Origin of the sequence: Rhizobium changzhiense (assembly GCF_013087625.1) — a bacterium.
GTDB classification, from domain to species: Bacteria; Pseudomonadota; Alphaproteobacteria; order Rhizobiales; family Rhizobiaceae; genus Rhizobium; species Rhizobium sophorae.
Window position 1 is genome coordinate 110,666 of the sequence record NZ_JABFCQ010000002.1, and the last position, 55,031, is coordinate 165,696.

At 60.8% G+C, this 55,031-nt stretch carries 56 protein-coding genes and 3 tRNA genes (2 of these 59 running past the window's edge); 40 read left to right on the forward strand and 19 right to left on the reverse strand.

Translation table 11 applies throughout. The features are described 5' to 3' along the window. On the reverse strand, nucleotides 1-7 hold the 5' portion of the coding sequence (katE, locus tag G9X68_RS09890; protein WP_171602250.1) for a catalase. 2,111 nt of this gene lie to the left of the window's left edge; only the first 7 of its 2,118 coding nucleotides appear in the window; its start codon is at nucleotides 5-7; the stop codon falls past the left edge of the window. Nucleotides 8-196: 189 nt separating this feature from the next. Next, nucleotides 197-1,093, reverse strand: a complete 897-nt coding sequence (locus G9X68_RS09895) for a hypothetical protein (protein WP_171602251.1) — start codon at nucleotides 1,091-1,093, stop codon at nucleotides 197-199. Between the two features lie 336 nt (nucleotides 1,094-1,429). Here G9X68_RS09895 and G9X68_RS31835 point away from each other — a divergent pair, with 336 nt between their 5' ends. Further along, entirely contained in the window at nucleotides 1,430-1,609 is a 180-nt protein-coding gene (locus G9X68_RS31835) for a hypothetical protein (protein ID WP_003558829.1), read from the forward strand. A gap of 70 nt (nucleotides 1,610-1,679) precedes the next feature. Here the strand turns inward: G9X68_RS31835 and G9X68_RS32165 are convergent, their stop codons facing one another. Then, on the reverse strand, nucleotides 1,680-1,802 hold the full coding sequence (locus tag G9X68_RS32165; RefSeq protein WP_264255105.1) for a hypothetical protein: 123 nt from the start codon (nucleotides 1,800-1,802) through the stop codon (nucleotides 1,680-1,682). 147 nt (nucleotides 1,803-1,949) lie between these two features. Continuing rightward, nucleotides 1,950-2,204 (reverse strand): hypothetical protein, encoded by a 255-nt coding sequence (locus G9X68_RS09900; RefSeq protein ID WP_171602252.1) that lies wholly within the window; start codon nucleotides 2,202-2,204, stop codon nucleotides 1,950-1,952. A gap of 125 nt (nucleotides 2,205-2,329) precedes the next feature. Between G9X68_RS09900 and G9X68_RS09905 the strand changes: the two genes are divergently transcribed. Further along, nucleotides 2,330-2,644, forward strand: coding sequence for a hypothetical protein (locus tag G9X68_RS09905; RefSeq protein WP_171602253.1), 315 nt, complete (start codon nucleotides 2,330-2,332; stop codon nucleotides 2,642-2,644). 290 nt (nucleotides 2,645-2,934) lie between these two features. On the opposite strand, the gene G9X68_RS09910 is transcribed toward G9X68_RS09905, so the two are convergent. Next, nucleotides 2,935-3,009: transfer RNA gene (locus G9X68_RS09910), tRNA-Asn, on the reverse strand. Between the two features lie 117 nt (nucleotides 3,010-3,126). Between G9X68_RS09910 and G9X68_RS09915 the strand changes: the two genes are divergently transcribed. Both G9X68_RS09915 and G9X68_RS09920 read left to right on the forward strand, forming a co-directional pair. Further along, nucleotides 3,127-3,444: a hypothetical protein gene (locus G9X68_RS09915; RefSeq protein ID WP_171602254.1), complete on the forward strand. Its 318-nt coding sequence runs from the start codon at nucleotides 3,127-3,129 to the stop codon at nucleotides 3,442-3,444. Between the two features lie 96 nt (nucleotides 3,445-3,540). Beyond that, the gene (locus G9X68_RS09920) at nucleotides 3,541-3,879 is read left to right on the forward strand and encodes a hypothetical protein (protein WP_171602255.1); all 339 of its coding nucleotides are present in this window, start codon (nucleotides 3,541-3,543) and stop codon (nucleotides 3,877-3,879) included. On the opposite strand, the gene G9X68_RS09925 is transcribed toward G9X68_RS09920, so the two are convergent. Next, entirely contained in the window at nucleotides 3,876-4,214 is a 339-nt protein-coding gene (locus tag G9X68_RS09925) for a KTSC domain-containing protein (protein ID WP_171602256.1), read from the reverse strand. The genes G9X68_RS09920 and G9X68_RS09925 overlap by 4 nt on opposite strands. Nucleotides 4,215-4,476: 262 nt before the next feature. Here G9X68_RS09925 and G9X68_RS09930 point away from each other — a divergent pair. The 7 genes from G9X68_RS09930 (at nucleotide 4,477) to exoR (ending at nucleotide 13,214) form a co-directional block, all read left to right on the forward strand. Next, nucleotides 4,477-4,550, forward strand: a tRNA-Cys gene (locus G9X68_RS09930). 64 nt (nucleotides 4,551-4,614) lie between these two features. Then, nucleotides 4,615-4,827 (forward strand): hypothetical protein, encoded by a 213-nt coding sequence (locus G9X68_RS09935; RefSeq protein WP_171602257.1) that lies wholly within the window; start codon nucleotides 4,615-4,617, stop codon nucleotides 4,825-4,827. 441 nt (nucleotides 4,828-5,268) lie between these two features. Beyond that, entirely contained in the window at nucleotides 5,269-5,934 is a 666-nt protein-coding gene (locus G9X68_RS09940; RefSeq protein ID WP_171602258.1) for a protein-L-isoaspartate O-methyltransferase family protein, read from the forward strand. A gap of 254 nt (nucleotides 5,935-6,188) precedes the next feature. Continuing rightward, nucleotides 6,189-7,061: a PopZ family protein gene (locus G9X68_RS09945; RefSeq protein ID WP_171602259.1), complete on the forward strand. Its 873-nt coding sequence runs from the start codon at nucleotides 6,189-6,191 to the stop codon at nucleotides 7,059-7,061. Nucleotides 7,062-7,177: 116 nt separating this feature from the next. Next, complete coding sequence (locus tag G9X68_RS09950) at nucleotides 7,178-10,021, forward strand: valine--tRNA ligase (RefSeq protein ID WP_171602260.1); 2,844 nt, start codon at nucleotides 7,178-7,180, stop codon at nucleotides 10,019-10,021. A 402-nt stretch (nucleotides 10,022-10,423) separates the two neighbouring features. Then, nucleotides 10,424-11,692: an OmpP1/FadL family transporter gene (locus G9X68_RS09955; protein WP_171602261.1), complete on the forward strand. Its 1,269-nt coding sequence runs from the start codon at nucleotides 10,424-10,426 to the stop codon at nucleotides 11,690-11,692. 718 nt (nucleotides 11,693-12,410) lie between these two features. Next, complete coding sequence (gene exoR, locus G9X68_RS09960; protein WP_171602262.1) at nucleotides 12,411-13,214, forward strand: exopolysaccharide production regulator ExoR; 804 nt, start codon at nucleotides 12,411-12,413, stop codon at nucleotides 13,212-13,214. 11 nt (nucleotides 13,215-13,225) lie between these two features. Here exoR and xth read toward each other — a convergent pair whose 3' ends face one another. After that, nucleotides 13,226-14,017, reverse strand: coding sequence for an exodeoxyribonuclease III (gene xth / locus G9X68_RS09965; RefSeq protein WP_171602263.1), 792 nt, complete (start codon nucleotides 14,015-14,017; stop codon nucleotides 13,226-13,228). 153 nt (nucleotides 14,018-14,170) lie between these two features. After that, on the reverse strand, nucleotides 14,171-14,503 hold the full coding sequence (gene erpA / locus G9X68_RS09970) for an iron-sulfur cluster insertion protein ErpA (protein WP_171602264.1): 333 nt from the start codon (nucleotides 14,501-14,503) through the stop codon (nucleotides 14,171-14,173). Nucleotides 14,504-14,725: 222 nt separating this feature from the next. Between erpA and G9X68_RS09975 the strand changes: the two genes are divergently transcribed. From G9X68_RS09975 to G9X68_RS10035, 13 genes are all read left to right on the forward strand, one after another. Then, a complete protein-coding gene (locus tag G9X68_RS09975; protein ID WP_171602265.1) occupies nucleotides 14,726-15,943 on the forward strand; it encodes a deoxyguanosinetriphosphate triphosphohydrolase in 1,218 nt (405 codons plus the stop codon). 65 nt (nucleotides 15,944-16,008) lie between these two features. Continuing rightward, nucleotides 16,009-17,766: an arginine--tRNA ligase gene (argS, locus tag G9X68_RS09980; RefSeq protein ID WP_171602266.1), complete on the forward strand. Its 1,758-nt coding sequence runs from the start codon at nucleotides 16,009-16,011 to the stop codon at nucleotides 17,764-17,766. A 62-nt stretch (nucleotides 17,767-17,828) separates the two neighbouring features. Next, the gene (locus G9X68_RS09985) at nucleotides 17,829-21,089 is read left to right on the forward strand and encodes an SPOR domain-containing protein (RefSeq protein WP_244956146.1); all 3,261 of its coding nucleotides are present in this window, start codon (nucleotides 17,829-17,831) and stop codon (nucleotides 21,087-21,089) included. Nucleotides 21,090-21,199: 110 nt separating this feature from the next. Next, complete coding sequence (nagZ, locus tag G9X68_RS09990) at nucleotides 21,200-22,213, forward strand: beta-N-acetylhexosaminidase (RefSeq protein WP_171602268.1); 1,014 nt, start codon at nucleotides 21,200-21,202, stop codon at nucleotides 22,211-22,213. Nucleotides 22,214-22,231: 18 nt separating this feature from the next. Further along, complete coding sequence (locus G9X68_RS09995) at nucleotides 22,232-23,089, forward strand: segregation/condensation protein A (protein ID WP_171602269.1); 858 nt, start codon at nucleotides 22,232-22,234, stop codon at nucleotides 23,087-23,089. After that, a complete protein-coding gene (scpB, locus tag G9X68_RS10000; protein ID WP_171602270.1) occupies nucleotides 23,086-23,802 on the forward strand; it encodes an SMC-Scp complex subunit ScpB in 717 nt (238 codons plus the stop codon). Before G9X68_RS09995 ends, scpB begins: the two co-directional genes overlap by 4 nt. 182 nt (nucleotides 23,803-23,984) lie before the next feature. Continuing rightward, complete coding sequence (locus tag G9X68_RS10005; protein ID WP_003538990.1) at nucleotides 23,985-24,176, forward strand: twin-arginine translocase TatA/TatE family subunit; 192 nt, start codon at nucleotides 23,985-23,987, stop codon at nucleotides 24,174-24,176. Nucleotides 24,177-24,227: 51 nt separating this feature from the next. Then, nucleotides 24,228-24,839 carry a Sec-independent protein translocase protein TatB gene (gene tatB / locus G9X68_RS10010; RefSeq protein ID WP_171602271.1) on the forward strand — a complete coding sequence of 204 codons (612 nt, stop codon included), beginning with the start codon at nucleotides 24,228-24,230 and terminating at the stop codon, nucleotides 24,837-24,839. Beyond that, nucleotides 24,836-25,663: a twin-arginine translocase subunit TatC gene (gene tatC, locus G9X68_RS10015; protein WP_168302868.1), complete on the forward strand. Its 828-nt coding sequence runs from the start codon at nucleotides 24,836-24,838 to the stop codon at nucleotides 25,661-25,663. The genes tatB and tatC overlap by 4 nt, the downstream gene beginning before the upstream one ends. A 197-nt stretch (nucleotides 25,664-25,860) precedes the next feature. Continuing rightward, nucleotides 25,861-27,144, forward strand: coding sequence for a serine--tRNA ligase (gene serS / locus G9X68_RS10020; RefSeq protein WP_171602272.1), 1,284 nt, complete (start codon nucleotides 25,861-25,863; stop codon nucleotides 27,142-27,144). Between the two features lie 4 nt (nucleotides 27,145-27,148). Further along, complete coding sequence (gene surE / locus G9X68_RS10025) at nucleotides 27,149-27,922, forward strand: 5'/3'-nucleotidase SurE (RefSeq protein ID WP_171602273.1); 774 nt, start codon at nucleotides 27,149-27,151, stop codon at nucleotides 27,920-27,922. Then, entirely contained in the window at nucleotides 27,919-28,572 is a 654-nt protein-coding gene (locus G9X68_RS10030) for a protein-L-isoaspartate(D-aspartate) O-methyltransferase (RefSeq protein ID WP_027684913.1), read from the forward strand. The genes surE and G9X68_RS10030 overlap by 4 nt, the downstream gene beginning before the upstream one ends. 240 nt (nucleotides 28,573-28,812) lie before the next feature. After that, nucleotides 28,813-30,414 (forward strand): M23 family metallopeptidase, encoded by a 1,602-nt coding sequence (locus G9X68_RS10035; RefSeq protein ID WP_168308675.1) that lies wholly within the window; start codon nucleotides 28,813-28,815, stop codon nucleotides 30,412-30,414. 115 nt (nucleotides 30,415-30,529) lie between these two features. Here the strand turns inward: G9X68_RS10035 and G9X68_RS10040 are convergent, their stop codons facing one another. Continuing rightward, nucleotides 30,530-31,402: an ATP-binding protein gene (locus G9X68_RS10040; RefSeq protein WP_171602274.1), complete on the reverse strand. Its 873-nt coding sequence runs from the start codon at nucleotides 31,400-31,402 to the stop codon at nucleotides 30,530-30,532. 205 nt (nucleotides 31,403-31,607) lie between these two features. Between G9X68_RS10040 and yajC the strand changes: the two genes are divergently transcribed. The 5 genes from yajC to G9X68_RS10065 all read left to right on the forward strand — a co-directional run bounded on the left by yajC (nucleotide 31,608) and on the right by G9X68_RS10065 (nucleotide 36,330). Next, nucleotides 31,608-31,955 (forward strand): preprotein translocase subunit YajC, encoded by a 348-nt coding sequence (gene yajC, locus G9X68_RS10045; protein ID WP_171602275.1) that lies wholly within the window; start codon nucleotides 31,608-31,610, stop codon nucleotides 31,953-31,955. A 44-nt stretch (nucleotides 31,956-31,999) separates the two neighbouring features. Next, complete coding sequence (gene secDF, locus G9X68_RS10050) at nucleotides 32,000-34,540, forward strand: protein translocase subunit SecDF (RefSeq protein WP_171602276.1); 2,541 nt, start codon at nucleotides 32,000-32,002, stop codon at nucleotides 34,538-34,540. A 4-nt stretch (nucleotides 34,541-34,544) separates the two neighbouring features. Further along, complete coding sequence (locus G9X68_RS10055; RefSeq protein ID WP_003539009.1) at nucleotides 34,545-34,931, forward strand: Mth938-like domain-containing protein; 387 nt, start codon at nucleotides 34,545-34,547, stop codon at nucleotides 34,929-34,931. A 2-nt stretch (nucleotides 34,932-34,933) separates the two neighbouring features. Beyond that, entirely contained in the window at nucleotides 34,934-35,791 is an 858-nt protein-coding gene (locus G9X68_RS10060) for a phytoene/squalene synthase family protein (RefSeq protein ID WP_171602277.1), read from the forward strand. Nucleotides 35,792-35,862: 71 nt separating this feature from the next. Next, a complete protein-coding gene (locus G9X68_RS10065) occupies nucleotides 35,863-36,330 on the forward strand; it encodes a hypothetical protein (RefSeq protein WP_171602278.1) in 468 nt (155 codons plus the stop codon). Between the two features lie 117 nt (nucleotides 36,331-36,447). Here the strand turns inward: G9X68_RS10065 and trmFO are convergent, their stop codons facing one another. The 3 genes from trmFO to G9X68_RS10080 form a co-directional block, all read right to left on the reverse strand. Next, the gene (gene trmFO / locus G9X68_RS10070) at nucleotides 36,448-37,881 is read right to left on the reverse strand and encodes a methylenetetrahydrofolate--tRNA-(uracil(54)-C(5))-methyltransferase (FADH(2)-oxidizing) TrmFO (RefSeq protein WP_171602279.1); all 1,434 of its coding nucleotides are present in this window, start codon (nucleotides 37,879-37,881) and stop codon (nucleotides 36,448-36,450) included. A gap of 93 nt (nucleotides 37,882-37,974) precedes the next feature. Beyond that, nucleotides 37,975-38,118, reverse strand: a complete 144-nt coding sequence (locus tag G9X68_RS32390; RefSeq protein WP_003539017.1) for a DUF1127 domain-containing protein — start codon at nucleotides 38,116-38,118, stop codon at nucleotides 37,975-37,977. Between the two features lie 292 nt (nucleotides 38,119-38,410). Next, the gene (locus G9X68_RS10080; RefSeq protein WP_010067591.1) at nucleotides 38,411-38,557 is read right to left on the reverse strand and encodes a DUF1127 domain-containing protein; all 147 of its coding nucleotides are present in this window, start codon (nucleotides 38,555-38,557) and stop codon (nucleotides 38,411-38,413) included. An 864-nt stretch (nucleotides 38,558-39,421) separates the two neighbouring features. Here G9X68_RS10080 and G9X68_RS10085 point away from each other — a divergent pair. The 5 genes from G9X68_RS10085 to G9X68_RS10105 all read left to right on the forward strand — a co-directional run bounded on the left by G9X68_RS10085 (nucleotide 39,422) and on the right by G9X68_RS10105 (nucleotide 43,635). Next, complete coding sequence (locus tag G9X68_RS10085; protein ID WP_171603041.1) at nucleotides 39,422-40,525, forward strand: DUF2157 domain-containing protein; 1,104 nt, start codon at nucleotides 39,422-39,424, stop codon at nucleotides 40,523-40,525. After that, on the forward strand, nucleotides 40,522-41,112 hold the full coding sequence (locus tag G9X68_RS10090; RefSeq protein WP_171602280.1) for a GDYXXLXY domain-containing protein: 591 nt from the start codon (nucleotides 40,522-40,524) through the stop codon (nucleotides 41,110-41,112). Before G9X68_RS10085 ends, G9X68_RS10090 begins: the two co-directional genes overlap by 4 nt. 153 nt (nucleotides 41,113-41,265) lie before the next feature. Next, nucleotides 41,266-41,350: transfer RNA gene (locus G9X68_RS10095), tRNA-Leu, on the forward strand. 200 nt (nucleotides 41,351-41,550) lie between these two features. Beyond that, the gene (gene tig / locus G9X68_RS10100) at nucleotides 41,551-43,035 is read left to right on the forward strand and encodes a trigger factor (protein WP_171602281.1); all 1,485 of its coding nucleotides are present in this window, start codon (nucleotides 41,551-41,553) and stop codon (nucleotides 43,033-43,035) included. 177 nt (nucleotides 43,036-43,212) lie between these two features. Further along, a complete protein-coding gene (locus G9X68_RS10105; RefSeq protein WP_171602282.1) occupies nucleotides 43,213-43,635 on the forward strand; it encodes a nuclear transport factor 2 family protein in 423 nt (140 codons plus the stop codon). A 133-nt stretch (nucleotides 43,636-43,768) separates the two neighbouring features. Here the strand turns inward: G9X68_RS10105 and G9X68_RS10110 are convergent, their stop codons facing one another. From G9X68_RS10110 to map, 6 genes are all read right to left on the reverse strand, one after another. After that, nucleotides 43,769-45,538 carry a B12-binding domain-containing radical SAM protein gene (locus G9X68_RS10110; RefSeq protein WP_129420718.1) on the reverse strand — a complete coding sequence of 590 codons (1,770 nt, stop codon included), beginning with the start codon at nucleotides 45,536-45,538 and terminating at the stop codon, nucleotides 43,769-43,771. A 159-nt stretch (nucleotides 45,539-45,697) separates the two neighbouring features. Continuing rightward, nucleotides 45,698-46,501, reverse strand: a complete 804-nt coding sequence (locus G9X68_RS10115) for an endonuclease/exonuclease/phosphatase family protein (protein ID WP_171603042.1) — start codon at nucleotides 46,499-46,501, stop codon at nucleotides 45,698-45,700. A 167-nt stretch (nucleotides 46,502-46,668) separates the two neighbouring features. Next, the gene (sthA, locus tag G9X68_RS10120) at nucleotides 46,669-48,075 is read right to left on the reverse strand and encodes a Si-specific NAD(P)(+) transhydrogenase (protein WP_168316679.1); all 1,407 of its coding nucleotides are present in this window, start codon (nucleotides 48,073-48,075) and stop codon (nucleotides 46,669-46,671) included. Between the two features lie 220 nt (nucleotides 48,076-48,295). After that, nucleotides 48,296-49,483, reverse strand: coding sequence for an alpha-hydroxy acid oxidase (locus G9X68_RS10125; RefSeq protein ID WP_171602283.1), 1,188 nt, complete (start codon nucleotides 49,481-49,483; stop codon nucleotides 48,296-48,298). A gap of 186 nt (nucleotides 49,484-49,669) precedes the next feature. Next, entirely contained in the window at nucleotides 49,670-50,497 is an 828-nt protein-coding gene (radC, locus tag G9X68_RS10130) for a RadC family protein (protein ID WP_171602284.1), read from the reverse strand. 7 nt (nucleotides 50,498-50,504) lie between these two features. Beyond that, a complete protein-coding gene (gene map, locus G9X68_RS10135) occupies nucleotides 50,505-51,341 on the reverse strand; it encodes a type I methionyl aminopeptidase (RefSeq protein ID WP_003558931.1) in 837 nt (278 codons plus the stop codon). Between the two features lie 248 nt (nucleotides 51,342-51,589). Here map and G9X68_RS10140 point away from each other — a divergent pair, with 248 nt between their 5' ends. The 3 genes from G9X68_RS10140 (at nucleotide 51,590) to G9X68_RS10150 (ending at nucleotide 52,882) form a co-directional block, all read left to right on the forward strand. Then, the gene (locus G9X68_RS10140; protein ID WP_171602285.1) at nucleotides 51,590-52,249 is read left to right on the forward strand and encodes a TetR/AcrR family transcriptional regulator; all 660 of its coding nucleotides are present in this window, start codon (nucleotides 51,590-51,592) and stop codon (nucleotides 52,247-52,249) included. A gap of 130 nt (nucleotides 52,250-52,379) precedes the next feature. Continuing rightward, a complete protein-coding gene (locus G9X68_RS10145; RefSeq protein WP_171602286.1) occupies nucleotides 52,380-52,553 on the forward strand; it encodes a hypothetical protein in 174 nt (57 codons plus the stop codon). After that, nucleotides 52,550-52,882 (forward strand): DUF6105 family protein, encoded by a 333-nt coding sequence (locus G9X68_RS10150; protein WP_003558937.1) that lies wholly within the window; start codon nucleotides 52,550-52,552, stop codon nucleotides 52,880-52,882. The genes G9X68_RS10145 and G9X68_RS10150 overlap by 4 nt, the downstream gene beginning before the upstream one ends. Here G9X68_RS10150 and ruvX read toward each other — a convergent pair. After that, on the reverse strand, nucleotides 52,819-53,313 hold the full coding sequence (gene ruvX / locus G9X68_RS10155) for a Holliday junction resolvase RuvX (protein WP_168316804.1): 495 nt from the start codon (nucleotides 53,311-53,313) through the stop codon (nucleotides 52,819-52,821). The two genes, G9X68_RS10150 and ruvX, sit on opposite strands and share 64 nt — an antisense overlap. Before the next feature lie 230 nt (nucleotides 53,314-53,543). On the opposite strand from ruvX, the gene G9X68_RS10160 reads away from it, so the two are divergent. The 3 genes from G9X68_RS10160 to gatA all read left to right on the forward strand — a co-directional run. Further along, a complete protein-coding gene (locus tag G9X68_RS10160) occupies nucleotides 53,544-54,248 on the forward strand; it encodes a metal-dependent hydrolase (protein ID WP_171602287.1) in 705 nt (234 codons plus the stop codon). Between the two features lie 69 nt (nucleotides 54,249-54,317). After that, nucleotides 54,318-54,605, forward strand: a complete 288-nt coding sequence (gene gatC, locus G9X68_RS10165) for an Asp-tRNA(Asn)/Glu-tRNA(Gln) amidotransferase subunit GatC (RefSeq protein ID WP_171602288.1) — start codon at nucleotides 54,318-54,320, stop codon at nucleotides 54,603-54,605. Between the two features lie 57 nt (nucleotides 54,606-54,662). Next, nucleotides 54,663-55,031, forward strand: the 5' portion of a protein-coding gene (gatA, locus tag G9X68_RS10170; protein WP_171602289.1) for an Asp-tRNA(Asn)/Glu-tRNA(Gln) amidotransferase subunit GatA. Its footprint extends 1,113 nt past the window's final position; 369 of the gene's 1,482 nt are visible here — the first part of the coding sequence; the start codon lies at nucleotides 54,663-54,665; the stop codon falls past the right edge of the window.

Consider the following 55,031-nt stretch of genomic DNA (forward strand, 5'->3'; position numbering starts at 1 on the left):
TGGCCATCTATATTCTCCGGAAAGGGTTTGACCTAACCGAAGCTCCACAACGGCCACATGTTCCGCTCGCTGGGAAATAAACCGCAACTTGGGCAAGAGACCGCCGGGGGAGGTCGATAGTCGACCACTGGAGACCCGCGGTCAACATAAATGGGGCGCGTGGCCTTTCGACCCTGCGCCCCGATTTCCGTCGATCTTAGATCCGGGCCGTGACGATGAGGTCTTCCTCTTCGTCGCGTTGCGATCCGCCAAAAGCTGCGGCCGCAGCAGCGATGAAGGCCCCGATCAGAAGTGACAACGAGCCAAGCAAGGCCGTCGTCGAGGCCGCCTTGCGTGCCTCATCGGCAGCTTTCTGGGTGGCGACCTTGGCGTCGTCGATGCGCTTCAGCACAGTGTCGACTCGGGTGCGTGCATCGGCCTCGGAAAGGCCGGTGCGCGCAGAGACGATGGTGGCAAGATAGGCCTTGTCGTCATCCGGGATCTGGCCGACGGCAGCACCATTGAGGAGGATGCGAGAGACCTCGGCCGTTGCAGCTATATCGTCGGTTGTTGCGCCTGCACGGGCCTGTTCAGGACGCAGCAAAGCGTCGGTAAAATACGCGGTAGGCAGATCCGCGGCCGATGCCGTCGATGACGCCGCCGTACCTACGGCGGTGGCCGCCGAACCCACGGCTTGTGCGCCCGCACCGGCAAGCGAGGTCAGTGACGAGGCTAGAAATCCGGCAACGAAGATCGTCGCCAGCGCCCAGCTGATGAAGCCATGCGCCGTGTCACGAAAGAATACCTCGTCGGTGTGGACGGCGGCCCACTTGGTGCGCAGCCGGCCGGTGATATAGCCTCCGAGCCCGGAGGAGAGCCACTGGACGACAACGAGCCAGATCGCTGCCGTCACCCCGACCGTGCCGAGAGAGCTGCTTTGCCCCGACCAGGGCGACACCATCGTCAACCCGACCCCGGATCCAAGCAGCAAAAGAATGAGGGTCACTCCGATGGCAGCGGCGGCCCCCCCGAAGATAGGCCCCCATGACATGGCGGATTTGGAGGATTCGACCGGAGTAGCAGTCTCTCCGGAACCTGTCATTGAAACCGACATGATCTGTTCCTATCGCATAAACAGAGCAAGAAGGATGATGATCGGCAGTGGAACACCAAGCAGCCAAAGCAAAATACCGCGACCCATGAAAGACCTCCTGTCAGAAACTGACGTTACGTGGTTGGTGCCACTCAACTTTGAACCACGGTCTTTGTTCCCGGCCGGCTTGGTCATCGACGATCTTCATGCCGAGCTGATCGCGATCGATAAGAATCTTGCGCATTAGGAGCTGACGTCCGGCGAAGGGAACGCCATATCTTATGGGACAAGGTGATCTTGGGGGGGAGAGAGCAGAAGCTCTCGCCACTCGGTCACAGCCTAAACGGAGAGGAATCGATGAACAAATTTCGGGCATTTGTAGCAGCCGGAGCAATCAGTCTTGCCGCCATGACCTCGGCATGCTCGACGCCGCCGAATTCATATGGCTCGGCATCGGGATATCAGCCGGGAGATTCAATGAATCCGGCCTGCGCCGATGGATTCCGACCCGGCGACGGCCGTTCGTGCAGCTATTAAAGCTGGCCGTCTCTTTGCCGGTACAAGAAGCGGGATCGTGAGGAGCGTCGGGCGGGCGCTCCATAAGCGGTCATTTCCGCTTGATGACAGCCCCGACGGCAGCGCCGAACGTGATGCCGATCGCGGTGTCATAGAACAGCATCGGGCCGACTGCGGCGCCTATCCCGATTCCTATCGCCATACTGAGAGCCATGGACGTGACCCTATCCAGGTGCTGTGGCGATAGTATGCGTTACGATCGCAATCGACGGTAGCTCTGGCTCACTTGCCCATATCTCCAACCGACCGTGCGGGGAGGAGTGTCGTTCCTAGGCGCGCCGGCCGGTTCTATTGACTGCCATTACCGTTTCTTCCGGAGGTCACCCGGCAGAGCGTCAATGAGTTGATTCACTTTTCCGGTGGCGAACGCGATGTCCTCGCGCGGCAGATGGACTGTTATCTCAATCTCTTCCCACCTGCCGCCATGGTCTTTTGCGAACCTGACGGCGGCTTCCAAAGATGTGAATTGCACGGCTGGTGCGTTGGCGGTCCAGAACTGCACGCTGCAGTCCGCCGCACTGTAATCTAAAAATGCTTTTTCGGGATCTAGCGCCATGGCGTTTGCTTTACACCGCCGGCGGTTGGTTGGCCAGCGAATGCCTATCCGTCGCAGATGCTGGCAGCCGTTCATCGGAGGTTAATGCTTATTAACCCAGAATCGCAGCCTGAAAGGATGCGCCGATGAAGATGCTTTTTTCCGCACTTGCAGCCATGATCTTGTCTGCATCTTTCGCCCTGCCGCTGAACGCCGCGCCGATCGTCGTGCCGAACACAGTACATTTCCACACCCCCGACGTCGAGCAGGTCAAACACCGGAGCCACGGTAATGGACATGCGTATGGCCACCGGAAGAAACACCGGTACGCTTACCGCGACTGTCGGTATTACGGCTCGTGCTATCGTCCGCGGTATTACGGCAGTCGCGACTATTACAGCTATCGCGACTATCAACCCTATCGTCGCCGGTCAGGTGTGACCGTGTATTTCGATTTTTAGCCGGCAGTAGCGACAGAACGGTCTTGGATAACAAGAAGGGTCGGGCGAATGCTCGCGCCGACCCTTCTTTGATTGCATCAGCAGGGTGCCAGTACATCCGTGGTCACCAGCAAAAGCCATCTGATAGATTGAATTTATGCGCCTTGTGAATTTTCGCAAGAATTAGGGGCGTGCTGATTTAGGGCTAGGGAGCAACGCGGCTCAAACAGGCTCCAAAACCGGGGAGGGAAAGTGGGAAGTAAGCGCCTGCATTCGGAATTGTCAACGAAACAGGCGCTTAACTTGAAAAATGGCTCCCCGGGCCGGATTCGAACCGGCGACCTGTCGATTAACAGTCGAATGCTCTACCGCTGAGCTACCAGGGATCACTGCTTGGCGCGGTGTGAGTGGGCTAATACAAACGCTTTCCCGATTTGCCAAGCGGTTTTTTCAAAAAAATGAAATGAACTTGTATTTGGGATGCCTGCGCCCATCTCTGGGGAATGACAAAAGGGAATGATCGCGATCAGACGAAAGGCGGCGGGAAGCGCAAGGCACGGGCAGTGCGCTTCGGCATCGATCATGCAAGCGGCAGGCTTGTGCTCGGCTCTTTCAGCATCGGCATGCCGCGCTCGCGCATCGCGCGGATGGGGCTCGGCATGGCCCTCATTTTCTGCGGCTTGTTGGGTTTCCTCCCCATCCTCGGCTTCTGGATGCTGCCGCTCGGCTTCCTCGTGCTCTCGCACGATCTGCCGTTCGCGCGCCGGCTTCGGCGCCGGCTGGCGGTCTGGTGGCACAGGCGGGGGAAACCGGCTGGCTGACGGTCGCCCCAGCGAAGGGGCCCGTGGAACAGTGAAGCACTTTTCGCATTCGTGGTTTATGAACTGTAAGTGCCCCACAATGGCTCAGGTGAGGAAATGAAGCTATTTTTTGTGCTTGTCCTGTCAGCGGCGAGCATCCTCTCCGGCGCGCCCGCCGAGGCCCAGGGGGTCGACAACGGCGGTTTCGACGCCCGTGGCATCTGCCGCCGGCCCGAAGGCTGCGTGGTCGATCACGGCCAACGCGGCTATAGCGGACCTCGAAACTATCGCAATTTCAACGGCCGGAATGAGCGCGACGGGAGGAACGACCGCGAGCGGGACAATCGGCGGTACCGTTCTCAGAACAGGAGCGACAATTTCGACGCCGGAACCAGCCGCCTTGTCGCAGGCCCGGAGATTGGGCTGGGCGCGCAACTCATCCACATTCGCATCTAGTTGGATCTGAGTTCGCTTTCCTCGAAAGTCCCGCCATGGTCCGGATCGAGGCCGGTCGCCATCAACAGGCTACAGGCGGCAAGGAGAAGGACGAGCTTCACTGCGTAGGACGCCACGGAGACCGGTTGTCGACGGCCCGGTGATACGCGAGACGGCGCTATATAGTACTGATAGTAGAAGTATGGATCATCGGTTTCCAGCAGGTTCTGGTAGACGTGCGGCGGAATATCCGCATGGTTCACCGGCGGAGAACCGGGGAACTTTACATGGAGATCCCGGGTTTCGGCGTCATATGCTGCACGCACGCGCTTCGATTTGAGGGCAGCCCAATCCATCGCAAGCTCCTATACCCTCCCGAGGGCAATTGAGTGCCGGACGGCGATCGAAGTCAAGTCAAGAATTTGTTTCAAATGCCATCATTGGCAGGAAATGGATCATCGTCACGGCCGTGGAAATTCCAGCCCGCGCCTGCTCCGTTTCGGGATGGAGAAATGGTCGTTTCGGCAACTGCGGAATAGCGTTTTTCCGAAATGCCCTCTTGCGATTTCCTTACGATCATTCTAAACGCTCGCCACGGCTCAGATAACGAGCGCGTGAGGCCTCGTGGCGGAGTGGTGACGCAGAGGACTGCAAATCCTTGTACCCCGGTTCAATTCCGGGCGAGGCCTCCAACTTCCACATGACACAATCTATGTGAAAAGCTGCGGGCTCAGCGGCGCGGCATTGGCGTTTGCGATGCTGCCAGACCCGCTGGCCGGGCGAAAAATCGAACTGCAACGGATTGATTCCCGTGAGGCGGTAGAGGAATTTCAGGCCGCCTTTCCGGATTTGCGCCTGATACTGCAGATCGCTCAATTCATGCCCCATGCCGCGCGATTGGATCATGAAGGTTTGCATGCGCACAGCCATAGCGGAAGGCGAGGCGCCGCAACAAAATGGTTGACGTAACGTTAATGGGCGTGTGGTAGTCGAGGACTGGTTTTCAAAGGAAACCAACGCATGCCGGACCAGCGCCGGGCATGATTGCCGCAAACGCCATGCAAGGGGTGTCTCCGAGCGTGCTTCGGCGCTCTAGCGCTTCCAAGTCGTTTCGCCGTCCAGCAGCCCGCAGCAGAATATGCCGACGAGCGCTGCGACGATGAAGAAATCGAACAGCGTGAAATACTCGAAAATTGCAGACATCGCCTGCTCCTCCTACTTCCTCCGCTGCAGATCATAACATGAAGGGCTAAAAGATTCCACGCTGGAGCTGGGGCGTCCGTGCTACCCCTGTGGCGCGGAAGAGGCGCCTGCCGGATTCTTTTCGCCGGCGCCTGCCAAGCCTTGAAAGCATCCGTGGCGGGGATTAAGAGACGAGGGACAGGAACCGCTTTTCAAGAGCGAGAGGACATGATGGATTTCGAAGCAGCGCGCGTAAAGATGGTCGATACCCAGGTTCGCACGACGGACGTTACCTCGCATTCCGTGCTGACGGCATTTCTCACGGTGCCGCGTGAGGCTTTCGTGCCGGAGAAGGCGAAGCTGCTGGCTTACATCGACAACGACATCGAGATCTCCGCAGCCGCACCGGGAAAGCCGGCCCGCTTCCTGATGGAAGCGTCGCCGCTTGCCAAGCTGCTGCAGCTGGCTGCGATCACCAAGGATGACTTCGTGCTCGAAGTCGGTTGCGGTACGGGTTACACCTCAGCGCTGCTGTCGATCATTGCCGGTTCCGTCATCGCACTCGAATGCGACGAGACGCTGGCCACTGAAGCGAAGGCCCAGCTTGCCGGCTACGCCAAAGTCGAGGTCGTGACCGGCCCGCTCGAACAGGGCTACGCTGCCGGCGCTCCCTATGATCTGATCTTCGTCAACGGCGCAGTCGAAGAGGTTCCGGCGAGCCTTCTTGGTCAATTGCGCGATGGTGGTCGTCTGATCACTGTCGAAGGTTACGGCAATGCCGCCCGCGCCAAGGTCTTTGTCGCCGAGCGCGGCGCTGTTTCGGAAAATGTCTTCTTCAATGCTTCGGTCAAGCCGCTGCCGGGTTTCGCCAAGGCGCGCGAATTCGTTTTCTGAGATCGTTCTCATCGACGAATTCAGCGACGGGCGCCATCGGCGCCCGTTTTTTTGTCAGGGCCGCAGGAGAGCCTTCACAAACATGAATTATCCTGACGCCGCCGCGTCGCAAACATCAGGTAACAAAACTGTGCATGGCCGCATTCATTTGATTCGCGATGATTTTTTTCCCGCTTGGGGTATTCTAAGGTCGTGGTGATTCGGGTGAATGCTCCACACCATCCGGTCGTTGTTTTGGGATAACGGGGATAGAAATGGCTCAGCCAAGCGTAGCGCGTGAACCGTCCATGGAAGAAATTCTGGCCTCCATCCGCCAGATCATCGAAAGCAATGAGCCCGGCGCCGGCAAGGCGATTTCCGCATCCCTGCCGCCGGTCTACGGCGCCGACGAGGATGAGAACGGCTCCGAAATTCATCTGACGGTCGACGACACCTATGCCGGCGTGGAATTCCCCGAACCGGTCATGCGCTCCTCCGATCCGCGTTTCGTCGCCGCCAATTCGGCCGGCACAGCTCCCGAATCAGAAGTTCCGGCGCGCGCTCTGTCGCTTGCCGATGTCGCCGCCCGCGTGCGCGCTGCCTCCGAACGCAGCGCCGTGCAGGCCGGTCAGGCCCTGCGTGAAATTCCGAGCGGCTTCCGTCAGCCCGAACCGCAGCCGGCCGTGATGCCGGAGCCGCCGCGCGCCGCTGCACAGCAACCACAACCACATCAGGCACAGCCCGTTTTCCCAGCCGCAACACCCGTTCAGCATGTTGCAATCCAGCAGCCGACCGAGCCGGTCCTGATGGAAACGCCCGAGGTCGCCGCCGCCGAGCCGGCGCCTGCTATCGAAACGGCGCCGCCAACTTTTGAACCCGCTCAGTCCTCGACCGAGCGTTTCCTGCCGAGCGTTATGGACGAGGTCCAGCCGACGCTGCTTTCGGAGGATGCCGGGCTGCAGATCAGCCGCTCCTTCGAGGAGCTTGCCGCTGCGATCGACGGTGCCGAGCGCCGCTCGCTAGACGAGATTGCTGAGGACATGCTTCGCCCGATGCTGCGCGAATGGCTCGATGATAATCTGCCGACACTGGTCGAGCGGTTGGTGCGCGAGGAAATCGAGCGCGTGGCGCGCGGCCCGCGCCGCTGATCGGATTGCTTTTTCGTGGAAAAGCCGCTCCGGTCTCCGGGGCGGCTTTTTTATTGACTTGCCCGTGCCCATCCTATTTACAAACGCCACCCTCGAACCTCGAAATTGGTCAGAAAATGCTCGACAAGACCTATGATTCCGCTGCCGTCGAACCGAAAATTGCCGCGATATGGGATGAGGCGGACGCTTTCCGCGCCGGCGCGAACGCCAGACCGGGAGCCGAGACCTTCACCATCGTGATCCCGCCGCCGAATGTCACCGGTTCGCTGCACATGGGCCATGCGCTGAACAACACGCTGCAGGACATACTTGTGCGCTTCGAGCGTATGCGCGGCAAGGACGTGCTCTGGCAGCCGGGCATGGACCACGCCGGCATCGCCACGCAGATGGTCGTCGAGCGAAAGCTGATGGAACAGCAGCTGCCAGGCCGCCGCGACATGGGCCGCGAAGCCTTTATCGACAAAATTTGGGAATGGAAGGCGGAATCGGGCGGCCTGATCTTCAACCAGCTGAAGCGTCTTGGTGCGTCATGCGACTGGTCGCGCGAACGTTTCACCATGGACGAGGGCCTGTCGAAGGCGGTTATCGAGGTTTTCGTCACCCTCTACAAGGAAGGTCTGATCTACAAGGACAAGCGTCTAGTCAATTGGGATCCGAAGCTGCTGACGGCGATTTCCGATATCGAAGTCGAGCAGCACGAGGTCAAGGGCAATCTCTGGCACCTGCGCTATCCGCTGGAAAAGGGCGTAACCTACCAATACCCGATTGCATTCGATGAGGAAGGCAAGCCGACCGAATTCGAGATGCGCGATTATGTTGTCGTCGCAACGACACGACCGGAGACTATGCTGGGCGATACCGGTGTTGCCGTCAATCCCAAGGACGAACGCTATCAGGGCATTGTCGGCAAGCATGTCATTCTGCCGATCGTCGGCCGCAGAATTCCGATCGTTGCTGACGATTATGCCGATCCGTCTGCCGGCACCGGCGCGGTGAAGATAACGCCCGCGCACGATTTCAACGACTTCGATGTCGGCAAGCGCGCAGGTCTTCACGTCATCAATATCATGAACGGCGACGGCACGATCACCATCAAGGACAATGAGGACTTTCTTGAAGGTCTCGACAATCCGGCGGCGCTGCACGGCGCCTGGGACCGCCTGGAAGGGCAGGACCGCTTCTATGCGCGCAAGGTAATCGTCGAGATTTTCGAAGAGGCGGGCCTCGTCGACAAGATCGAGCCGCACAAGCACATGGTCCCGCACGGCGACCGCGGCGGCGTGCCGATAGAACCGCGGCTTACCGAGCAGTGGTATGTCGATGCAAAGACGCTCGCCGAACCGGCGATCGCTTCGGTGCGCGAAGGCCGCACCAGGATGGTGCCGAAGAGCTGGGACAAGACCTATTACGAATGGATGGAAAACATCCAGCCGTGGTGCGTCTCCCGCCAGCTCTGGTGGGGTCACCAGATCCCCGCCTGGTACGGCCCGGATGGCCAGGTCTTCGTCGAAAAGACCGAGGAAGAGGCACTGCAGGCGGCGATTCAGCATTACCTCTCGCATGAGGGGCCGATGAAGGCCTATGTCGAGGACCTGCTCGAAAGCTTCAAGCCGGGCGAGATCCTGACGCGTGACGAGGACGTGCTCGACACATGGTTCTCCTCTGCACTCTGGCCTTTCTCGACGCTCGGCTGGCCGGATGAGACGCCGGAGCTTGCGCGTTATTATCCGACCAACGTTCTCGTCACCGGCTTCGATATCATCTTCTTCTGGGTCGCCCGCATGATGATGATGGGCCTGCACTTCATGAAGGATGAGGACGGCGAACCCGTCGAGCCCTTCCAGACCGTCTATGTCCACGCGCTGGTGCGCGACAAGAACGGGCAGAAGATGTCGAAATCGAAGGGCAACGTCATTGATCCCTTGGAACTGATCGACGAATACGGCGCCGACGCGCTGCGGTTTACCCTGGCGATCATGGCGGCGCAGGGCCGCGACGTGAAGCTCGATCCGGCCCGCATCGCCGGCTACCGCAATTTCGGCACCAAGCTCTGGAACGCCACACGCTTCGCCGAGATGAACGGCGCAAAGAGCGATCCGCATTTCGTGCCGGAGGCCGCCGAGCTCACCATCAACCGTTGGATCCTGACGGAACTTGCCCGTACGGAACGTGACGTTACGGAAGCACTCGAAGCCTTCCGCTTCAACGATGCTGCCGGCGCGCTCTACCGCTTCGTCTGGAACGAGGTCTGCGACTGGTATCTCGAACTGTTGAAGCCGGTCTTCAATGGTGAGGATGAGGGCGCCAAGGCGGAAGCCCAGGCCTGCAGCGCTTATATTCTCGAAGAGATCTACAAGCTGCTGCATCCCTTCATGCCCTTCATGACCGAAGAGCTTTGGGCCCATACCGCCGGCGAGGGCAAAGAGCGCGACACATTGGTCTGTCATGCCGAATGGCCGGCGCCGTCCTATGCCGATGACGCGGCCGCCGACGAGATCAACTGGCTGATCGACCTCGTATCCGGCATCCGCTCGGTGCGCGCCGAAATGAACGTGCCGCCATCGGCGATAGCCCCGCTCGTCGTCGTCAAGGCCAACAACCTGACGCGTGAACGGCTGTTCCGCCACGACGCCGCCATCAAGCGCCTTGCGCGCGTTGAGGCGATATCGCTGGCTGACGATGCCCCTAAGGGTGCCGCTCAGATCGTCATTGCCGAGGCCACCATCTGCCTGCCGCTCGGCAAGCTGATCGACCTTTCCGCCGAAAAGGCTCGTCTGGAAAAAGCGATTGCCAAGATGGAAGGCGAGATCTCCCGCATCGACGGCAAGCTCTCCAACGAGAAGTTCGTCGCCAACGCCAATCCCGAAGTGGTGGAGGCCGAGCGTGAGCGCCTCGAGGAACTGAAGGGTCAGATCGCGAGCCTGAGGATCGCTCTTTCCAGGGTGAGCGAAGCCGGGTAAGTTTCACTGGCCCATTTTGGTAAGTTATTTCAAAGACGCGCCCCGCTGCGGGCGCGTCTTTTTTGTCGTTTTGGGCGCGCATGATTCGGACCTGAAAGCCGCCGGTTTCAGGCGCGGAACCTGTGGATTGTGGCTGAACGGGCATCCAGCGGGCGAAAACTGCCACTGTTGTCGGATTGATACAGCTTCTGCAATGCTTGGAATGAAAACCCAAAAGCCCATCTGAAATTCGATAAGTCTGGAATAAAATTTTATTAACCAGGTTTTTTGACGTGTCCGTCAATTTCTTTACGTAAGTTGGCCACTGCAATGCCTGGGAGCGCTGCCGTAGGGCGCGTTGCCATATCACGCGAACACTTACTAGAGTGGAGTCACATCAATTGCTGGAGTGGGGGAGACACAATGGCATCTCGTAGGTTTTCCAAGGGCATAACATCGCTCGTTCTTCTTTCGTCGCTTGCATCGCCGTCCTTCGCCGGCGGTCTGGAGCGCGGCGGATACAATATCGACCTTCTCTTTGACAATTCGAGGTTCGCCGTCCAGTCCGGCGCGACCTTTGTCATGCCGCAGCGCAAGCTGAAGAACGTCAGGGACACCGATCCCACCGATGGTCTCGGCACGAACGGCATCGGCGGCGGTTCGACCACGGCGGATGATACGGAGGATTACTGGATCCCCTATCTCGGGGTGAAGGTCGGTTTCGGCGATGCCATTGACTGTATGGGCGATTTTTCGACACCCTTCGGCGCACATACCAATCCCGGCGCTGACTGGTTGGGCGTCAACGACAACATCGAAACCAAGATCAGCACCCGCAACTACGGCGCCACCTGCTCCTATCGTTTCGATATGGGGCCTGGCCAGCTCCGCCTGATCGGCGGCGGCTTCTATCAGACGGTCGAAGGTTTCAAGACACGCCTCGTCGCGCCGATCCCAGGGGCGGCAGCGCTGGTCTATGACGGCACCGGTCGTCTGGACCTTGCCGACCAGGCCATGGGATGGCGGGCGGGCATCGCCTACGAAATCGAGGAATATGCCTTCCGCGCCAGCCTAGTCTACAACAGCAAGGTCAAATATGACAATCTTACCGGCACGGTCGACCTGACCGAGGTGCCGGCGAATCCCGCCAATCCCTACCTCGGCGTCGTTACGCCGGTCTACGGTTCGGCCGAAGCGCCCGATTCCGTCGAATTGAAACTGCAGAGCGGCATTGCGCCCGATTGGCTTGCCTTCGGTTCCGTCAAGTGGACGAACTGGAGCGTGCTGCAGTCGATCGCCTTCTGCCCGAAGGCCAACAAGGGCGTCGTCGCCTGCGGCGCCGGCAGCCAACTCACCTCGCTCGATCTCTTCTACCGCGACGGTTGGACGATCAGCGGCGGCGTCGGCCACAAGTTCAACGAACAATGGGCCGGCGCCCTTAGCCTGACCTGGGATCGCGGCACGAGCCAGGGCTACGGCGCCCAGACCGACACATGGACGCTCGGCGCGGGTGTCTCCTATACGCCGGTGGAGAATGTCGAGTGGCGTCTGGCCGGCGCGCTCGGCATCATGACCGGCGGGGAATCCGGCACCTACGTCTATAATGGCCGGACCTACGGCAACGACGTCTCCTATTCCTTCGGCGACGATCTGGTGGCGGCTCTTTCCACCAGCGTAAAGGTCAAGTTCTGATCTTGCGGCCCAAGTAGAAGTCTTAGAGCCCGGCAGTTTGCCGGGCTTTTCTTTGGGCGTCCCAAGACAAATCGACGCTCCAATTTGTGACGATTCAGCAACACATTTTTACGACGTTTGGCGTATGGTGGTGGTGAGGCGAATTTGTCCATTTCCCGCCACAAAGAGGGCGCAGCGATATTTGCGGGCGAGGTGATGGCAGGCATACGGTGCGTGTAAATAGTAGTATGGGTCGATTTTTTTCCGGGTACATCAGGTCGTACGGCGCGATTGGCGACAATCGTTTGATTGCGGTCGTTTCGCTTTCCGAACAAGGCTGTTCCGGCCGCCAATCCGGTCTCGCGATGAAGTCGTCGATCCTTTCATTGTCGCTGTTTTCGACCCGCTCGGATGAACAGCCGGGCTTTGCCGGAGCTGTCGATACCGGTTTCGTCACATTTGCTGTTTACGAATACGATAGAGGCGGGAAGGCGGATGACGCACCTGCCGAAAGAGTGCCACGGAGATTGCAGTTGGGCCATGCCGGGAGCCGGGTGGTTCTGAATGATGTGCTGAGAATACCGCCTTTTGAGAAAAGGCCAGTGGGCTGGATGCGACGCGGGCAAAGGAGCCATGGAGCTCGCCGCGGGATCGCTCGCCTCGAAGGAATACATCCGCGGGATGCACGGCATGAGCGCCGTTGCCGCCTGCCAGGGATGAACGAAAGAAATCGGTTGAAATGGTGACGTCCGAGTTCAAACTGTTCAAATTCATGCTGATGGGCATGTCGATAGCCGTAGCACTGGCGCTGTCCGGTCCATGCCGCGCATTCGACATCAAAGGTGGCGTCAGTAAGGAATCCGGACCCTTCGACCTCTTCAAGTTCGGCTTCAAGGCCTATAAGAACGGCCAGAAGGAAGAGGCGGTCGAAGCCTATAAATACGCCGCCGAAAAGGGGCATACCGGCTCGCGCTGGGCGCTCGCCAACATGTATGCCGATGGCGACGGTGTCACGCAGGACGATTTCGAAGCCTTCAAGATCTACAGCGAGATCGCCCAGCAGGGCGTCGAACCCGGCTCGGAAGATACCGGCTTCTTCGTCAACGCGCTGCTCTCGCTCGCCAACTATTACAAGCACGGCATCGCCGGCAGTCCGGTCAGGACCGACCTCAGCCAAGCGCGCCAGCTTTATTTTCAGGTGGCCTCCACCTTTGGCGTGCCCGAGGCGCAGTTCCAGCTGGCGCAGATGATGCTGGCCGGCGAGGGCGGCACTTCCAGCCCGCAGCAGGCGAAGAAATGGCTGAACCAGGCCCGCAAGAGTGGCCATCCCGGCGCCATGGCGGTCTTCGGCAATATTCTTTTCGACGAAGGCCAGACGGCCCGTGGTCTGGCGCTGATGACGGCAGCACTCGACCGCTGCAAGCCCAAGGACTGCGGCTGGATGGAAGCGCTGCAGGAGCAGGCCTTCTCGGTTGCAAACGAGTCCGACCGCCGCACAGCGGTGTCGCTGTCGCACACGATCGCGAGCGGTTCGGACGATTGAGGTAGAAGGCCTCAGGCTGCGAAATCGAAATAGGCGATGACGGGCACGTGGTCGGACGGTTTTTCCCAGGCCCGCACATGTTTTTCGATCGCAGCCGACGTCATCCGGTCGGCAGCTTCCGGCGACAGCAGCAGATGGTCGATGCGGATGCCGTTGTTCTTCGGCCAGGCGCCGGCCTGATAATCCCAGAAGGAATAGAACTGCGTCGCATCCGTCGTGGCGCGCACCGCATCCGTCAGCCCGAGATTTTCGAGCCTGCGAAACGCCTCCCGCGTCTGCGGCAGAAACAGCGCATCACTTTCCCAGACCTTGGGATCGAAGCAGTCGTGCGGTTCCGGAATGACATTGTAATCGCCGGCAAGGACCAGCATCTCTTCATAGGCCAGCCGTTCGGCCGCGAACGTCCGCAGACGCTCCATCCAGGCGAGCTTGTAGGGATATTTCTCCGTTTCGACGGGATTGCCGTTCGGCAGGTAGATGCAGCAGACGCGCAGGATTCGCGTGTCGGGCAGGGTGAACGTCGCTTCGAGGAAACGCGCTTGTTCGTCCAGCGGATCGCCGGGCAGGCCGCGGTTCACTTCGAAAGGTGAACTCTTGGAGAGGATCGCGACGCCATTGAAGCCCTTCTGCCCGTGCGTCTCGACATAATAGCCGAGCGCCTCGATCTCCAGCCGCGGGAAACCTTCGTCGACGGTCTTGATCTCCTGCAGGCAGACGATATCCGGATCGGAATCTTTCAGCCATTGCGTGAGATTGTCGATGCGCGCCTTGACGCCGTTGATGTTCCAGGTCGCGATCTTCATGGCTCTCCCGTTCCCATTATTGCATGTCGCCCGGACGTGTTCGAAGCGCGACGCGCTTCTTTTATCGCGGTCTTTCGCCGCCGGACAAGACGATAAACCGGCCGGAAGGAATTCTTCGGCCGGTTTGATGGGTAGGTATGTGCGTTTAGACGTTCAGATCGAGAAACTGGTGCCGCAGCCGCAGCTTGCCACCGCATTCGGGTTCTTGATCTGGAAGGACTGGCCGAGCAGATTGTCGACGAAGTCGATCTCCGAGCCCGCCATATAGACGAGAGAAAGGCTGTCGATCAGCACCTTGGCATCGTTCTTTTCGACGATGATGTCGTCGTCGTCAGCGCCGTCGGCAAGATCGAACTTGTAGGAAAAGCCCGAACAGCCGCCGCCTTCGACGGAAACGCGCAAGGCGCTCTTGCCGGCTTCGGCGCCGACGATCGCAGCGATACGCTTTGCCGCGGCATCTGAAAGGGTTACACTCGTATCCGTCATGTTTCCTCCTGCCGGGGTCAAGATCCGGAGAGAATGGGTTTGGGCACTTGAATGTTCAAATGCCTGATATCAAAGAAACTTACCATGATATTCGCGAAAAGGCGATGATGCGCCGAAGCGGTTAAGAAAGCGCCTCTTTGCCGTTTCATCAGGCTATAGGTATGAAGAGCGTTAGGCGGCGTCAATGGGCAGATGCGGCAACATGCAGGATGACGGTGAAGAATGACGATCGATACGCGTGCTTTGGGTTTCGGCAGCAGTGAGAGGGCGGTCTATGCGGCCGACCCCTGGACGACGCGCGGGCGGCTCTATCAGGAGGACGGAAGCCCGACGCGCTCCGATTTCCAGCGCGACCGCGACCGCATCGTCCACACCACCGCCTTCCGCCGGCTGAAGCACAAGACCCAGGTCTTCATCGCCCAGGACGGCGATCATTACCGCACCCGGCTGACGCATACGATCGAGGTGGCGCAGATCGCCCGAGCTCTTGCCCGCGCCCTGAAGCTCGATGAGGATCTGGCCGAAGGCGTGGCGCTCGTGCACGATTTCGGCCACACACCGTTCGGTCATACCGGCGAGGACGCGCTGCATGAGGTGCTGCTGCCGTATGGCGGCTTCGATCACAATGCACAATCGCTGCGCATCGTGACCAAGCTGGAGCGGCGTTATGCCGAATTCGACGGCATCAACCTGACCTGGGAAAGCCTCGAGGGTCTCGTCAAGCACAATGGTCCGCTGCTGACGCCTGATGGAGTCGGCACCCGCGGTCCCGTTCCGCAGCCGATCCTTGATTATTGCGAGCTGCACGATCTCGAGCTTGCAACCTATGCCAGCCTGGAGGCCCAGGTCGCGGCGATCGCCGACGACATCGCCTATAATACCCACGATATCGACGACGGTCTGCGCTCCGGTTACCTGACTTTCGACATGCTGGAGGAAATCCCGTTTCTTGCCGGGCTGATGGCCGAGGTGAGGGCGCGATATCCGCATCTGGAGCCGAGCCGCTTCACCCATGAGATCATGCGCCGCCAGATTACCCGCATGGTCGAAGACGTGATTGGCGTAGCACAGCAGCGCCTTTCCCTCCTCCGCCCTGAGAATGCGGGCGACATCCGCGCTGCCGACCAGGTTATTGCCACCTTTTCCGAAGGGATGGCCGAGACCGACAGGCAGATCAAGGCCATGCTCTTCAAACGCATCTACCGCAATCCCGATATCATGCGCATCCGTGCCGGTGCCGCCCAGATCGTCACCGATCTCTTTGCCGCCTACATGGCCAATCCCAAGGAGATGCAGAGCCATTACTGGGTCGATCATATCGCCGGCCTGTCCGATGCGCCGAAGGCCCGTCATGTCGGAGATTATCTCGCCGGCATGACCGACACCTATGCGATCAGCGCCCACAGGCGGTTGTTTGACCACACTCCGGATTTGCGATAGGCAGCGGTCGCCCACGCCGAGGGCCGATTTGAGCCTTTGGCACAGCCTATGCATGGAAGAGTGCGATGAACCTTTTTACCGACTTCGAAGCCAGGATCAAAACCGCCCTTGAACAGATCGATCTGGTCAGGGAAAAGCGATCCGAGCTCGATTTCGGCCGCATCGCCGTCGAGCCGCCGCGTGACGCGAGCCATGGCGATGTCGCCACCAATGCCGCAATGGTGCTGGCAAAACCGCTCGGAACCAACCCGCGCGCGCTGGCCGACGTCATCATTGCCAAGCTCAAGGAGGATGCCGACGTCGCCGATGTTTCGGTCGCCGGTCCCGGCTTCATCAACATCCGTCTCGCCGTCGGCTACTGGCAGCGGCTGCTCGCCTCGATGATCGGCGCCGGCACCGATTACGGCCGCTCAACGCTCGGCGAGGGCAAGAAGGTCAACGTCGAATATGTCTCGGCCAATCCGACCGGCCCGATGCATGTCGGCCATTGCCGTGGCGCCGTCGTCGGCGACGCGCTTGCCAACCTGCTCGCTTTTGCCGGTTACGGCGTCGAGAAGGAATATTACATCAACGATGCCGGCTCGCAGATCGACGTGCTCGCCCGGTCCGTCTTCCTGCGCTATCGCGAAGCGCTCGGCGAAAAGATCGGCGAGATCCCCTCGGGTCTCTACCCAGGCGACTATCTTGTGCCGGTCGGCCAGTCGCTTGCCGCCGATTACGGCGTGCGGCTGCACAACATGCCGGAAGAGCAGTGGATGCCGATCGTCAAGGATCGCACGATCGACGCGATGATGGTGATGATCCGCGAAGATCTCGCGGCGCTGAACGTCCATCATGACGTCTTCTTCTCCGAACGCACCCTGCATGCCAATGGCGCGGCCGCGATCCGCACGGCGATCAACGACCTGACCTTCAAGGGCTTTGTCTACAAGGGCACGCTGCCGCCGCCGAAGGGCCAGCTTGCCGAGGACTGGGAAGATCGCGAACAGACGCTGTTCCGCTCGACCGAAGTGGGCGACGATATGGACCGGCCGCTCATCAAGTCGGACGGCTCCTACACCTATTTCGCCGCTGACGTCGCATACTTTAAGAACAAGTTCGACCGCGGCTTCAATGAGATGATCTATGTGCTCGGCGCCGATCATGGCGGCTACGTCAAGCGCCTGGAAGCGGTTGCACGCGGTGTTTCGGACGGTAAGGCGAAGCTGACGGTGCTGCTCTGCCAGCTCGTCAAGCTCTATCGCAACGGCGAGCCGGTGAAGATGTCGAAACGTTCGGGCGATTTCGTCACGCTTCGGGACGTCGTCGAGGAAGTCGGTCGTGATTCGGTTCGGTTCATGATGCTTTACCGCAAGAATTCCGAGCCGCTCGACTTCGATTTCGCCAAAGTGACGGAACAGTCGAAAGATAATCCTGTTTTTTATGTGCAGTATGCGCATGCTCGCTGCATGTCGGTCTTCCGGCAGGCGAGGGAGGCTTTTCCCGACCTGGATGTCTCCCACGAGAAACTCGCGAAAACCGTTGCAGGCATTGGCGATCCGGCCGAATTGCAGCTTGTCGCCAAGCTCGCTGAATTCCCGCGGATCGTCGAGGCGGCGGCCCAGTCGCAGGAGCCGCATCGTATCGCTTTTTACCTCTATGACCTCGCCAGTTCCTTCCACGCGCATTGGAACAAAGGTAAAGATCAGCCGGAATTACGATTTGTTAATGATAAAAACCGAGAATCAAGTATTGCCAGACTTGGGCTGGTGTACGCCGTCGCGTCGGTTTTGAAGTCGGGACTTGCCATTACAGGCACTGCCGCACCGGACGAAATGCGATAACGTCACCATTTCCCCACAATGCGCTGGCATTTGAGCGTTGGCGTTTGCGAGTGGGAATAGGCATGGCTGATAAACAACTTGCGTATGATACGCGCGGAAAAGACGATCTGTTTGCAGACGACGATCCGTTGGCTGAACTGGCCCGTATCGTCGGCTTCGAGCCGCGTGTTGCTGCGAATACGGTGACCGAGACCGCACGCCGCGAGCCCGCCCTCGATCTCGAGGACGAGCTTGGGCGCGAGTTCGACCGCTACGATTCGCCACGCCCGCTTGCAGAGCTCGACCGGCCCGCCGAGCCGATCTCTGATGACTTCACGCCTGAAGATTACGTCGAGCCTGTTCTCGACGCTTCTCCCGCTGCCGAACGTGCGGAGGCTCCGGAGCCGGTTGCGGTTTCCGTCGCCGTTGAGGCTGAAGAAGCAACTTTGCACGCCGCAGGGAATGAGGACGCATCTGCCGCCGACTGGGCGGAGCAGCTTTCTCCCGAGCCCGAAGCATCGGTGCAATCGGCCTTCGGCGGTGCGCGCGACCTGATCGAGGAGCTTGAACTGTCGATCGGCGCAGCACCGGTCTCTTCATTGGCGCAGCCCACCAAGGCGCCGCAATGGTCGGCTGCCAGCATCAGGCTGCCGCTTGCCAATTTCCATGCACCGAGGCGCGAGGAACCGGTTGTTTTGCCGGAGCCTGTGGCCGAAGCTGTCGCCGCACCGGTTGTTGAAGCACCATCCGCCGATCTTCCTGTGGTCGAGCCTCAGTCTGTCATCGAGCCGCCGGCGCCTGTCGCCGCTGTCGAGCCTTCCGAGGAATTCGAATCCGCTTCTCCGTCACTTGGCTTTCCCGCCGAGCTCGATCGCCATGATGAGGTGCTCGATCGCCATGATGAGGTGATTGCGCCGGAAGAGACCGTCGAGGCCGAAGAATTCGTCGAAGTCGAGGAAGAGCTGGAGGATTTCGGGTCTGACGCCGGTTTCGATCTCGCCGCCGCCGTCGAAGGCGAGATCCAGGCCGATGCCGCGCTGACCGAGGTCGTGCCGGATGTTCCGCACACCGCCGGCACCTTCGATCTCGATGATCTGCTCGCCGACGTCTCGCGTTATCCGGTACCGCAACGGGCCAATCAGGCGCCCGTCTCGCCGCAACCCGCATCGATTGAGGCAGCGCCCGTTCCGGCTGCCCCCGTGGCCGCCGCACCTGCCCAACCCAAGGTGATTGCGCCCGCACCGCTCGCCGCCGCACCCGTCCGGTCTGCTCCGGTCGAGCCGGCCCCGGTCTATGCTGCCGAAGCCGCAAGACCGATCGCGCCGCAGCTTGCCGAGGTCGTTACGCCTCAGCCTGCCGCAACGGCATATTCGCCGGCGCCGCAGCCGGTAGCGGAAGCCGACGACCCCTTCGACGGCCATGATTTCGAGCTGGATCTTGCTGGCATCGAGCTGGAACTCACCGATCTCGATTTCTCCGAGCCATCCGAGCCGGCACCGCAGCCTGAGCCGACAGCCTCTGCTCCCCAGCAGGCCGCTGCCGTCGCTGCTCGGCCCGCTCCGGTTTTTGCTCCTGAGCCGCCGGCTCCTGCTTTTGAGCGGGCCGCTGCCGCTCCTGCACGGTCCGCCCCGGCCTACGTTCCCGAGCCGCAGGCTCAAGCTCCGGCTCCGGCTTTCAACTGGACGCCTGCTTCAGACTCGACCGAAGACCTGCCATTCGATCCGGCTATGATCTCCGATCCGGAGGATCGTCCCGAGACCGTCGACGACATGCACGTGCCGGCGCTGCCGCCCGTCGAGCAGCCCGCGCCGGTCGCGAAATCTGCGGATTTCGATTTCGATCTCGACGCCGAGATCGCCAGCTTCTTTGAACCGGCCAAACCGCGGCAAACGCCGACGCCGGTCCGGGATACGGCCGCCGCTGCTGCAAAGCCGGTCAAGCCCACCATCGCCGATGGTCTCGATGATTTCGAACGGGCGCTGGAGGACGATTTCCGCCGCAGCGTGCGCGAGCCGGTCGAGCGCCGCGAGACCTCCGAGGTCCGCATCGAATCGGCGAGCCAGGCCGCTGATTTCAGCCGCGCCCGGTCGATGCGCCGGCTGCTTGCCGGGGCCGTCGTGCTCGTGGTCTTCGCCGGCGTCGGTTATGGTGTCTATTCCTCCGTCTGGAACGGCGAGGGGCTCGGCATTGTCGCGTCCGGCGAGCCGCGCGTGATCGTGGCCGACAAGGAGCCGGTCAAGGTCGTTCCGGAAAATCCTGGCGGCAAGACCGTGCCGAACCAGGATAAGGCTGTCTACGACCGCGTTGCGGGTTCTGCCGAAGAGCCGAAGCAGAAAGCGCTCGTTTCTTCCGATGAGGCGCCCGTCGATGTGGTCCAGCGCACGCTGACACCGGAAGCGCTCCCCGAGGACGACGAGAACGCCAGCGTCGACGATCAGGTCACGCCGACTGCGGTCGGTGAGACGGAGGATCCGCGTCTGCTGCCAACCCAGGATAACGCCGACAACGCTTCGGCAACCGACGCCGGCAAGACGCCGTCCGTTTCGCCGCGCAAGGTTCGCACGATGATCGTCAAGCCTGACGGTACGTTGGTTGCCCGCGAAGAACCGGCGCCTGCCGACCAGGGGACGCCGTCTGCCCAGGCGACACAGTCTGCCCAGGCAACGCCGTCTGCCCAGCCGATGCCGCCGGCTCAGCCGGCGTTGACGGCTCCGTCGACCCCGTCCGCGCAAACGACCCCGGCTGTACCTCCCGTCGGTGGAACGGCCGCAAGCTTCCCGGCAAGCGCCGAGGTTGCTTCCGCCGATGCGCGTTCTGCAGCCCCCGTCGAAACCGCGCCGGTACAGCCGCCGCTCGCCGGCAGTGCCGACGCGCAGGCTGCAAACCCGGCTCCGGTCGCTTCGCCGGTGCGCCCGGTCAAGACCTCGGCGATTGCCGATACCGCGCCGATTCCGACCGCGCGTCCGGCCGACCAGCCCGTCAACGTCGTCGGCACAGTCACCGAGAAGGGCAATGTCCGCCCGCCTGCCCAGCAGCCGAAGACGACGGAGGTCGCAGCCGCAGCACCAGCCGCCACAAAGCCGCAGCAGGCCGCATCCGCCGGCGGCTACGGCATCCAGATCGCCTCGCTGCCTTCGGAAGATGAGGCGACCAAATCCTATGCCAACCTGTCGAAGAAATTCGCCAGCGTGCTTGGCGGCCGCAGCCACGAGATCCGCAGGGCCGATATCGCCGGCAAGGGCACGTTCTACCGTGTCCGCATACCGGCCGGTTCCAAGGACGAGGCCGCAGCACTCTGCGAGCAGTATCGCGCGGCGGGTGGAAGCTGCCTGATCTCCAGGTAGGATCGCGTCTTTGAATATAGGAGCGGCGGGCCGGATCGGTCCGCCGCTCTTTTTTGTGCATCGCGCCCGACCTTGCTCGCATTTGGCCGGCGGCCGTCTATGATTCGAATATGACCGAATCAAAAGCGATGATCCTTGGCTGCAGCGGCCTTTCCCTCACATCCGAAGAGAAAGCCTTTTACCGGGACGAGCGGCCCTGGGGCTTCATCCTCTTCGGGCGCAATATCTCCGAAGCACGGCAGATCGCCGATCTCGTCGCCGAACTGCGCGATAGCGTCGGCTGGCATGCACCGGTGCTGATCGACCAGGAGGGCGGCCGCGTCCAGCGCATCCGCCCACCCGTTCTGTCGCGCTATCCTTCCGGCCAGGCGCTCGGCGATCTCTATCGCCGCAATCGCGCACTCGGCCTGCGCGCCGCCTGGCTGATGTCGCGGCTGCACGCCTTCGATCTTTCGAGCCTCGGCATCGATGTCGATTGCCTGCCAGTGCTTGATGTGCCGGTCGAGGGCAGCAGTAACGTCATCGGCGACCGCGCCTATGGCGGCGATCCGCAGACCGTCATCGCGATGGGCCGGGCGGCTGCCGGGGGGCTGAAGGCCGGCGGCCTGTTGCCCGTGATGAAGCACATGCCCGGCCACGGTCGCGGCTTTGCCGATTCACATCTGGAGCTGCCTGTCGTCACCGTCCCGCGCGATGAGCTGCAGCTCCATGACTTCCCGCCCTTTGTCGCGATGAAGGACGAGTTGATGGCCATGACCTGCCACGTCGTTTTCGCCGCCATCGACCCGGATAATCCGGCGACGACCTCGCGCAAGGTGATCGACGGCATCATCCGTCAGCACATCGGCTTTAACGGTCTGCTGCTCTCCGACGACAGTTCGATGAACGCTCTTTCCGGCACGATCGGTGAACGTGCGGCGAATATCATTGCAGGCGGATGCGATATCGTGCTGCATTGCAATGGCCATATGGACGAGATGCGGGAGGTCGTGGCAAATGTTCCACCGCTCGCCGGTCTATCGCTTGCTCGCGCAAAGGCGGTAGAAGCGGGTTTCCCGGCGCCGGATAGCGCCGATGAAGCGGAATTGAGGGCGGAATTCGAGGCGATGTTTGCGATCGTGTGATCGCAGAGGAGCAGGGTGGTGAACACGGTCAAGGGCACGGAACGTCCGCAGGCGGCAACGCCGATGGACAAGCTGTGGCAGGATAACGGTGCTGAGCGCGCCAGCCACGAGCCGGCGCTGGTGATCGACGTCGCCGGCTTTGAAGGTCCGCTCGACCTGTTGCTCTATCTCGCCCGCAACCAGAAGGTCGATTTGTCGCGCATTTCGGTGCTGGCGCTCGCCGAGCAATATCTGCTGTTCATCGAAAGCGCCCGGCGTATCCGCATCGAGCTTGCCGCCGATTATCTCGTCATGGCAGCCTGGCTTGCTTATCTCAAGTCGAAGCTGCTCATTCCCCAGCAGGTCAAGGATGACGGCCCTTCTGGCGAGGAACTAGCGGCAATGCTCGCCTTCCGCCTAAAACGCCTCGAAGCCATGCGCCAGGCGGCAGACGGCCTCGTCAATCGCAATCGCCTCGGCCGCGATATCTTCGTGCGCGGCGCGCCGGAGCATATTCCCGATCGCCAGCAATCCGCTTATGCGGCGAGCCTTTACGATCTCCTGACCGCCTATGCGGCGCTGCGTCAGCGCCATGCCGTCACCCAGGTGACGATCGAGCGGCGCACGGTCTGGTCGCTGACCGATGCCCGTGAGCTGCTGACCCAGATGATCGGCGAGGTCGCTGACTGGACGGCGATGGAGCATTATCTGCTGCGTTATCTCGCAGCGCCCGAAGAGCGCGTCACGGCAATCGCCAGCGCCTTTGCCGCCTCGCTGGAGCTGGTGCGCGAGGGCAAGCTCGAAATCCGACAGGACGGCGCCTTTCAGCCGATATACATGCGCCGCGGCCCGAAACACGCCACGCTGCAGGTGGTCGAACAGGAGCGGCCGGTTTGATCGATCTGAAGGGCGAAGAGGATTTCGAGGACGATTTCCAAGACAGGAGCCGCGACCTGCAGGCCGAGATCGAGGCCGAGCGCATCGCCGAGGCGCTGGTCTTCGCCTCGTCGCAGCCGGTCTCCGAAGGCTTCCTCGCCGAGCGCCTGCCTGAGAAGACCGACGTGCGTGCCATCATGCTGCGGCTGAAGGAGCACTATGCGCCGCGCGGCGTCAATCTCGTGCAGGTCGAGGGTGCCTGGGCCTTCCGCACCGCCGCCGACCTGTCCTTCGTCATCCGCCGTGATGACAATGAGGTGAAGAAGCTTTCGCGCGCCGCGCTGGAAGTGCTGGCGATCATTGCCTATCACCAGCCGGTGACGCGGGCCGAAATCGAAGATATCCGCGGCGTCCAGACCTCGCGCGGCACGCTTGACGTGCTGATGGAAGCTGGCTGGGTGCGGTTTCGCGGCCGCCGGCGCACGCCGGGCCGGCCGGTGACATTGGGCACGACGCGCGATTTCCTCGACCATTTCGGTCTCGAAGAGCTGCGTGACCTGCCCGGTCTCGAAGAGTTGAAGGGAGCGGGCTTGCTGTCGGGCCGCATTCCAGCGAATTTCAACATTCCCTCGCCCTTGATGAACGACGAGCTGACCGAGGACGAAGACCCGATCACCCAGATGGACCTCGAGGAATTGGGGTTGTTGGCGCCCCGCGGCACCTCTGAAGATTGAGGGGTTTGCGTCTTGCTTTTGCCATGCATGGCGAAAACAATGGAGCCAGCACTTTTCGGCGGGTCAATGGCTTGTCACAAAGGGCGATACCGTGACATTAAGCTCAGTTCGAAGGGCTTGATGTTGGAAACGGTGTCGGAAATCCTTACATCGTGGGAACATAGAAACAGGGAGTTAGCGTAATGGGTTCTTTTAGCATGTGGCACTGGTTGATCGTTCTGGTCATCGTGCTGTTGTTGTTCGGTCGCGGCAAGATCCCGGAACTGATGGGCGACGTTGCCAAGGGCATTAAGAGCTTCAAGAAGGGCATGACGGACGAAGACGCGCCGGATACGGCAAAGACCGTCGATCACAAGGCCGACGAAACGAAGTAACCAAGTCCGGGAAAAAGCGCAGCCCCCGCGCTTCCCGTCCAGGAGCCTTGCATGTTCGATATTGGCTGGACCGAGCTTTTGGTCATCGCGGTCGTACTGATCGTGGTTGTCGGTCCCAAGGATTTGCCGCCGATGCTGCGCGCTTTCGGCAAGATGACGCAGCGTGCCCGCAAGGTTGCGGGTGATTTCCGTGCGCAGTTCGATGAAGCGTTGCGCGAAGCCGAGCTTGACGATGTCCGCCAGACGATCAGCGACGCCCAGAAGCTAAACCCGGTCAGCAGCCTGCGCGAGGCGATGAACCCGCTCCGCCAGATGGGCAACGAGATCAAGGCCGACCTGCAGAAGGCGACCACGGTCTCGGAGAACAAGACCGAGGTGCCGCCCGATGGTGTCGCAGCCCCGACGCCGTCAATGAGCCTGCCGGAAACGCCGCCATTGGTAGCGACACCTGCGCCGTCGGAACCGGTCGCCGCAGCGATTGTGCAAGCCGATACGGTTGCGGCCAAGCCGAAGGCCGTGCGCAAGCCGCGCGTCAAGCCTGCCGACAACGTCGATGCTGCGGCTGCCGTGTCCGTGCCTGTGGAAAAGCCGAAACGCACGATGGCAGTCAGGAAGCCTGCAACGCCGAAGAAGCCTGCGCAGACAAAGAAGGACGAGGCATGAGCGGTGATATTGAAGACAAGCCGCAGCCGTTGATCGAGCACCTGATGGAGCTGCGCACGCGGCTGATGTGGTCGATCGGCGCATTTTTCGTCGCCTTCATCGCATGCTTCTTTTTCGCCAAGGATCTCTTCAATTATCTGGTCATCCCATACAAGACAGCGGTCCAGTGGGCTAATCTCGACGTTGAGAAGGCCCAGCTCATCTACACCGCGCCGCAGGAATTCTTCTTCACCCAGGTCAAGGTGGCGATGTTCGGCGGCCTTGTGGTCGCTTTCCCGATCATCGCCGCCCAGGTCTACAAGTTCGTGGCGCCCGGCCTCTACAAGAACGAGCGTCAGGCTTTCCTGCCGTTCCTGATCGCCTCGCCGGTCCTGTTCCTGATGGGCGGCGCGCTCGTCTATTTCTTCTTCACGCCGATGGTCATGTGGTTCTTCCTGTCGATGCAGCAGGCGCCGGGTCACGACGAGATAGCAATCTCGCTGATGCCGAAGGTCTCGGAATATCTGAGCCTGATCATGACGCTGGTCTTCTCCTTCGGCCTCGTCTTCCAGCTGCCTGTCATCACCACGCTGCTCGCCCGTGTCGGTCTTCTGACGTCGCAATGGCTGGCCGAAAAGCGCAAGTTTGCCATCGTCCTCGCCTTCGTCGTCGCTGCCGTGCTGACGCCGCCGGACCCGATGTCCCAGATCGGCCTTGCGATACCGACGATCCTTCTCTACGAGATTTCCATCTATGCGGCGCGACTCGTGGAGCGCCAGCGTGCCCGGCAGGCGGTCGAAAAGGAAACCGGATCCGCAGACGTTGCCAAGACGGACAGCGTCTAAGCGGCGATCCCGGAAATCCCTTCATGAACGCCGTCGACTGCATAATCCCTAAATCGGAATCGGTTTAAGGGTTATGGAGCAATTCAAAGTGTTGCGGCGTCCTTTGCGCGTCTGAAAAGGCGCGGCGCCGTGACATCCGGTCGAGGCCCGATCAGGCTTTGGCTGGGTCACCTCTATTGCAACGACCTGGAACGACGATGCTCGATATCAAATGGATCCGTGAGAATCCCGAAGCGCTCGATGCCGCCCTTGCCAAGCGCGGGGCGGAGCCTCTTGCCCAAAGTCTCGTTGCCCTCGATGAAAAGCGCCGCTCCGCTGTGCAGAAGGCGCAGGACCTGCTGTCCCGCCGCAACCTCGCCTCCAAGGAGATTGGCGCGGCGATGGCCCAGAAGAATAGCGAGCTGGCCGAGAAGCTGAAGGCGGAGGTCTCTGAACTCAAGACCCTGCTGCCGGCGATCGAGGAAGAGGACCGGCAACTGACGGCCGAACTCAACGACGCGCTCTCGCGCATCCCGAACATCCCCTTCGATGACGTCCCGGTCGGCAAGGACGAGCATGACAATGTCGTCACCCGCACCGTCGGCGAAAAGCCGCGCTGGAACCATGCACCGAAGGAGCACTTCGAAATCGGCGAAGCGCTTGGCTATATGGATTTCGAGCGCGCCGCCAAGCTCTCCGGCTCGCGCTTCACGGTTCTGACCGGTCCGCTCGCCAGGCTCGAGCGCGCGCTCGGCCAGTTCATGATCGATCTCCACACCAGTGAGCACGGCTATACCGAAGTCAGCTCGCCGCTGATGGTGCGCGACGAGGCCGTCTATGGCACCGCCCAGCTGCCGAAATTCGCCGAGGATCTCTTCAGGACGACGGATGGCCGCTGGTTGATCCCGACGGCCGAAGTGACACTGACCAATCTGGTGCGTGAGGAAATCCTCGATCAGGAAAAGCTGCCGCTCCGCTTTACCGCGCTGACGCCGTCCTTCCGTTCGGAAGCGGGCTCCGCCGGCCGCGATACCCGCGGCATGCTGCGCCAGCATCAGTTCTGGAAATGCGAGCTCGTCTCGATCACCGATGCCGAGAGCGCCGTTGCCGAGCATGAACGCATGACCGCCTGCGCCGAGAAAGTGCTGAAACGCCTCGGCCTGCATTTCCGCACCATGACGCTTTGCACCGGCGACATGGGCTTCGGCTCGCGCAAGACTTACGATCTCGAAGTCTGGCTGCCGGGACAGAATGCCTTCCGTGAGATCTCTTCCTGCTCGGTCTGCGGCGATTTTCAGGGTCGGCGGATGAATGCGCGCTACCGCGGCAAGGACGACAAGAGCAACAGGTTCGTCCATACGCTGAACGGTTCCGGCACGGCCGTCGGCCGCTGCCTGATCGCTATCCTTGAAAATTATCTGAACGAGGATGGTTCGGTCACGATTCCGGACGTTTTGCTGCCTTATATGGGCGGATTGACCAAGATCGAACGGGCGGCCTGAGGCGATGCGCATTCTGCTTACCAATGACGACGGCATTCACGCCGAAGGTCTTGCCGCCCTGGAGCGGATCGCGCGCACGCTGTCGGACGATGTCTGGATCGTGGCGCCCGAGACCGACCAGAGCGGCCTGGCCCATTCGCTGAGCCTCTCCGAACCTTTGCGGCTGCGCAAGATTTCCGACAAGCATTTCGCCCTGCGCGGCACGCCGACCGATTGCGTCATCATGGGCATCAGGCAGGTGATGGACATCAAGCCGGATCTCGTCCTGTCGGGCGTCAATTCAGGCTCGAACGTTGCCGACGACGTGACCTATTCCGGCACGATCGCCGGCGCCATCGAAGGAACCATGCAGGGCGTGCGCTCCTTCGCGTTGAGCCAGGCCTATCTTTATGAGGACGGCGCACGCATCGTGCCCTGGGAGGTCTGCGAGACGCACGCGCCGGCTCTTCTGGAAAAGCTGATGGTCCTTGACCTGCCGGAGGGCACGTTCCTCAATCTCAACTTCCCGAACTGCCGTCCCGGCGAAGTCAATGGCGCCGAGGTGACGATGCAGGGCAAGCTCGCCTTCAATCTGCAGGTCGACGCCCGCTCCGACGGCCGGGGCTTTCCCTACTACTGGCTGAAGTTTGGCGAACGCGCTGGCGCCTTCGTCGAAGGCACCGATATTCACGCCCTGAAGCATAACAAGATTTCGGTAACGCCTTTGAAACTGGATCTGACCGATTATTCCGTGACGGACCGCGTGGCGCGGGCCTTGGGATACGGAGCACAAGTTTGACGGCAAGACTGGCGGAGAAGGAGGGCTTTGCTGCGCTCGTCCTCAGATTGCGTGCCGAAGGCATCTCCGACCTCGATCTGCTGACGGCGGTCGAGCAGACGCAGCGCTCCCTGTTTGTGCCGCCGCAATTTGCCGACGACGCCTATTCGAGCCGGACGATACCGATCGAATGCGGTTCCTTTCTCGAAGGCATCGATTTTGCCGTCCGCATCCTGCATCACCTGAAGCTCAAGCCCGGCCAGCGCGTCCTGGAGATCGGCACCGGAAGCGGCTTTACCGCCGCCGTCATGGGCCGCATGGCCGAGCGTGTGCTGTCCATCGACCGCTACAAGACGCTGACATCAGCCGCGCAGCGGCGCATGGAATCGCTTGGTCTGCGCAGCGTCATCATTCGCCATGCCGACGGCAGTGCCGGCATGCAGGGTGAGGGCACCTTCGACCGCATCCTGGTGACGGCGGCCTTCAACGCGATGCCGCGCTTTTATACCGACCAGCTCGTTTCCGGCGGCTCGATGATCGCGCCGCTGATGATTTCGGAGAACGAGTGTCGCATGGTGCGGCTGACGAAAACCGGCAGCCGTTTCGAACGCGAGGAACTGTTCGAAGCTCCCTATCTGCCGATCGTTCCGCGCCTTGCCTCGCTGCTTTAGACGTGGATAGTGTCGGGCCGATCGGCCTGATATCTGACAATCAGAAAAAGAGCATGAAGTCGTGCGAAAGCCGCTCAGGCTTTTTTGGCATCCTGCGCGGCACACTGCGATTTTTCACCCGTAAAGCTATGGTTATCAACTTCTCAAAAATATTGCACTGATTCCAGCATCTTAACCGCGTGGTAATACTAACGCGTTTTAATAGACTCACAAATGGTTGCGTTCTCAGTGGGTCGAGTCATGCGTTTCAGTCTTTCGCCAAAGTTCGGAAAGTCGGCCGGTAATCTTCTGGTTGTTGGCCTGCTGGCAAGTGCCGCAACGGGCTGCAGTTCCGATGTGACACGGTTTGGCGGCTTGTTTTCCTCCTCCGGGCAGGACCAGATCACCACAAGTTCCATTCCGCGCAGGAATATGAACGGTTCTCAGGGCGATCCGGTGCCCCGCGCCGATCTTAGCAGTTCGGCCGTTGCCAGCCAGTCCGGCTACGGTGGCGGCAATGACGCGCTGAACCAGCCTTATCCCGCCCGTCAGGGTTACGATCCGACCCGGACGTCGAGCTCGAGCGCACGTCTCGCTTCCGCGCCGGTTTCGGTGCAGCGTTCCGAACTGGCCGCGCCGACGGCGGCGGCGCCGTCCCGGCAGCGGGAAAAGGAAGTTGCGCTCGCCCAGCCCTTCCCAGCTGCGCCGCAGGCCGAAAGGCCTCGATTGGTGGCGCCAACTGCGCCGAAGGTGACGCCTGATACGCTGACGACAGGCACGACGCCGAAGGTTTCAGGCTGGTCCGCGACCAACGCTCCGTCGGTGACGCTGCGTCCGGGTGAAAGCATCGCCACGCTCTCCAGGCGTTTCGGCGTACCGGAAAAGGAAATCCTGCGCGTCAATGCTCTGAAGACGGCATCTGCCGCCCAGCCCGGCCAGGCGATCCTGATCCCGACATTCAACGGCGGCAATGCCGCCAAGGCGGCATCGCAGGCGGCTGACCTTTCCAAGCCCGGCAAGATGCCGGCGCCGAAGGCGCCTGAGCAGAACGTCGCCGTCGTTCCGGGCGCCAATTCCGCCCGCGACAAGACGCTGGCGAGTGGCGATGTCACCGGCAAACTTCCCGCCGGCGCCGGCAAGGATCCGAAGGCGCCTGCCGGCACCTATGTCGTCAAGCAAGGCGATTCCCTGGCAAAGATTGCCAAGGCGACCGGTAGCAATGTCGACGACCTCAAGGCCGCCAACAATCTTTCGGCCAGCTCGCTCCGCATCGGTCAGGCTCTGAAGATCCCGAACGGCACCGCCGACAATATTAAGACCGCCTCGATCCCGGCCGAGAAGGTCGATCCGAAGCCGACCCAGCCGGCGGCTGCCCAGCAGACGGCTTCCGCTCAGCCCGCGCCTTATAAGGCACCGGCCGCCACTCAGACCGTCGACGATGTCGAGAAGAAGTCGGACGTCAGCTCCGACGCGCCGGAATCGACCGGCATCGGCAAATACCGCTGGCCGGTGCGCGGCCAGGTCATTGCTTCATACGGCGCCAACGTCAACGGCAACCGCAATGACGGCATCGACATTTCGGTACCGCAGGGCACGCCGATCAAGGCTGCCGAAAACGGCGTCGTCATCTATGCCGGCAACGGCCTGAAGGAGCTCGGCAACACGGTTCTCGTCCGTCACGACGACGGCACCGTTACCGTCTACGGCAACGCCGATACGCTGAGCGTCACCCGCGGCCAGAAGATCCAGCGTGGCCAGACCGTCGCCGTCTCCGGCATGAGCGGCGACGTCAAGCAGCCGCAGGTCCATTTCGAGGTGCGCAAGGATGCGTCCCCGGTCAACCCGATGACTTTCCTGGAATAGGTACAGCGTACCAGGAAACGCAAAAGCCCGGCCGCCAGCCGGGCTTTTGTCATTTAATGCATGTCGCCCAAAAGTGTGCAGCGGTTTTGGGATAGCGACATGCATAAATCAAAGACTAGGCCCGGTCGATGTGAACCCGCATGCGTCCGGCCAGATCCTGAATATACTGCCAGGCGACGCGGCCGGAGCGGGCTCCGCGCGTCGTTGCCCATTCCAGCGCTTCGGCATGCATCTTGTCGCGTTCGAGCCCGAGCTTGTAGTGATCGGCATAGCCGTCGATCATGCCGAGATAGTCGTCCTGGCTGCATTTGTGGAAGCCAAGCCAGAGGCCGAAGCGGTCGGAAAGCGAAACCTTCTCCTCGACCGCCTCCGACGGATTGATCGCCGTCGACTGCTCGTTTTCCATCATGTGGCGGGGAAGGAGATGGCGCCGGTTGGAGGTGGCGTAGAAGAGCACATTGTCCGGCCGCCCTTCGACGCCGCCGTCGAGTGCCGCCTTCAGCGACTTGTAGGCGGTGTCGTCGTGATCGAAGGAGAGATCGTCGCAGAAGACGATCACGCGGTACGGCGTGTCCTTCAAGAGGTCGAGCAGATTGGGAAGGCTGGCGATATCCTCGCGGTGGACTTCGACCAGCTTCAGCGCGACACCGCTTTCGCGCCTGACATCCTCGTGTACGGCTTTAACAAGCGAGGATTTGCCCATGCCGCGCGCGCCCCAGAGCAGCACATTGTTGGCGGCATACCCCTCGGCGAAACGCACCGTATTCTCGTGGAGGATGTCGCGTACGTGATCGACACCGCGGATGAGCTTCAACGCCACCCGGTTCGGCTTCTTCACAGGCTGCAGATGCTGGCGCATCGGCGCCCAGACGAAACAGTCCGCCGCAGCCCAGTCGTTGACGGCAGGCGCCGGCCCGGCAAGGCGCTGGACGGCATCGGCGAGCCGTTTCAGTTCGGCAAGCAGGGCAGTGTTGATTTCCTCGGTCATCGCAGGCCTCCTGTTTTTCGCTGCGTCATTCCGCTTTGATCTTTCGATGCCGCCTACCATGGCGTTTTGACGGCGGAAAGGTTATGAGGCAGCGGAATCGGTACTGTTTCCGGCTGTTTCTGTTGCATTCATCGAAGCGGTAACTATAGTCCGGCAACCTGAAAAGAGAGGCGGAGTTCCGCCGCCCAAGCCTGAGGAGTTTAGCATGTTCATCACCCCGGCATTCGCCCAGAGCGCGACCGATACCGCAACGGGATTCGGCGGCTCCGGTTTCGAAATGATCATCCTGTTCGTGCCGCTGATGGTCGTCTGGTACTTCCTGCTGATCCGTCCGCAGCGCGCACAGGCAAAAAAGCGTGAGGAGACCCTGAAGGCGATCCGTCGCGGCGACCAGGTGGTCACTGGTGGCGGTCTTGTCGGCAAGGTCACCAAGGTGATCGACGAAAAGGAAGTCGAAGTCGAGATCGCCGACGGCGTGCGCGTGCGCATCGTCCGCAACGGCATCTCCGAAATTCGCGTCAAGGGTGAACCGGTCAAGGCCGACGCGGCGTAACAAGCGATAACGGCAGACCGCCGGATCGGAAGATCGTCGAGAGAATGTTGCATTTTTCCCGCTGGAAAACACTTCTGATTTGGCTGGTCGCGTTTGCGGCTATCGTCATCGCTGCGCCCAATCTGCTGACCGAGGCGCAGCGATCCTCCCTGCCGGATTGGCTGCGGCACGACCGCGTGGTGCTTGGTCTCGACCTGCAGGGCGGCTCGCATATCGTTCTGAAGGTCGAGCGCGCCGATATCGTCAGGGACCGCCTGGAAGAGCTGGTCGCCAATGTGCGCAACGCGCTGCGCGGCGCCGGCATTCGCTATACCGGGCTGACCGGCAATGACCAGACGGTCACCGTCCGCATCACCGATGCGGCCCAGACACAGGCGGCGGTCTATCTCCTGAAGCCTTTGACGACGGCTGGCGGACATTCGGGACCTGAAGTCGCGCTGCAGCAGGGCGACCAGGGGCAGCTCTCGCTGCAGATTTCCGACGCCGGCATTACTGCTGACGTCGCTTCCGCCCGGACCCGCTCGCTCGATATCGTTGGCCGCCGCATCGCCGGATTCGGCAATGATAATTTCCTCGTTCGCCCTGATGGCGCCGACCGCATCGTCGTGCAGGTGCTGGGATCGGTCGATGCGGAGCGGCTGAAGAACATCCTGAACCAGCCGGCCAAGCTTTCCTTTCATCTGATCGACGAAAGCATGTCGGGGCAGGAGGCGCTGAACGGCCGGTGGCCGGCGACATCGCAGGTGCTCTATTCGCTTGACGATCCGCCGGTACCGTACCTCGTCGACCGCACGGCTTTCATCACCGGCAGCAACATGGTCGATATCGAGCCTGTCGTCGATCCACAGACGCAGGATACCTCGATTGCCTACCGTCTCGATGCGGAAGGCACGCAGCGGCTGGCGCAGGCGACGGGGCAGAATATCGGCAAGCACCTTGCCATCGTCTTCGATGATCAGGTGATGTCGTCACCGGCCATCGATGCGGCGATCACCGGCGGCGAGGGCAGGATTTCTGCAAACTTCTCCCAGGATGGCGTCCGCGACCTTGCGATCATGCTGCGCGCCGGCGCCTTGCCGGCAACGCTGACGAGCGTTGAGGAACGCAGCGTCAGCCCGAGATTCGGCGCCGATTCCATCTTCAACGGCCTCGTCGCCGGCCTCGTCGCCGTCGTATTGGTCGCGGCACTGATGATCGCGCTCTATCGCATCCTCGGCATCATCGCCGTCGCATCGCTCTTCCTCAACCTGATCCTCATCGTCGCGGTGCTCAGCCTTATTGGCGCGACGCTCACCTTGCCGGGGATTGCCGGTATCGTGTTGATCGTCGGCATGGCGGTCGATTCGAACGTTCTGATCTATGAGCGAATCCGCGAAGAGGAAAAAACCACTCATTCCTTTGCGGAGGCCGTCGGTCGCGGTTTCTCGCGCGCATTTGCAACGATCGTCGACGCCAATGTGACGATCTTCATCGCCGCCATCATCCTCTTCTTCCTCGGCAGCGAATCCATCCGCGGTTTCGCGGTGACGCTTGCGGTCGGCATCCTGACGACCGTTTTCACGGCATTCACGCTGACGCGCTCGATCGTTGCCGTCTGGTTGAGAAGGCGCCATCCCCGGCATCTGCCGAAGAGCGTGCTGACGCATCTTTTCGAACACGCCAATATCCGCTTCATGGGGATCCGCCGTTATGTCTTTACGGCGTCGGCAGTCATCTCGCTGATCGCCATGGCCGCTTTTGCCACCGTCGGCCTGCATCTCGGCATTGATTTCACCGGCGGCTCGCTCATCGAGGTGACGGCAAAGCAGGGCAATGCCGACATCGCCGATCTCAGCTCGCGTCTGAATGATCTCAATCTCGGCGATGTCAGTGTCGAGCGCACCGGTGGCCCGTCGAACGCGCGGATCCGCATCGCTTCCCAGGGCGGCGGCGAGAATGCCGAGCAGTCGGCGGCGACGCTGGTGCGCGGCGAGCTCCAGGAAGATTATGATTTTCGCCGCGTCGAGGTCGTCGGCCCCGCCATCTCGGGCGAATTGACGATGATGGCGACGCTCGGCGTGCTTGCAGCACTTGCGGCGATCCTGATCTACATCTGGATCCGCTTCGAATGGCAGTTCGCGGTCGGCGCCATCATTGCCACGCTGCACGATGTCATCATCATGCTCGGTCTCTTCGTCCTCACCGGCATCGAGTTCAACCTGACGAGCGTCGCCGCCGTGCTGACCATCGTCGGTTATTCCCTGAACGATACAGTCGTGGTCTACGACCGAATGCGCGAAAATCTCAAACGATACAAGAAGATGCCGCTGCCCATCCTGATCGATGCGTCGATCAACCAGACGCTGTCGCGCACCGTTCTGACCGCGGCGACGACGTTGATCGCCTTGCTGGCGCTTTTTCTCTTCGGCGGTGAAGTCATCCGTTCCTTCACCTTTGCGATGCTCTTCGGCGTCGCTCTCGGCACCTTCTCTTCGATCTATATCGCCGCTCCTGTCTTGATCGTCTTTCGGCTGCGGCCGGAGGCTCCCGACGGAGAAGAGAGCAACAAGACGGATGTTGGTGCAAAATCCGGCACGGTGGTTTGAAAAAATGGCAAAAGGCATAGAAATCCGCGCCGCACATTTCCCCGGGCGCGCTCCGATCGATGCTTACGGCAATGGCGGCTTTCGTTTTGCCGACATGTCGCATCGCGGCTCGATCCTTTGCCTGCCCTCCGGTATTCATGGCTGGGACATGGACATGTCGAAACCGCTGTCACCTGAAAATTTTCGCCGGGTGCTGGATGAGGCCGCCGATATCGAGGTTCTGCTCGTCGGTACTGGAACCGAGCTTCGCCGTCTGCCCGAGGAATTGAGGCTGGCGTTGAAGTCGCGCGGCATCTCGTCCGATCCGATGAGCACCGGGGCTGCAGTGCGCACCTTCAACATCATGCTCGCCGAGCAACGTGCCGTCGCCGCGGCGTTGATTGCGGTCTGACGATGACTGAAGCGCATATTGCGACCAACCGGGACATCTGCCTGGCGATGCTGCGTGACAGCGATCGCGACCGCTATCTCGCCTGTCTGCTGTCGCCGGAGGAAAAGCGCGGCGCGCTCGCAGCTCTTTACGCCTTCAACGCCGAGCTTGCCCGCATCCGCGATCTCGTCCACGAGCCGTTGCCCGGTGAGGTGCGGCTGCAATATTGGCACGATCTTCTGGAAGGCAGCGCACACGGCTCGACGGCGGCCAATCCCGTCGCCGCAGCCCTTCTGATCGCGATCGAAACGCACCGCCTGCCGCGCAAGACGCTGATCGACATGATCGAGGCCCGTACCTTCGATCTCTATGACGATCCGATGGAGACGCGTCTTTCGCTTGAAGGCTATGCCGGCGAAACGGCATCGGCGCTGATTCAGCTCGCAGGCCTGGTGCTTTCGCCGGAGGAAGCCGCACGCTCGGCCGACGCCGCCGGCCATGCCGGGGTCGCCCAGGCGGTCGCCGGTCTGTTGTTGCTGATGCCGCTGCATCGCCGCCGCGGCCAGATCTATATTCCGCTGCAGATCCTTTCCGCCACCGGTCTCGACCGCGATGCTTTCCTCGCCGGCGAAGACAGGCCGCGCATCTCTGCCGCCATCGAGGCCTTCGCCGGCCTCGGTCGCGAACATCTGGCAAAGGCGAGGGCGGCGGGCCCGATTGCGCCGGCCGTCTTTCCAGCCTTCCTGCCGGCGACGCTTGCAGAACCGGTGCTCATCAAGGCGCAGAAACGCGGCGCCTTGCTGCTCGACCGGCCGCTGCAGCCGCCGCAATGGCGCCGCCAGCTGCGGATGGGGCTGGCTGCCGCACGCCGAAAAATCTGATATCGGTCAAATTCGCGCAAGTCTCGTGCGTTACAAGGCTTCCACCGCTACCCTTTGAACGGAGACTCGGCGTGGGCATTATCGTCTGGTGCGTCCTTTTCGCGATCGTCATTTTCTTTGCTTTCGTGGCAACGCGCATGGCCGCACAGAACAAGGAAGATGGCCTGCATGACACAGGCCTCGCCATCATCGAGTTCGGCCGTGCCTTTCCGACCGAGGCGATCCGTCAGCTGCAGGCGACGGAAAACGGCCAGGCCGTCTTTGTGCGCCTGCACGACAACAAGGCCGGCTTCATGCGCAACATGTCGCGCCATTTCTCCTGCCACGTGATCGAGCCGGGTCGGGTGCGCGTCGTCGGCTCTGAAACGGGCAGGGGACTGGTGATCGACTTCCTCGATGCACCCCATCACAACGGCGATTTCGAATTCGCTTCCGCCAAGGAAGCCTCGGAGGTTTCGCTCTGGCTGCTCGGCAATTATATCGCCGAGCCGGATAAGGACCTGCCGTCCGACAATATTTCAGCGGCGAACAAGCAGTAGTGCATGTCGCCCAAAAATATGCAGCGGTTTGGGAAGGACGACATGCATAAAGCAAAGACTTTAAGGGACGGGTCGCATAAGCCAGGTTCGAGGCGACGCGCTTGAAAAGCGCGCCGGTCAGGCACTTTCGGCAAGCGTCGATTCTTGACCGAGCCAGGCCGCGCAGTCGGCAAGCGCGCGCCGTGCGATCAGCTGCCGCTTCATGATCGTCTTGTCCTTGCCACGAAAGCGCTTGACGCCTTCGGGTTTGACGATCGACCCCGGCTGGAGCTCCGGAAACAGCCCGAAATTGATGTTCATCGGCTGGAACGATCGTTTGCCCGACTCCTCGTCGGTGACGAGGTGCCCACCGGTGATATGGCCGAGCAGCGAGCCGAGCGCCGTCGTCGCCGGCGGTAGCGAGATCGCCTCGCCCTTGCGTTCGGCCGCGGCGAAACGCCCGGCCATCAGCCCGACGCTGGCGCTTTCCACATAACCCTCACAGCCGGTGATCTGGCCGGCAAAGCGCAGGCCGGGCCGCGATTTCAGCGTCAGCGACGGATCGAGCAGGGTTGGGGAGTTGATATAGGTGTTGCGGTGCAGGCCGCCGAGGCGGGCAAATTCGGCATTTCCCAGACCCGGGATCATCCGGAAGATTTCCGCCTGCGCGCCATATTTCAGCTTCGTCTGGAAGCCGACCATATTGTAGAGCGTGCCGAGCGCATTGTCCTGACGCAGCTGCACGACGGCATAGGCCTTGATCATCGGATTATGCGCGTTCGTCAGCCCCATCGGCTTCATCGGTCCGTGGCGCAGCGTCTCGCGGCCGCGTTCGGCCATCACCTCGATCGGCAGGCAACCGTCGAAATAAGGCGTGCCCTCCCATTCCTTGAAACCGACCGTATCGCCGGATATCAGCGCGTCGACGAAGGCATTGTACTGCGCTTCGTCCATCGGGCAGTTGATGTAATCCTTGCCGGTGCCGCCGGGGCCGACCTTGTCGTAGCGCGACTGATACCAGCAGATATCCATGTCGATGCTCTCGCGGTAGACGATCGGCGCGATGGCGTCGAAGAAGGCAAGCGAATCCTCGCCGGTTTCCGTCTGGATGGCGCTCGCAAGCGACGGTGCCGTCAGCGGTCCGGTGGCGACGATGGCTAGATCCCAGTCCTTCGGCGGCAGGCCGGTGATCTCTTCACGCACGACGGTGATGAGCGGGTGGTCATGGATCGCTTTGGTCACCGCCTCGGAGAAACCATCGCGATCGACGGCTAGCGCACCGCCGGCCGGTACCTGGCACCGGTCGGCAGCGGCCATGATCAGTGAGCCCGCCATGCGCATCTCGGCATGGATGACGCCGACGGCATTGCTGGTCGCATCGTCGGACCGGAAGGAGTTGGAGCAGACGAGTTCGGCAAGTCCGTCCGTCTTGTGCGCATCCGTGCCGCGTACCCCGCGCATTTCATGCAGGATAACCGGAACGCCGGAACTGGCTATCTGCCAGGCGGCTTCCGAACCGGCAAGCCCGCCGCCGACGACGTGGATAGGGGAATAGGAGGAGATCGTGTTCATTCCGGGCTGATATCATGTCGGCAGGTGCGATCCAACACCCTGGAATCAAAAACGGCGCCCTGGGGCGCCGTCTTGGAAGCATCGTACTCGTTATTAGCGGAACGAGCGGGATGCGATATTCCGGATGTCGTAGCGGCTGACGCCGATATCGGACAGGGTCTGGTTCGAAAGGCCGCCGAGTTCATTGAGCGTACGACGGTAGCTGAGCCAGCTTCTTGCAATGCGGATCGGGTTCATTGTCTTCTTCCTATGTCCGCGGGACGGCGGGATCGCCTGTCTCTCTGCGGTTGATGTTTATATAGGCGAGAACCGTCCGATTGTGCAGTGCAAATAAAAGGCGTCTGCCATGCAATTGTGCACGATGATGCTCTTCAATTAAGCAGCGGATATTTTTTGAGCGGGCTAACGAGTCGGAAACCTTCAACCGCTGCGGCAGCCGTATGCAGACAAACGAAAACGCCCGCTGTGGGAGGCAGCGGGCGTTTCAATAAAAGACGATCTGCTCGTAAAGAGCAGTCAACCGCCTGAATTAGCGGGAAGAAGCCTCACGGGCAACGCGATGGATGTCCGAACGGTCGATGCCGAGATCGTGCAATTCGCGGTTGGTCATGCGGCCGAGTTCCGTGACGGTCTGACGATACTTGCGCCAGTTGTTGAAAGAGCGAGAGAAGTTCATGTTAAGCCCCTTTCCGAGGGTTTCATCTGCCAGCAGCCACCAATCGGCGCTGACCTCTATTTGATGACTGGAATATATGTTGCGACGCGAAAGACTAAAACAGCCAAGTTTTCAGATCACCTATGCGATCTATGCAATGCTCAAGAGGTATCTGACGCAGACTTACTGCTTTTTGGTCAACGAATAGGCAGAATGACTTTTGGGAAAGCAGTTTGGACGAAGCGGGTGGCACCGCAGAAAACGCTGCTTGCTCCGATGGTTCCGCCCGTCCAGCCGCTGCAAAGAGGCGCGCCGTTTCGGATCGGAAGCCGCCCATCTCTTCGCAGGGTTGGTGGGGCGCTGTGACGACAATGCGGCATTGATGGCGCCGCGCGACGAGAATCCCCTCACTGCCAAGGCTTTAATGAAGCTTTGGCTAAGTGAAAACGCCCGCCGGGGGAGGATCCGGCGGGCGTGTTATGGTGACTGACAACTGGGAGGAGGAGTGTTGCCAGTCTATCGCAGCGCGCTGGGAGGAGGAGTGCGCGACTGCGAATCTCGTCACGGACAAGGCATCCGCGGGCGTCCGGCTGATGCCGGGCCGGGGCGCCATCCCCGTGCTTCGATGTGTTGATCAATAGTATGACTAATGAATATTGTGCAGTGCAATAAATTCATGGGGGATATGCGCGGATTGCATGCCTCTCCGTCCATAGGCTTATATTAGTGCTTCTGACGTTAGCGGCCGGTTAACACCCGATACTATTTAGACCAATGAGGAACTTGTATATTTGTCGCAAGAGCGTTTGCGGACACCCGTGCGGCGTCTATAACGGCGTGAGCCGCAGCGCCGCAGTCGGCGTTACGGAAATCGAGAGGTTGAGCATGTATCGCGGCAGATTGGAGCGGGATCTCTCGCTCTGGGTGGGTAAGGGCCTGCTCGGGCAGGAAACGGCAGGTGCGCTTCTCGCCGAATATGACAGCCGCCCGGCAAGCTTCAGCCTCGGCAGGGTGCTGATGGCGCTGGCGGGGGTGCTGCTTGCAGCTGCCATCCTGCTGGTCGTCGCCTCCAACTGGGAGGCCATCCCGCGCCTGGTGCGCGTGGGGGGCATCCTTGCCCTGATCTGGGTGGTGCATATCGCCGCCGCTCGGATGCTTGCCCGCGGTGCGACAGCCGCCGCAGGCGGCTTGCTGGTCATCGGCGCGATGAGTTTCGGCGGCGCCATCTCGCTGGTCGGGCAGATGTATCACCTCTCCGGCGACGAGCAGACGGTGATGTATCTGTGGTTCGCGATTGCGACGATCTCGGCGATCCTGTTCCGTTCGGGCGCCGTGACCGTCGTCGCCGGCTTCCTCTCCTGGGCGTCGTTTGCCGTCTATCTTGAGAATTACGACACGCATTGGATAGGGTTCGATCCCTGGATGGCGCCCGTCATGGCGGTGATCGTCATCGGGCTGGTGCGCTATACCGGCGCCGAGCGGGCCCGCCACCTGGCCTATCTGCTGCTGATCGGCTGGCTTGCCTGGCTCTATACTCTTTATGAGGAGGTGGCCGTGGCACTGGCCTTTGCGATCGGCGGCATGGCGGCCTTCGTCCTGACGGCGTTGCCGCTCCGGCCTATTGCCTCCTTGGTCAGAAGCGCCGGTGCGGCTCCTGCCTTCTACAGCTTCCTCGTCGCCGTAATCGGCTTCCTGCTGCTGCATATCGAAATCGAGGACGGCTGGGGGCTGGTGGTGCTCGGAGTGGCGACGCTTGCCGCTTCCGTGCTGGCAATCGTCCTGCGTGGCAGGGATAATGGCGCGGTGCGATATCTCGCCTATGCGACCTTCGCCGCGGAGATGCTGTATCTCGCCTCTGTCACCGTCGGCTCGATCCTCGGCACGTCGAGCCTCTTCCTGTTCTCCGGTCTCGTGGTGGCACTTGTCGCCTGGATGGTCATCCGTCTTGAGCGGCGTTTTTCGGCGAATGCACAGGGGGAGCGCGCATGAGCTCGTTCATGGCAAGGCTGCAATCCGGCAAAGGTTATCTCTTTTCGGCGATCATCGTCGCCGGTTTGCAGACCCTCATCCTCGGCACGATCATCCAAAGCCGGGCGTCGATCCTCAGCGAGGGCGCCGAGGTGCTGCTGAAGACGGCTCCCGTCGATCCGCGCGATTTCCTGCGCGGCGACTATGTCGTCTTGAACTACGACATTTCCTCGGTGCCGGTGCAGACGGTTTCCGGCGGCATTCCGGCCGAGGCCGGCGAGCGGGTGTTATGGGTCCGGTTGAAGAAGCAGGAGGACGGTTTCTGGACGGTGACCGAATCGTCCTTTCACGAACTGCCTCCGCAGCCGGAGTCCGTGATCCTACGCAGCCAGCCGTTTTATAGTGGCGGCCTTGCCGCCGGCGACAGCATGCGTGTCGAATACGGCATTGAGCGCTACTACGTTCCTGAAGGCGAGGGCAAGCCGATCGAGGAGGCCCGCAATGACGGCAACGTTGCCATCGCAGTGCGTATCTCGCCTGATGGAAGCGCACAGATTCGCAGCCTTCTCGTTGACGGAAAGCCGGTTTACGACGAGCCGCTCTACTGATCCGGTCACACTTCGGGGCAGGGCGGTTCCGGGGCTGCAAATCCCCTGTCATTTGCCGTTCATTTTTCCTTTGCCTCGACCAAATCGGGTGATATAGAGACGCCGCGCTCCGGAAGGCCTCATGCGCAGGCATAGGCATGCGGTTTTGTGAACGCGGGTATGGTGAAATTGGTAGACACGCCAGATTTAGGTTCTGGTGCCGCAAGGCGTGGGAGTTCAAGTCTCTCTACCCGCACCAAGCTGTTTGCAGGCGGGAGACTAAGAATCGGTTGTTCCAGAACAATTGAGAGTTGTCCCGAATAGCCCGCGAGTGCCATTCCGCTTTGGGCGGAATGATATGGAATTGGGAAAAGCCACGCGCGGCAGGATCGCCGGCGTCGTGCTCATCGAAACGAACGGCGTCTGGGCACGGCCGCCACGAAATGAAGGTAGGAAGACATGCAGGTTATCGAAACGCTCGCTGAAGGGCTGAAGCGCGAAATCAAGGTCGTTATCCCGGCCAAGGACATGCAAGACAAGATGAATGAGCGTCTTGCCGATGTGAAGGACAAGGTTCGCATCAACGGCTTCCGTCCGGGCAAGGTCCCCGCTGCTCACCTGAAGAAGGTCTACGGCAAGTCGATCATGGCCGACCTCGTCAACGAGATCGTCCGCGAGCAGCCGGCCGCCATCCTGTCCAGCCGCGGCGAGAAGTCGGCCACGCAGCCGGAAATCGCCATGACGGAAGACAAGGACGAAGCCGACAAGATCCTCGCCGCCGAGCAGGATTTCGAATTCACGCTCTCCTATGAAGTGCTGCCGCCGATCGAACTGAAGTCGGTCAAGGGCATCAAGGTCACGCGCGAAGTCATCGACATCTCGGACGACGAAGTCAACGAGCAGGTCCTGAAGGTCGCCGAAAGCGCCCGCGCCTATGAGACCAAGACCGGCAAGGCCGCGAATGGCGACCGCATCACCATGGATTACGTCGGCAAGGTCGACGGTGAAGCCTTCGAAGGCGGCACCGACCAGGGCGCCGAATTGGTGCTCGGCTCCGGCCGCTTCATTCCGGGCTTCGAAGACCAGCTCGTCGGCGTCAAGGCCGGCAACGAGAAGACCATCACCGTGACCTTCCCGGCCGACTACCCGGCCAAGAACCTCGCCGGCAAGGAAGCGACCTTCGACGTCACCGTCAAGGAAGTTGCAGCACCTGCCGATGTCGAGATCAACGACGAACTCGCCTCCAAGCTCGGCATCGAATCCGCCGACCGCCTGAAGGAAATCGTCCGTGGCCAGATCGAATCGCAGTACGGCTCGCTGACCCGCCAGAAGCTGAAGCGTCAGATCCTCGACCAGCTCGACGAGATGTACAAGTTCGAGACCCCGAACTCGCTCGTCGACGCCGAATATAACGGCATCTGGAGCCAGGTGAACAACGACCTCGCCCAGTCCGGCAAAACCTTCGAGGACGAAGACACGACCGAGGAGAAGGCTCGCGAGGAATACAAGGTTCTCGCCGAGCGTCGTGTCCGCCTCGGCCTCGTTCTCTCCGAAATCGGCGAAAAGGCCGGCGTCGAAGTCAGTGAAGACGAGATGCAGCGCGCCATCTACGAGCAACTGCGCCAATATCCGGGCCAGGAAAAGCAGATCCTCGAATTCTTCCGCAGCCAGCCGGGTGCCGCCGCTTCGATCCGCGCACCGATCTTCGAAGAGAAGGTCATCGATCACCTGCTGACCGAAATCGACGTCACCGACAAGAAGGTGACCAAGGAAGAGCTGCTCGCCGAGGAAGAAGGCGAAGCCAAGGCCGAAACCAAGAAGGCCGCACCGAAGAAGAAGGTTGCCGCCAAGGCCGAAGCAGCTGACTCCGGTGAAGGCGAAGAAGCCGCACCGAAGAAGAAGGCTGCTCCGAAGAAGAAGGCGGCTGACGAAAGCGCCGAATAATCGCTTTTCAATTATGAAGTTTGGAAGGCCTCGCCATCGTGCGGGGCCTTTTTTCTATTATCCAAGGCAGTATTCATTCTCGCCGCCTACTCCATTGTGTCTATTCATGCGGAACAACAAAGAGTTGCATTAACATATAATTGGATGCAGATTTCGTTGATGGTAGGAGGACCTGAAATGACTGCAAAGCATGACATGAAGAAGCTCGTGGAGGAAATCTATGCTGTGCGTGACCGTGGCGATGTCGAAGCTACGCTGGCGCTGATCGGCGAGAATTGCACCTTTCGCATGGTCGGCAGTACACGGATGGCGCCGTTTTCGACTGAATCAAGCGGGCATGCTTTTCGCCAGGCGATAACGCAGCTAATCGCAGTGTGGGATCTATCGAATATCGGGACAGCCGGCATCTATGTGGACGAAGATGAGCATATGGTCTTTGCCCACCGCGAAGGCGAGGTCAGGCACATTCCATCGGGCGTGAGCTTCCATACGGAATTCGTCGACAAGATCCATTTCCGAGATGGGAAACCGGTCAAGATCGTCGAATTCGTCGACACGCTGCAAGTGGCCGAAACGACCAAGATGATCCAAGTGGCTTAAAGGGCCACCAAAGTCGGAGCCTTCAAAGCGCGTTGTCAAACTTGATTCATGCGACGCGCCTTAGCGACATACATTGGCTTTAGAGTTTGGTGCCGCCCATGTTTTCGGGTCAGCAGCCGTTCAGAATTACTGCTCAATGCGCTGTCAGTTGCGCAACTTTCCTGACATGGCTGACGGCTGCGGCGCCGCCGGCGGTCTGTGTGAAGAGGTGGAGCGTTTCTTCTTCGTCATCGGCGACCGGCGTCAGAGCCTGATCCATATAGGTCTTCGACTTCGCATCCCTTGAAATCAGAAATGCCGAAATCGTCAGGCCAATGATCGTGCCGGCGAGCGAAGCGTGTTTGCGGAAGGTTTCCCAGGCAAAGCGCGGCCAGAAGACCAACGGATTTTCACGCGGCAGGTCCGGGCGCCGCTCCGACGGCGTCTTCAGGCGCAGCAGCCCGCTTTGCAACGGATGCACGTTTTCCAGCGGCACGGTGGTCGCGAAGGAGACGAGAACCTTGACGAGCCTTGCGAGCGGCACCCCGGTCGCCACGGCGCGGCGCAGCAGCGTCTTCATATGATCAGGCGAATAATAAAGCGCCCAGGCCTCGTGGTAGATGTCTTCCCATTCCTGCTTGCTCATCTTCGGATGCGCGGTGCATACATGCTCGACATCGTAGATGTTGAGATCGGCATCCATCTCGACGCCCTTCTTCCACAGGACCTGATGGTCCTCGGAGCCGGGCAGCGGCGTCAGGATGAAGAATTCGATGACGTCGAGCGGCAACTCTTCCTGGATGATCGCGATGTCGCGGCGGATCGATTCCGGCGTATCGGCAGGGAAGCCCAGGATATAACCGGCGAGCGTCATGATGCCCTGTGCCTTCCAGGCGAGCAGCATCTTGCGGTATTCGGTGATCTTGTTCTGGTTCTTCTTGGCGGCGGTCAGATTGTCCGGATTGACGTTTTCGAGGCCGATGAAGACGCGGGTGACGCCGGCGCGCCTGGATTTCTCGATGAAATTGGGGATCTTATGGCAGAGCGTGTCGACCTGGATCATCAGGCCGAGCGGAATGCCGTCCCGCTCCTTGAGTTCGATCAACCGGTCGAAGATCGCTTCCCAATCCTTGTTGCGGGCGAAATTGTCGTCGGTGATGAAGAATTTGTGGATGCCCTGCGCCCAGTTCATCCGCACCAGCTTTTCGACGTCGTCGGCCGAACGGAAGCGCGACTTGCGTCCCTGTACGTTGATGATGGTGCAGAACGAGCACTGGTAGGGACAGCCACGTCCGGCATCGAAGCTGGTGCTGAGCCCGAGCGTGCGCTGGATATTGTCCTTCGGCAGGAAGGGAACCGGCGTGCCGCCGATGCCGGGAAGGTCGTTCATGAAATTATAGAGCGGCTTCAGCTCGCCGGCGGCGGCGTCGCGCAGCACCATGTCGAGCCGGCCCTCGGCCTCGCCGGCAAACATCGAGATGCCCATGTCGCGGCAGGCGTCGAGCCCGACCGCCTTGCCATCCAGCATCGACAGGCAGCCGGAAACATGGAAGCCGCCGATCGACACCGGCAGGCCGGCATCGCGGAAGGGGCGGGCGATATCGAGGGCGCGCGGATATTGGTTGGTCTGGACGCCGACGAGCGCGATCATGCCGAAATTGTCGTGACGCTTGAATTGCGCCAGCAGTCCGGCGATATCGATCCGCGTATTGGTCTCGTCGATCACGGTGATGTCGATCGCCGTATCGTCTCCGAGCACCTTGCGCTCGGCGCATTCGGCGGCAATGCCGTAGAGCGCCGCGAGCGAATTGGAGGGGATCATCGCCCGCCACCAGCGGATGACGTAGCCGTCGTCGTCATAATGCGACGGCTTGATCAGGATCAGCTGAAAACGTCTGCGCGCAGCTTCCAAGACATGGGACAAGAGTATCTATCTTTCTTTAGAAGCTTTTGCCCGAAGGCAAAATGGCGTTGAAGGCATATACAAGCACGACGTATCAATGCGATTTAGGCGGTCAAACTAAGGCGTAAAAAAACGGCACGGCGCGCAAACGCGTCGCGAAGTGTATCATTCCTCAATATACTACCCGATATCGAGCAGCAATGCGCGATGGTCGGAGACTTCGGGCGCCTCGACCACCTCGAATTTGGCAACCTTCACCCCTGGCGTCACCAGCATGTAGTCGGCAAAGCGGCCCTGCTTCAGATAGTAGGAGGTCCGCGTGTCTACAAGGCCGTTTCCGGTGACAAGGTCGGAAAGCCCGAGTCGGGCGAGAATCGCAAAGGTCGCGCTGTCAGGCAGCACGTTGAAATCGCCGCAGACGATGAGCCCTTCGTCGCCGGGCCAGACGCGCTCGATGAGCTTGACCAGTGCTACGGCCTGGTCGTCGCGCGCCGGGGTGTCGCCCTTGCCTGCGGGATCGCGCAGGCCATGCATGTGGGCGATGGTCACGGTAGAAGCGTGCTCATGGCTGAAGAGACGGATGCAATGGGCGTTTCGCGGCCGCGGATGCTCGCCCCAGCCATCGGCGGAAAAACGGCCATGCACGAAATCCAGCCCTTGGGCGATGACGGAGTGGGTTTTGCGCACGAAGGTCGCCAGCCCGAATTCGGCGACAATGGCAGTATCGCCGTCGAAGAGTTCGCCTCTCGATGTCGGGCAGAAGAAGCCGTCGTGGCCGGGCAGGGCGGTGCTGATCTCGGTAAAGAGATTGAAGCGCTGCGGCAACTCGACATCACCGTCCCGATAGATCGACCAGCCCGAGCGGCTGCCGGGTGTGCGCAAAACCTCCTGCAGGCACAGCACGTCGGGATCTCCCTCGGTGACGTAGGTAATCAGGGCCTCATGCAGCCTACCGCCCCATGCGTTCAATGAAATGATGCGCAACACGATACGGCTCCGTTTTGGCGGCCGGACTTAGAGCGGTTCAGCTTTTTAGCGGAAGCGCAGAACCGCTCTATCCTTTTGCTTTTACGCAATTCCGGACGGAAAACCGCTTCACACTTTTCCTGGAATTGCTCTAGACGGCAGTTCCCTCGACGATGCGACGGACTTTAGAGCTCCGACTTGATGTCGCCCATCCGGTTCCAGGCATCGAGGCCGGCGATCTTGTAGGCTTCGGCGAGCGTCGGATAGTTGAAGGTGTTCTCGACGAAATATTCGACGGTCCCTTTGAGATTAAGCACGGCCTGGCCGATATGCACCAGTTCGGTGGCGCCTTCGCCGACGATATGCACGCCGAGCAGGCGTCGCGTCTTCAGCGAGAAGATCAGCTTCAGAAGCCCGGTGTCGAGGCCCATGATGTGACCGCGCGAGGTTTCGCGGAAGCGGGCGATGCCGCATTCATAGGGAATGCCACGCTCCTTCATCTCTTCTTCGGTCAGGCCGCAGGTCGAAATCTCCGGCACGGCATAGATGCCGTAGGGGAAATATTTCGGCGGTTCCTTGGCGACCGCGCCGATCGCGACGCGGGCGGCGATGCGGCCCTGTTCCATCGAGGTCGAGGCAAGGCTTGGAAAGCCGACGACGTCGCCGGCGGCGTAGACGTTGGCAACCGATGTCTGGAACGTTTCCGGATTGACCTTGAGACGGCCGCGGCTGTCGGCTTCGAGGCCGATGGCGGGAAGGTTCAGCGTGTCGGTCGCGCCCATGCGGCCGGCGGCGAACAGCACCATGTCGGTCGTCAGGCGCCGGCCACTGTCGAGCGTCAGCTCGACCTTGCCGTTTTCAAGCGTCTCCACCTTGTCGGCCTTCTGGCCGAGCAGCAGCTTCATGTTGCGGTCGCGCAGCTGGTAGGTAAAATCCTCGATGATTTCCTTGTCGATGAAGTCGAGCATCGTCGCCTTCGGGTCGATGACGGTGACGGCGGTGTCGAGCGCGCTGAAGATCGTCGCATATTCGATGCCGATGACGCCGGCGCCGATGACGACCATCGATCGCGGCAGGTCCTGTATGTCGAGCAGTTCGTCGCTGTCGAGAACGGTCTTGCCGTCGAAGGGGATGTAATCGGGGCGGAACGGCTTTGTGCCGACGGCAAGCAGCACGCTGGCGCCGGTGACCTGCGTGGTCTCGCCGTCATCCTTGATCACTTGCAGCGTCGACGCATCGATGAAACTCGCCTTGCCGCGAATATGCTGTACGCGGTTGCGGGCGAACTGGTGCTCCAGCACCTCGACCTCATGGTCGAGGGTGATCAGCAGGCGACGACGCAGGTCTTCGGCGCTGATCTCCTGCTTGACGCGGTAGGCCCGTCCGTAAAAGCCGCGTTCACGCCAGCCGGAAAGGTTGAGCGCAGTCTCGCGCAGCGTCTTCGAGGGAATTGTGCCGGTGTGGACCGACACGCCGCCGACGCGTTTGCCCTGCTCGATGACGAGCACTTTCTTGCCGAGTTTCGCAGCCTGGATCGCGCCGCGGCGCCCTGCGGGACCGCTACCCACCACAACGAGATCGTACTGAAACATCATCAAGCCCCGGATTGGAAAGGAATCATTTTGCAACGCAAAATGTCGCCCGTCCATCGTTAGCCGGTCAATGTTACAGATTGTTTTACGGCGGCCTGATTGGTCCTGACGGGTGCTTTTTCGGGCAAGTGAGCCCTTCGGGAAACAGCTTTACGCCATGGGTCGTAGCCGACGGACACCGGCAGGCGGCGCCAGCCATGCTCGACGGCGCGACGGCATTTCATGCGCGGGTGATGTAGTCCGCGGAAATATCGCTCACTTTGGTGACGCCGAGCAACGCCATATTGCTATGCAATTCCGTCTTCAGGATATCGGCCGCCTTAAGCACGCCCGGTAGGCCCGCAACGGCTGCGGCATAAAGGAACGGCCTGCCCACGAACACGAAACAGGCCCCGAGTGCGAGGGCCTTCATGATGTCCGTTCCACGTCGGAAACCGCCGTCGACCATGACGGCAACGCTGTCTCCAACACGGGACGCAATCTCCGGAAGGACCTGAAGGGGAGATGCGGTACCGTCGAGCTGGCGGCCGCCATGGTTGGAGACGATCACTCCATCCGCCCCGGTGTCGACAGCCCGCGCCGCGTCGTCAGGATGCATGATCCCCTTGACCACAAGTTTGCCGGACCATCGGTTGCGTATCCGCTCCAGATGGTTCCAGTTGAGATGGTCGCGCCTGCCGAAATCGCGCGTCACATTCGAGGAGATGATCGGCGCGCCTCTTGTGGCATAGGAATTTTCAAAATGCGGAATGCCGTGCCGGGCGATCGTGCGCAGGAATGTGCCGGTAGTCCAGCGCGGGTGCGAGATGCCCTGCCATGCCAGGCGGAGACCGGGACGCAGAGGCGTCGAAAATCCGGCCCTTACATTGTTTTCACGATTTGGCAGCGTGGCTGTGTCCACGGTCAGCAGAAGTGTCTGCAAACCGGCCGCGCCGACGCGATCGATGAGAGCGTCGATACGGTCGGGTTCGCCGGGCAGATAGGCCTGAAACCATGCTTGCGGCGAAACCGCAGCGATCTCTTCCAAAGGGATAAGCGATGAACCGCTTATGATCATCGGGATTCCCGATTGATCCGCTCCTTGCGCGAGCACGATGTCACCCCGATAGGCCATCAGCGCGCTGATACCCATCGGCGCGATGCCGAAGGGTGCGGCATGGGTCTTGCCGAAGAGGCTCGTCTCGGTGCTGCGTTTCGAGACGTCCCGAAGGACACGAGGCCGGAAGGCATAGGCCTGGAAAGCCTCTGCATTATGCCGTAGCGACGCATTCGTCTCGGTTGCGCCGGCGATATAACCGAACAGGGGCTTTGGCAGATGTCGCCGCGCCTTTATTTCAAAGTCATCGAGGCAGAGCACGTCGCGGCAGAGCCGGGTCGATCGATCGGTGTTGCCGCTGCGGATCGTCATGGAGCTTCATCTTCTCGGTATTTCGGGCGGGCATTGTCCAGGCTGTGGTGGTGCAGGACTGCATACAATCCCGCACCACCGACTGCTGTCAACTCCAGCATTCCTCAGTCTTCTCGCGGGATGGACCGGGGCATGATCGACGCGCCGGGGCTCTGCATCTCGTCGGCGACCGGCCGCAGTGTTTGTTCAGATCAGCTTCAGCCCCTTCAGGCTGACATGGCCATCCTTGCCGATGATGACGTGGTCGTGGACGGTGATATCGAGCGCCTTGGCCGCATCGATGATCACCTTCGTCATGTCGATGTCGGCGCGCGATGGCGTGGGATCGCCGGAGGGGTGGTTGTGCACGAGGATCATCGCCGTTGCCGAAAGCTCAAGTGCGCGTTTGACCACCTCGCGCGGATAGACCGGCGTATGGTCGACCGTGCCGCGGCCCTGCACCTCGTCGGCGATCAGCACATTGCGCTTGTCGAGGAAGAGGATGCGGAACTGCTCGCGGGTCTCGTGCGCCATGGCGGCATGGCAATACTGGATAACCGAAGACCACGAGGACAGGACCTGTTTGCTCCTGAGTTCGCTCTTCAGCGTCCGGTGGGCGACAGTCGAGATCAGCTTCAGGTCGAGCGCCACGGCCTCGCCGACGCCCTTGACCTCCATCAGCAGCGCCTGAGGCGCACCGAAGACGCCGGAGAGCGAGCCGAACCGTTCGATCAGCGCCTTGGCGATCGGCTTGGTGTCGCGCCGCGGGATCAGGCGGAAAAGCAGCAGCTCGAGGATTTCGTAGTCGGCAAGCGCGGTGTCGCCGAGCTCGCGGAAGCGGTCACGCAACCGCTCGCGATGGCCGTGATAATGCTCTTGGCCAACAAGCGAGGCGGGCAGGGCGGTCCTGGCATTCGTTACCGACGGTTTTTGGGGCTGTCCTGCAAAGAACGAACGTTCGTCGGCGGCAATGGGCTCTTGCGTCTCGAAAGGCAGCTCGTCGTCGGAAGATGTCGAAACAGGCCCCTTCGCCATCGGACCGTCACCCGTTGTGCGACGGCAGGCCGGGGCGGTCGAGCCCACCCGGCGACAGCGTGAAAATCTCGCAGCCGTCGGAGGTGACGCCGACCGTATGTTCGTACTGGGCTGAGAGCGAGCGGTCGCGGGTGACCGCCGTCCATCCGTCGGCCAGCACCTTCACATGCGGTCGGCCGAGGTTGATCATCGGCTCGATGGTGAAGATCATGCCTTCGCGCAGCTCCGGCCCTTCATTGGCGCGGCCGTAATGCAGGATGTTCGGCGAATCGTGGAACAGCCGGCCGACACCATGGCCGCAGAAATCGCGCACCACTGAACAGCGCTCGGCTTCGGCATAGGTCTGGATCGCCTCGCCGATCGCGCCGGTGCGGGCGCCGGGCCTGACGGCGGCAATGCCGCGCATCAGCGATTCATACGTGACCTCGAGCAGCCGCTCGGCAGCACGCTTGACGACGCCGACGGGATACATCCGGCTGGAATCGCCATGCCAGCCGTCGAGCACGAAGGTGACGTCGATATTGACGATATCGCCGTCACGCAGCGGCTTGTCGTTCGGAATGCCGTGGCAGACGACATGGTTGATCGAGGTGCAGGTCGATTTGGTGTAGCCGCGATAGTTCAGCGTCGCCGGATAGGCGCCGTGATCCATGCCGAAATCGAAAACGAACCTGTCGATCTCATCGGTCAACAGGCCGGGCTTGACGATGTCGGCAAGCGCATCGAGGCAGCGCGCGGTCAGCTGGCATGCCCTGCGCATGCCCTCGAATGCTTGCGCGTCATAAAGCCGGATGGCGCCCGTATTCTTCGGGGGCGCGGTAGAGGCTTCGATATAGTTCACCATTGCAGGGCCTTAGTGGAGAATATTAGAATTGTTCATAATGTAGCTATGCCGGGTTCGTCCATCGCGATCAACCGCCAGGACGAGATTTCTGAACCGATCCGATCCGCTCAACGTGCAGCCATCCACATCCGTTCGACGGACAATCATCGGTCCGGCTGGAATATCCACAATCTTCCCAAAGGGATAGGATTGATTGCATGAAGCCTCCCCGCTACTCACCGGTTGGTGACAGCGGGGAAGGGTCGATCATGCTGAATGAAGCCGTAAATCTTGAAAATTCACCTGGGACCGGCGAGGGGCCGGAACGGCGCGTGCGTGATCGCGGCGCCACCGAGCGCACAATTCTTGCCGCCGCCAAGGGGCTGCTCGCCGAGGAAGGCTTCCAGAATTTCGGCATCAACGCGGTCGCCCGCCGCGCCGGTTGCGACAAGCAGTTGATCTATCGTTATTATGGCGGCCTCGACGGCCTGATCGAAGCGATCGGCGCCGATCTCGGCACATGGGTGAAGGATCGCATTCCGGAAGACGCCGGCGGCATGTTCCTGCTCACCTATGGCGACCTGATGGAGCGGCTGTCGCTTCTTCTCCTCGACGCCTTGAGAAACGATCCGCTGATGCGCCGCATCCTCGCCTGGGAGATATCGGAAAACACCGAGCAGGTGAGGCGGTTGTCCGAGGCGCGTTCGAAGGCGCTCGCCTTGTGGCTCGAGCGCATGCGCGGCTCGCTGGCGCCGCCGAAGGGCGTGGATGCAACGGCCGTCAATGCCGTCGTCATCGCCGCGATCCAGCACCTTGTGCTCGCCGCCGCAGCCGGCGGGCAGTGCGCCGGCCTGTCGCTGAAAACGCCCAAGGACTGGGAGAAGGCGGCGACGGCGTTGAAGCGCATCGTGCGCGGCGTCTATGGCTGATACCTGCCTCATCCACAGGGGGCAGGCCTCACGTTAACCTTAACAAATGGTTTACGTTGCGTGGGGGTGTTTAACCCGACAGTGTGGCGGTGAGCAGAGATAGTATGAGTAGAGTCCCCGAGTGACGCCCATGGGAACCAAGGTCGCTAAAGTCGCGTTTCTGGTGACGGCGATGATGTTTTTCGCAGTCCTGGCGCTGGATATCGCAATTCCCGCGCTGGTGCTTTGCATCATGGCATTGTCGACCTGGTTGGTCTCCCTCGATCTGCCCGTGGCGCGCAAGCATGGAGGAGAGGCCGCATGAAGTGGTTTCTGATCTTCTGGGCCGGTCCCATCGTCTTTCTGGGCGGATGGTACTGGCTCTCCTATTACGACATGAGTTTTGGCATCTTCATGCTGAGCCGGCAGGTCCATGACCTGACCTTCGAGCTTTACGGCAAGGCGCTCGGCATTCCGCCGGAGACCATCCCGCCGCTCGTTGCCCGCGCGATCGCGGTGGACAGCCTCGTCGTCTTCGCCATTATCGGCCTTCGGAAGCGCAAGTCGATCATCGCCTGGTGGAAGGCGCGTCAGGCGCTGAATTCATCTCCGTCAGACCTTGCCAGCAAGGAAAGCCTGTCGAGCGCGCCTTGAAGGATGAAGCTTGCCGCGGCCGAATCGATCCGTTCGGCCCGCTTGGCGCGCGAGACGTCCATTTCGAGCAGCGTCCGTTCGGCGGCAACCGTCGAAAGCCGCTCATCCCAATAGACGAAGGGCAGCGCCGTCTTCTGCTCCATATTACGCACGAAGGCGCGCGTCGCCTGCACACGCGGACCCGCTGATCCGTCCATATTCATTGGCAGGCCGATGATGAAGCCTGCGACCTTTTCCGATTGTGCGAAATCCAACAGCGCCTGGGCATCGATGGTGAACTTGACGCGGCGGATCACTGTGCGCGGCGTGGCGAAACGCCGCCCGAGATCGGACATCGAAAGCCCGATCGTCTTGGTGCCGAGATCGAGGCCGGCAATCGCCTGTCGCGGGGCAAGCATCTCGGCCATTTCCTCGATCGTCAGCACCGTCATCGCCGTTTCATCCCGTCAAAACAAATTGAAGTCGCCGCCGCTTTTCTTTGCGGCCGTATGAGATATGTCCTTAGAGCATGATGCCGAAAAGTGTGAGCGGTTTTCGGACGACATCATGCTCCAATTCTTTGATTGAGATGCGGATTCAGATTTTGGGCCGATCCGGCCCAAAATCATCCGGATCTCTCATCCAAACCGCCTTTTACATCACGTAATAAAGGAGAGATTTCATGAAGATCACATGGCTCGGCCATTCCGCCTTCCGCATCGAGACATCAAAGGCGAAGATCCTGCTCGACCCGTTCCTCAGCTATAACGCCTCCTTTTCCAGCCAGGATATCAAGGATGTATCCGCAGGCATCACCCATATCTTGTTGACGCATGGCCATGGCGACCATGTCGGCGATACCGTGGCACTCGCCAAGGAGACCGGCGCCGTCGTTCTCGCCAATGCCGATCTCGCCGCCTGGCTCGGCTCCAAGGGCGTCGACAAGATCGAGATGGGCAATACCGGCGGCACGATCGCACTCGGCAGCTTCTCGGCGACCTTCACCAATGCGCTGCACTCCTCCGCCCAGATCACCGAGGACGGCGTCTCGCATGCGCTCGGCAACGCCAACGGCCTGATGCTGCATTTCGACGACGAAGCCTCGATCCTTGCCATGGGCGATACCCATATCTTCTCCGACATGGCGCTGATCAATGAATTGCACCAGCCTGATATCGGCTTCGTGCCGGTCGGAGACCGCTTCACCATGGGCGGCGCGGTGGCAGCACTTGCCTGCCGGCGCTATTTCAACTTCAAGACCGCGATCCCCTGCCATTACGGCACCTTTCCGATCATCGACCAGACGGCTGAAAAATTCGTTGCCGGCATGGAGGGATCGAAGACGGATGTGAAGGCAATCAGGCCTTCCGAGAGCCTGTCGATCTGACGAAACCCCGTTGCACACGGCGGACATGGCCTTTATAGCGGGTAGGAAAAATCCTATCCGGAGAATGCCATGTCCGTCGATCTTGCCACTGTGAAGCGCGTCGCCCGCCTTGCCCGTATTGCCGTCTCCGAGGACGAGGCAAATCGCATGGTCGGCGAGCTGAACGGCATCCTTGGCTTCGTCGAGCAGCTCTCCGAAGTGAATGTCGACGGCGTCGAGGCGATGACGTCGGTGACCCCGACGGCAATGAAGAAGCGGAGCGATGAGGTGACCGACGGCAGCAAGGCAGCCGATATCGTCGCCAATGCGCCCGTCACCGACCACAATTTTTTCCTGGTGCCGAAAGTCGTCGAATAAGGCGTCGAAGCCTCTTTCCGACCCTGTTGCCATTTCCAGATCTGAAGCGAAAACACGATGAGCGAACTCACCAGCCTGACCATTGCCGAAGCCCGCCAGAAGCTGCGCGCCAAGGAAATCACCGCGATCGAACTCACCGAAGCCTATATCTCGGCGATCGATGCGGCCAATGGCCGGTTGAACGCCTATATCAAGATCACGCCGGATCTTGCCCGCGTCATGGCGAAGAACTCCGACGCGCGCATCGCCACCGGCAAGGCGGGCGAACTCGAAGGCATTCCGCTCGGCATCAAGGATCTCTTCGCCACCGTCGGTGTTCACACCCAGGCCTGCAGCCACATTCTCGATGGTTTCGAGCCGCGTTATGAATCGACCGTGACGCAGAACCTCTGGGATGACGGCGCCGTCATGCTCGGCAAGCTGAAC

Excerpts from the sequence above, each read along its gene's own strand:
- yajC (WP_171602275.1), top strand. The coding sequence starts at position 31,608 with ATGTTCATCACCCCGGCATTCGCCCAGAGCGCGACCGATACCGCAACG.
- G9X68_RS10145 (WP_171602286.1), top strand. The coding sequence starts at position 52,380 with ATGGGAACCAAGGTCGCTAAAGTCGCGTTTCTGGTGACGGCGATGATG.
- G9X68_RS09900 (WP_171602252.1), bottom strand. The coding sequence starts at position 2,204 with ATGGCGCTAGATCCCGAAAAAGCATTTTTAGATTACAGTGCGGCGGAC.
- G9X68_RS10090 (WP_171602280.1), top strand. The coding sequence starts at position 40,522 with ATGAGCTCGTTCATGGCAAGGCTGCAATCCGGCAAAGGTTATCTCTTT.
- xth (WP_171602263.1), bottom strand. The coding sequence starts at position 14,017 with ATGAAGATCGCGACCTGGAACATCAACGGCGTCAAGGCGCGCATCGAC.
- tatC (WP_168302868.1), top strand. The coding sequence starts at position 24,836 with ATGAGCGGTGATATTGAAGACAAGCCGCAGCCGTTGATCGAGCACCTG.
- G9X68_RS10160 (WP_171602287.1), top strand. The coding sequence starts at position 53,544 with ATGAAGATCACATGGCTCGGCCATTCCGCCTTCCGCATCGAGACATCA.
- G9X68_RS32165 (WP_264255105.1), bottom strand. The coding sequence starts at position 1,802 with ATGGCTCTCAGTATGGCGATAGGAATCGGGATAGGCGCCGCAGTCGGC.
- secDF (WP_171602276.1), top strand. The coding sequence starts at position 32,000 with ATGTTGCATTTTTCCCGCTGGAAAACACTTCTGATTTGGCTGGTCGCG.
- erpA (WP_171602264.1), bottom strand. The coding sequence starts at position 14,503 with ATGACGGATACGAGTGTAACCCTTTCAGATGCCGCGGCAAAGCGTATC.
- tatB (WP_171602271.1), top strand. The coding sequence starts at position 24,228 with ATGTTCGATATTGGCTGGACCGAGCTTTTGGTCATCGCGGTCGTACTG.
- sthA (WP_168316679.1), bottom strand. The coding sequence starts at position 48,075 with ATGTTTCAGTACGATCTCGTTGTGGTGGGTAGCGGTCCCGCAGGGCGC.
- G9X68_RS10060 (WP_171602277.1), top strand. The coding sequence starts at position 34,934 with ATGACTGAAGCGCATATTGCGACCAACCGGGACATCTGCCTGGCGATG.
- ruvX (WP_168316804.1), bottom strand. The coding sequence starts at position 53,313 with ATGACGGTGCTGACGATCGAGGAAATGGCCGAGATGCTTGCCCCGCGA.
- G9X68_RS10055 (WP_003539009.1), top strand. The coding sequence starts at position 34,545 with ATGGCAAAAGGCATAGAAATCCGCGCCGCACATTTCCCCGGGCGCGCT.
- trmFO (WP_171602279.1), bottom strand. The coding sequence starts at position 37,881 with ATGAACACGATCTCCTCCTATTCCCCTATCCACGTCGTCGGCGGCGGG.
- G9X68_RS09905 (WP_171602253.1), top strand. The coding sequence starts at position 2,330 with ATGAAGATGCTTTTTTCCGCACTTGCAGCCATGATCTTGTCTGCATCT.
- radC (WP_171602284.1), bottom strand. The coding sequence starts at position 50,497 with ATGGCGAAGGGGCCTGTTTCGACATCTTCCGACGACGAGCTGCCTTTC.
- G9X68_RS09935 (WP_171602257.1), top strand. The coding sequence starts at position 4,615 with ATGCTGCCAGACCCGCTGGCCGGGCGAAAAATCGAACTGCAACGGATT.
- exoR (WP_171602262.1), top strand. The coding sequence starts at position 12,411 with ATGGTGACGTCCGAGTTCAAACTGTTCAAATTCATGCTGATGGGCATG.
- G9X68_RS10140 (WP_171602285.1), top strand. The coding sequence starts at position 51,590 with ATGCTGAATGAAGCCGTAAATCTTGAAAATTCACCTGGGACCGGCGAG.
- surE (WP_171602273.1), top strand. The coding sequence starts at position 27,149 with ATGCGCATTCTGCTTACCAATGACGACGGCATTCACGCCGAAGGTCTT.
- G9X68_RS10125 (WP_171602283.1), bottom strand. The coding sequence starts at position 49,483 with ATGACGATCCGCAGCGGCAACACCGATCGATCGACCCGGCTCTGCCGC.
- G9X68_RS10105 (WP_171602282.1), top strand. The coding sequence starts at position 43,213 with ATGACTGCAAAGCATGACATGAAGAAGCTCGTGGAGGAAATCTATGCT.
- G9X68_RS10080 (WP_010067591.1), bottom strand. The coding sequence starts at position 38,557 with ATGAACTTCTCTCGCTCTTTCAACAACTGGCGCAAGTATCGTCAGACC.
- G9X68_RS09985 (WP_244956146.1), top strand. The coding sequence starts at position 17,829 with ATGGCTGATAAACAACTTGCGTATGATACGCGCGGAAAAGACGATCTG.
- map (WP_003558931.1), bottom strand. The coding sequence starts at position 51,341 with ATGGTGAACTATATCGAAGCCTCTACCGCGCCCCCGAAGAATACGGGC.
- G9X68_RS09915 (WP_171602254.1), top strand. The coding sequence starts at position 3,127 with ATGACAAAAGGGAATGATCGCGATCAGACGAAAGGCGGCGGGAAGCGC.
- G9X68_RS09950 (WP_171602260.1), top strand. The coding sequence starts at position 7,178 with ATGCTCGACAAGACCTATGATTCCGCTGCCGTCGAACCGAAAATTGCC.
- serS (WP_171602272.1), top strand. The coding sequence starts at position 25,861 with ATGCTCGATATCAAATGGATCCGTGAGAATCCCGAAGCGCTCGATGCC.
- G9X68_RS10085 (WP_171603041.1), top strand. The coding sequence starts at position 39,422 with ATGTATCGCGGCAGATTGGAGCGGGATCTCTCGCTCTGGGTGGGTAAG.
- G9X68_RS10035 (WP_168308675.1), top strand. The coding sequence starts at position 28,813 with ATGCGTTTCAGTCTTTCGCCAAAGTTCGGAAAGTCGGCCGGTAATCTT.
- G9X68_RS10040 (WP_171602274.1), bottom strand. The coding sequence starts at position 31,402 with ATGACCGAGGAAATCAACACTGCCCTGCTTGCCGAACTGAAACGGCTC.
- G9X68_RS31835 (WP_003558829.1), top strand. The coding sequence starts at position 1,430 with ATGAACAAATTTCGGGCATTTGTAGCAGCCGGAGCAATCAGTCTTGCC.
- argS (WP_171602266.1), top strand. The coding sequence starts at position 16,009 with ATGAACCTTTTTACCGACTTCGAAGCCAGGATCAAAACCGCCCTTGAA.
- G9X68_RS10150 (WP_003558937.1), top strand. The coding sequence starts at position 52,550 with ATGAAGTGGTTTCTGATCTTCTGGGCCGGTCCCATCGTCTTTCTGGGC.
- G9X68_RS09955 (WP_171602261.1), top strand. The coding sequence starts at position 10,424 with ATGGCATCTCGTAGGTTTTCCAAGGGCATAACATCGCTCGTTCTTCTT.
- gatC (WP_171602288.1), top strand. The coding sequence starts at position 54,318 with ATGTCCGTCGATCTTGCCACTGTGAAGCGCGTCGCCCGCCTTGCCCGT.
- tig (WP_171602281.1), top strand. The coding sequence starts at position 41,551 with ATGCAGGTTATCGAAACGCTCGCTGAAGGGCTGAAGCGCGAAATCAAG.
- nagZ (WP_171602268.1), top strand. The coding sequence starts at position 21,200 with ATGACCGAATCAAAAGCGATGATCCTTGGCTGCAGCGGCCTTTCCCTC.
- G9X68_RS09925 (WP_171602256.1), bottom strand. The coding sequence starts at position 4,214 with ATGGATTGGGCTGCCCTCAAATCGAAGCGCGTGCGTGCAGCATATGAC.
- G9X68_RS10005 (WP_003538990.1), top strand. The coding sequence starts at position 23,985 with ATGGGTTCTTTTAGCATGTGGCACTGGTTGATCGTTCTGGTCATCGTG.
- G9X68_RS09975 (WP_171602265.1), top strand. The coding sequence starts at position 14,726 with ATGACGATCGATACGCGTGCTTTGGGTTTCGGCAGCAGTGAGAGGGCG.
- G9X68_RS32390 (WP_003539017.1), bottom strand. The coding sequence starts at position 38,118 with ATGAACCCGATCCGCATTGCAAGAAGCTGGCTCAGCTACCGTCGTACG.
- G9X68_RS09895 (WP_171602251.1), bottom strand. The coding sequence starts at position 1,093 with ATGTCGGTTTCAATGACAGGTTCCGGAGAGACTGCTACTCCGGTCGAA.
- G9X68_RS09940 (WP_171602258.1), top strand. The coding sequence starts at position 5,269 with ATGATGGATTTCGAAGCAGCGCGCGTAAAGATGGTCGATACCCAGGTT.
- G9X68_RS09920 (WP_171602255.1), top strand. The coding sequence starts at position 3,541 with ATGAAGCTATTTTTTGTGCTTGTCCTGTCAGCGGCGAGCATCCTCTCC.
- G9X68_RS09945 (WP_171602259.1), top strand. The coding sequence starts at position 6,189 with ATGGCTCAGCCAAGCGTAGCGCGTGAACCGTCCATGGAAGAAATTCTG.